The following is a 57,671-nucleotide window of genomic DNA, read 5'->3' as shown; positions in this document are numbered from 1 at the left end:
GCGTCGACGCCGACGACCTCGGCCGCCGGCATCCGCTCCGCCAGGCGCGCGGCCAGCGACCCCGGCCCGCATCCCAGGTCGACGAGCAGGGGAGCCGCACAGCCCGCCGTCACGCGCTCGACCACGTCGGAGATGACGGTGAACCGCTCCTCGCGGTCGACCGCGTAGCGCTGCTGCTGCCGCTCCCAGCGTTCCACCCACCGGCCGGCCGCCACCGTGTGCAGGTTCATGTTGCTGTCCGCTCGTGCCTCTGCCGTTCTCACGGCCCTGAACTCCACATGAAAATCATTGCAGATTGGCGAGGGTGCCGAGCAACGCTTCGATCTCCTCGGCTGCGTTGTACACGTGCAGACTCACCCGCACCGATCCGTCCTTCACCTCGGCACCCGCCTGGCAGTGGCCGTCGGAGCGGACCATGAACCCGTGGCTGTAGAGGATGAACCCGAGGTCGCGGGATGCGATCTCGCGATGCCGGAACGCCACGATGCTCCGGCGCCGCTGGACCTCGGAGCCGGCCGCCAGGCTGGTGCGGCAGCCGAGCACCTCGTACGCGTCCAGCCGGCTCAGGCCGTCCGTCAGCCGCGCCGCCAGCGCCTCCGTCCACGCCTCGATCCGGTCCGTGCCGGCCGCGTCGAGCCAGTCGAGCGCGGCCGTCAGGCTTGCGATGCCGACGGTGTTCGGGGTGCCGGACCAGCCGCCCGGCCGGAACTTTGGCCCCCGTCGGCCACGGGCCCAGACCGCGCCGGTACCCGGCAGCGCCAAGGCCTTGTGCCCGGAGAACACCACGAAGTCCACGTCGAGTCCGGCAACGGAGAACGGCAGGTGGCCGACGCTCTGCGCGGCGTCGAGGCAGATCGGGATGTCCGGCCCGACCACCTGGCGGATCCGGTGCACGTTCATGTCGGCGCCGTAGACGTGGTGCACATGCGTGGCCGCGACGAAACGGGTGCGGGGGCCGGCCGACGCGGCGAGTGCCGCCGGGTCGTAGTCGCCGGAACTGTCCTGGTACGGCAGCTCCCGGACCAGGATCCGTACGCCCTGCCGGGCCAGCAGCTCCCGTACCTCCAGCCACGGCGCCAGATTCGCCTCGTGGTCGGCGAACGGGACGACGATCTCGTCCCCGTCGGTGAGCCGGCCCGCCAGCCAGTCCAGGGCGACGGTCCGCAGTCCCTCGGAGGCCCCGCTGGTGAAGTGCACCGACGACCGGTCCGGCTCGGGATCGCCCAGGAACTCCCTGACCCGGCCGCGGGCCCGCTCCACCGCGGCCGTCGTCGCATTGGCCCAGGGGTACGAGCCACGGCCCGCGTTGGCGTTGGAGGTGGTGAGGTAGTGCTGCACGGCGTCCAGTACGGCCTGCGGCTTCTGCGCGGTCGCCGCACTGTCCAGGTAGGCCAGCCCCGGGTTCGCCGCGATGATCGGGAACTGGGCGCGCAACGGCCGCTGCCAGGAACGCAGCTCCTCGAGAGCGTCGGTGTCGGCGTCGGCCATGTCAGTCACGCACCAGCGGCGCGCCCGCGTCCCGCCACGCGATGATCCCTCCCGCGAGGCTGCGTACGTCGGGATGGCCCATCCGGGTCAGGAGGGCGGCGTAGCGCGCCGACTGCTCGCCGACCGGGCACGCCAGGAGGACGGGCTGCCGTTTGCTGAACGGCATGCCACCCCGGACGAGTTCGTCGAAGAGCTCGTCGACGATGTTCACCGATCCGTCGATGTGCAGCGCGGCGTAGGCGAAGGAGCTGCGCAGGTCGATCACCAGCGGCCGCTCGGCTGCGAGCCACTTCTGTGCGTCGGCCACCTCGATGACCTGGGCCGCCCGTACCTCGGTGTCGGTCAGCGCGGTCACGGAGTTCCGCGCGGGAGGGCGGCCCAGCAGCTCCGGGCGGCGCTGTTTGACGTAGCCGAGATAGCTCTCCACCCGGTCGCAGACGATGAAGACCGCGCTCCTGCGGTCCGTCTCCGTCAACTCTGCGTCGATCGACTTCAGATGGCGGACCGTTCCCCGGTAGGCGGCGCCGCCGGTGGGTCCGGCGAGGATCCCGCAGCGCCGGACCAGGGTCAGCATGCCGTCGATGGCGTCGTCGGCGCTGACCGACTCGATCGTGTCGTACGTGGCCGGGTCGAAGAGGCCGACCTCGTGGACCTCGTCGATGTTGCGGATGCCGGGGATGAAGTCCGACTTCTCGCCCACCAGCCCGATCACCCGTACGGCCGGATCATGGGCACGCAAGGCCCGGGCCACGCCCGTGGAGGAACCCGCCGTGCCGACGCAGGCGAGGAACCAGTCCGGGGCCCGGCCGTCCAGATCCGCCACGATCTCCGGGCCCGTACCCGTCTCGTGCGCCTCGGTGTTCAGCGCGTTGAAGTACTGGTCGGTGTGCAGGTGGGCACGGCCGGACTGGTTCAGCCTCTGGTGGAAGAGGGTCAGCGGGTCCTCGGTGTCCGTCGGGTCCAGGCATTCGCTGCGGCCCGGCAGCTCCTCGATCTCGGCGCCCAGCAGCAGGAGCAGGTCCTTGACCTCGGGTATGCGCATCCGGTTGGTGACGCTCTTGAACGACAGCCCGTGCATGCCCGCGATGACGGCCAGCGCCTTGGCCGTGTTGCCGCTGGACAGCTCGACGATCGTCGCGCCGCGCTCCCGGGCGCCGGGCAGGCCGAACCGGGCCATGTTCCAGGCCGCCCGGTCCTTGACGGAGCCGAACGGGTTGAGCATTTCGAGCTTCGCGTAGAGGTCGATGTGGCGCAGGCCGTGTACGGCCGGATCGATACGGACCAGCGGGGTGTTGCCGATGGCCTCGGTGATGCTGTCGTACCTCATGCCTGTCCCCCCGAATCGGTGATCGGCCGGTACTCCTCGATCGGCCAGTACTCCTCGTCCAGACACCAGCGCCAGGCGGCTCCTTCCTGCCGGACGGCCACCTTGCGGGCCACCGGCTGCTGTTGTGCGCGGGTGGCGCTGAAGTCCATGCAGTACCCGGCCGTGTTGGCGAAGCCGAGCAGGTCTCCCGGCCTCGGCGGCCGCGGCAGGAACACCGTTCTGCGGGTGATCAGGTCGGCTTCCAGGCAGAGGTTGCCCATGAGGTGGACGCCGACCGGCTCCTGCGGGCCGGCGGGCTCGCCGTCGCGGGGCACGAGCACGGGGTCCATGAGGATGCCGTGGTCCTCCAGGCTGACGTCGTTCGCGTTCATGGCGAGGCGTACGAATGCGGGGCCCGCGTCCCGGTGCCGTACCTCCAGGACCCGGGCCAGGGACAGCCCGCACTGGTCGGCGAGGGCCCGGCCCGGCTCCGTGTACAGGTCGTAGAGGCTCTCCAGCAGCAAGGTGCCCAGCGGCCGGCCCAGGGTGGGGGCCGGCTGTGACAGGAGTGCGTCGAGGTAGGCGGCGCCGGCGACCGGGCGGTGGGCGGGGTACAGGCTCAGGGCGCCGCGGAGCGTACCGCCCTCGGAGTGCAGGCCGTAGCCGTGGCCGCCCCATGTCAGGGGCGGTCGGCGGCCCATCACCGCGGCCGCGAGCTCGCTCGTGTAGCGGTCCCACTGGACGGCGTGCGCGAGGTAGCTGACGCCGAAGCCGCCGCCGATGTCCACGGCGCGCGGCTGGAATCCCCGTAATCGCAGGTCGTCCATGGCGCGCAGGCAGCCTTCGAGGGCGATGGCCTTCTCGTCCGGGCTCGTGGTGTCGAGGTGGTACGCGACGCCGACCGGATCGAGGGAGTCCCGGTGGCGTTCGAGGAGGTCCAGCAGCGGGCCGAGGGCCTTCACGGACGTACCGAACCGGCTCCTGCGGGACAGCATCCTGGGTCCCGAGGTCTCGAACTCGCAGAGGCGGAGCAGGACGCGCGGGCGAGGCAGGTCGTGGCGCCGTACGAGGCCCGCCAGGGCCTCCAGCTCGCCGGGGCCGTCGGCGTTCACGGTGACCCCCGACCGCGCGGCGAGCCAGAGGAACGCCGGATCCTTGGGGCCGGTCGCCATGATGCGGTCGGCGGTGAAGCCGTCGCCGAGGGCGTGCCGGAGCTCGCTGAGGGAAGCCACGTCCACGGCGGCGTCCGCGGTGGTGAGCCGCCGGACGAGGGAGCGGGAACGGTTGGCCTTGTGGGCGAAGAAGACGTGCCCGCCGAGGCGGTGGCGGCGGTAGACGGAGCGGAAGCCCTCGGTGTTCTCCGCCATCTGGTCGGGCACGAGGACGTTCAGGGGCGAGCCGAGGGCGTCCACGAGCATGTGCAGGAACGGGGCCGAGCCGAGCAGCGCAGCGAGCGGCGGTGCCAACCGCGGTTCCAGGTACAGGGGGCCGGTGTCCATCGCAGCTGCTCCTCCCGCGCTCCGATCGTACGACGATTTACCTCGCGGCCCTGTTCCTGCCCTGCTGATCGGGTTCGGACGCGTGATGGAGGGAGATGACCGAAACGCGACGGGCGCGCCGGAGCACTTGGCGGCCTCAGGCGGCTCAGGCAGCTCGGACGGCTCAGGTGGCTCGGAGGGCGAGGTACATGAGGATCTCGTCGCGGTCGTCGCCGGGTGCGACCCGCAGACCGCCGGGCCAGCGCCCGATCTCGCGCCAGCCCAGACGGCCGTAGAACTCCTCGAGCCCCAGCCCGGCCCGGACGGCGATGTGCAGCTGCTCCAGACCCATCTCCTGCAGGGCGAGACCGCGGACGCGGTGCATCAGCGCGGTACCGATGCCGCGGCCGCGGAAGTCGGGGTGGGTCATGACGTGGTTGACGGCGCCGCAGTGCGCGACGAGGGGATGCGGGTCACGGTGCAGAATCAGCCACCCCGCGAGCCTCCCGCCAGCCGTGGCGATCAGCATCCGGGCGCGGCGCGGATCGAGCTCGCCGACGAGCCGGCCCAGGGCCGGGTCGGCCTGGCCGGCGCTCACCGGCGGCATGGGGAGCCCCCGGGGAATGACGGCGCCCCCGGCGTTGATCACCCGTACCCAGCAGTCGACGAGCTGTTCCCGGAGTTCGGCAGTCAGCTCCCGGGGGCGGGTGATCTGCGTGAAGTCGAGTGGTTGCTGCGCGGTCATGGAGCGCAGCTTGCCAGACCCGGCATCGACGGGCGCCCCGGCCTGATCTGGACGGACCGGCCGGGGCGGGGCGTGCCGTGGACGTCGGCGGTCAGTCCGCCGCTGCCGTGGCCGTACGCCCGAAGTGGCGGGCGGTGGGTACCAGCGCCGCCGCGGCCGGGACGAGGAAGCAGGCGGCGGCGCACGCGGCGAGTACGGCGGTGACCCCGAAGGCGTCGATGGCGGGGGCGATCAGCGCGAGCCCGACGGGCGCCAGGCCGTACGAGACGAGGAAGTCCAGTGAGGAGACGCGGGCCAGCTTGTCCGGGGCCACCTCGCGCTGGGTGGCCGTGAACCAGGGCACGTTGAACAGCTCGATGCCGATCCCGGCGACGGCGTACGCGGCGACGACCACGACCGGGTGCACGGGCAGCATCAGGCTCAGCGGCGCGAAGCCGTACACGGCCAGCCCGGCGAAGGCGGCCCAGCCCTGTGAGCGGGGCCGCCGACGGGCGATGACCAGGGCGCCGCCGAGCGCGCCCAGGGTGTACGCGGTCATGGCCGCGGCCAGCACCCACTCGGTGCCGTAGCGGTCCCGGCTGATCAGGGGCAGCGCGACGCTGGTGGCGGAGTAGCCGAGGGCGATGACGGCGACGAGGGCGCCGAGCCCGGCGAGGAACCAGGGATGGCGCCGCGCCTCGCGTATGCCCTCCAGGAATTCGGCGCGGAAACCGGCGCGCGGGGCGGGCTCCGCGGCCGACCCGGATGTGCCGGCGCCCTTGCCCGGGACGAGCGCGGCGACCAGCCAGAGCAGCCCGATGCCGAGCAGCAGCGTCCCGACGTCGAGGAAGGCCGCGAGCAGGGCGGTCAGGGCGGGTCCGGCGAGGGTGGAGCTGCGTACGGCCATGGTCATGGCGGCGTTGGCCTGCTGACGGCGCGCGGGTTCGACGGTCTCGGCGGTGAGCGCCTGGAACGCGGGGCGGCAGGCGCCCTGTCCGGCGCCGGCGAGGGCGGCGGCGGCCGTCATCAGCACGAGCGAGCGCCCGAGTCCGGCGGCGAGGAGGGGCGCGGCGGCCGCCGCCGCGAGGCCGGACCAGAGGACGACCGCGCGGCGGGAGTGCCGGTCGGCAAGTACGCCTCCGACGGCGACGGCGGCGAGGAAGCCGGCGGTGCGGGCGGCGAGGACCAGGCCCAGGCCGGCGGCGCCGAGGTCGCGGTGCAGGACGGCGAGCCCGAGGACGAAGGGCAGGGCCCAGGTCGCGAGGCCGGTGGCGGTGGTCCCCGCCCACAGGCGCAGGAACGCGGGGTCCAGGAGGACCGAACGCGGGGGCGGGGCATCGGTCTTGGCCGCTGTCGGCGCAGGTGTGGTCGCCACGGTATGGGTGCTCCTCGGAGGTGGGGGAGCGGCTCGGCGAACCGCCCCCCGGAGTCGTTAATGAAAATGAATACCATTACAGTACTCTTCGAACGCGGCACTCCTGCCCGGTGCACGACAACACCCACGCCTCCCTCCCAGACCGGAGAACCCATGCGCCATCCCGCCCGCCTCGGCATCGCCCTGACCATCGCCCTCGCCACCGCGGGCTGCTCCACGGCAGCCGGTGACGGCTCCCGGGCGGACGCCGGGCCCGCGGCCCAGGACGGCGCCAGGGCGGCTTCCGTCACCAGCTGCGGCCGACAGGTGTCCTTCGCCGGGCCGCCGCAGCGGACCGTCGCCCTGGACCAGACCTCGACCGAGACCCTGCTGGAACTCGGCCTCCAGGACCGGATGGCGGGGACCGCCAACCTCAAGACGAAGATCCCCGCGCCGTACGAGGCCGCGTACGCCAAGGTCCCCGTCATCGCCCCGAAGATCGCCACCGGCGAGCAACTGAGAGCCGCCACACCCGACTTCGTCGTCGCCGGTTCCACGGACCTCTACACCAAGGACCGGGCCGGCACCCGCGAGGAACTGGACGCCCTCAAGGTCCCCACCTTCGTCAGCGCCGTGGACTGCCCGCAGCAGAACCCGGCCGGCAGGACCCCCTTCGAGCTGCTCTTCTCCGACTACGAGAACCTGGGCAAGCTCTTCGGCGCCGAGGAGCGGGCCGGGAAACTCGCGGCCGACCAGCGCGCGGCGGTCGCCCGGGCCGGGGAGAACGCCTCCAAGGCCGGCCAAGGCGCGGACCGGCCGACGGTCGTCCACCTCTACTCCGTCTTCAACGGCATGCCGTACGTGGCGGGCAGGACCGGGCTGCCCAGTGAGATGAGCCGGATCGTCGGCGCGAAGAACGCCTTCGACGACGTCGACGAGGACTGGCCGGAGGTCACCTGGGAGGAAGTCGCCCGGCGAGACCCGGACTTCATCGTGATCGGAGACCTGTCCGAGCGCGGCCGTCCCGGCGACAGCGCCGCCGAGAAGCGTGCCGCGATGGCTCAGCACCCGGTGATCTCGAAGCTGGCCGCCGTCCGCGAGAACAAGATCCTCGAGGTGCCCGGCATCGAGCTGGACCCCTCCGTACGCTCCGTCCACGCCCTCGGGCTGCTGGCGAACGGCATGAAGGACCTCGGGTATGTCCGCTGAGCCGGACACCCCGAAGGCCCCGGCGGATCTCCTGCTTCCGGCGGCCCGCGGGCGGGTGGTGACCGGGGGCTCCACCATCACCCGGCCCGGCCGGTCCGCGGCGGCCCACGCGGTCGTCCTGCTCCTGGCCGCAGGCGCCCTGGCGGGCTCGGTGGCGGCTGCCGTGCGCACCGGCACCGCCGACGTGAGCTGGACCGACATAGCCCGGGTCCTCGGCTCCCACCTCGGCCTGGACGTGGAGCCGTTGCCCCCGCTGGCGGACTCCCTCATCTGGGACCTGCGGCTGCCGCGCGTGCTGATGGCCGCCCTCGTCGGCGCCTCGCTCGCCGTGTGCGGAACGGTGCTCCAGGCGGTCACCCGCAACGCACTCGCCGACCCCTACCTGCTCGGAGTCTCCTCCGGCGCGTCGACGGGAGCCGTCACCGTCGTCGTCCTCGGGATCGGCGCGAGCACGCTCGGGGCCACCGGCGGCGCGCTCGCCGGCGCACTGCTCTCCTTCGGCCTGCTCCTGCTGTTGCTACGCCGCACCGGGCTGGATTCCGTCCGGATCGTCCTCACCGGCGTGGTGGTCGGCCAGCTGTTCACCGCAGTGACCTCGCTGGTCCTGATGGCCTCGGCGGACGCGGACACCACGCGGGCCGTCACCCACTGGCTGCTGGGCTCGATGGCGCCGGCCCGCTGGGACACCGTCGTGGTCTGCGCGATCGTCACGCCGCTGGGGCTGCTGGTGGCGTGGCTCTGCTCGAACGCCCTGGACGGGCTCGCGTTCGGCGCCGACACGGCCGCTTCGCTCGGGATCGGGGTACGGCACACGCGGATGCTGCTGCTCGTGGTCACGGCCGCGCTGACCGCGGTCGCGGTGGCCACCGTCGGAGCCATCGGCTTCGTCGGGCTGATCGTCCCCCACGGGGTGCGGTTCCTCGTCGGGCCGCTGCACCGGCTGCTGCTGCCGTACTCGGCGCTGGTGGGCGCGGTGTTCCTGGTCTGGACGGACGCGCTGGCACGGATCGCCTTTGCACCGCGAGAGGTTCCCGTCGGCGTGATCACCGCCCTGCTCGGCGCACCGCTCTTCCTCCTCGTGCTGCGCAAGCGGGGTGAACTGTGAGGATCACCGCCGAGGAGCTCAGCTGGTCGGTGGCGGGCACGCAGGTCGTACGCGAGGTCAGCGCGGACATCGCCCCCGGCGAGACGGTCGGGCTGCTCGGGCCCAACGGCTCGGGCAAGTCCTCGCTGCTGCGCTGCCTGGCCGGCCTGCGGGTCCCCGACGCGGGCACGGTCCGGTACGACGGCGAGTCCGTACGCCAGTGGAGTGCGCGGCGGCTCGCCCGTCATGTGGCCTTCGTCGAACAGGACTCGGGCGCGGACAGCGATCTGCCGGTCGCCGACGTCGTGGGCCTGGGCCGGATCTCGTTCCGGGACCGCTGGCGCGGGCCGGACGCCACCGACCGGGCGGTGGTCGCCGCCGCACTGGAACGCGTCGGACTCACCGCGCTCGCCGGCCGCTCCTGGAAGGCCCTGTCGGGCGGCGAGCGGCAGCGCGCCCACATCGCCCGCGCGCTGGCCCAGCAGCCGTACGGGCTCCTGCTCGACGAGCCGACGAACCACCTCGACGTCAGACACCGGTTGGAACTGATGGAGCTGCTGGCCGGCACGGGCCGGACGGTCCTGGTCGCGCTGCACGACCTGTCGCTCGCCGCCCGGTACTGCGACCGGCTGCTGCTCCTGCACCACGGCCGCCTGATCGCCTCCGGCACCCCGGCCGCCGTTCTCACCACCGAGCGGCTCGCCGAGGTCTTCGAGGTCGACGCCGAACTGACCACCGACGCCTTGGGCCACCCCATGGTGACCTACCGCGGGCCGCTCGGCGCCCCAACTCGCCCTGTGAAAAGGAACCCCATGCATCGCACGACCTCAACCCCCACCCCTGCCCTCGTGACCTCCGTCGACGGGCTCATCGAGGCCGTCCTGGCCGGTGAACACGGCCCGCGCCCCTCCGAACTCGTCGCCACGAGCGTGTTCTGGATCCATCACGGCACCCGCCTGGCCGGCGGCGACACCACCTACCTCAACCAGTACGTACTGGTCCGCCTCGGCGGCTCCTTCGGCGCCTGTGCCTTTGAGGCCGGCGAGATCGCCCCGTCGATCTGCCGCGACTCCTCCGGCACCCCGCTCGACGTCCTGCTGCGCGAGGGCTCGCGCCCGCTGAGGATCGCCGCCCTCGACGCCTACCTCTGCGGGACCCGCCCGCACCACGTGGCCGGCGAGACGGGAGACGCCGAGCCCGTGACCCTCCCCGCCGGTACCCCGGAGGTCCGCGCGAAGGCCCGCGACGCGGCCATCGCCGGACTGCTCGACATCGAGGAGGGCGCCCGGGTCGGCCTCATCGGCGTGGTCAACCCGCTGGTCGCCGCGATCCGCGAGCGCGGCGGCGAACCGCTGCCCTGCGACTTCAACCTCAAGGCCACCCAGTGGGGCGACCCCGTCACCGACGACATGCACGAGGTGCTGGAGCGCGCCGAGGCCGTCGTCGCCACCGGAATGACCCTGAGCAACGGCTCGTTCGACACCATCCTGGAGCGCTGCCGGACCCGCGGCATCCCGCTGGTCGTCTACGCGCAGACCGGCAGCGCCGTCGCCCGCGCGTTCCTCGGCTCGGGCGTGACCGCGCTGTCCGCGGAACCGTTCCCGTTCTCCCAGTTCAGCGCCGAGGAGACGGTCCTCTACCGCTACCGGACGGGGAGCCGCGCGTGATCCCCACCGGCACCGGGGACGCCCCCTGCCACCACGGCGAGATCCTCCAGGGCGTCTTCCTCGACGACGACGGCCGCAGGTGCGCGGGCCTGGTCACCCTCCCCATGGCCGGCCCGGGAAGCCACGCCGAGTTCGTCCGCCGGCCCGGTACGGCGCCCGGGGCGCTCACCGGCGTACCCGCCGACCGTACGAAAGCCGTACGGGCCGCGGCCCTCGCGGTGGCGGAGTGCGCCGAGCGGACCGGACAGCCGCCCTGCGGAGGGGAGTTGCGGCTCACCGGAGACATCCCGGTGGGCCTGGGCATGGGCAGCTCCACCAGCGACGTCATCGCCACCGTGCGCGCGGTCGCGGACTCGTACGGACTGCGGCTGCCCCCGGACACCGTGGCCCGGCTGGCCGTCCACGCGGAACTGGCCTGCGATCCGCTGATGATGGACGGCCGGCCGGTGCTCTTCGCGCAGCGGGAGGGCCGGGTGCTGGAGGTCATCGGCCCGGCGATGCCGCCGCTGGTCGTCGTGGGCTGCTCCCTCGGCGGGGGTGCGCCCGTCGACACCCTCTCCCTGCCCGTCCGGGACGCCTCCGAGGCCGACGTACGGGCCTTCGAGCGGCTGCGCACGCTGCTGCGCCGGGCGGTGGCCACCGCGGACGCCCGGCTCCTCGGCGCGGTCGCCACCGCCAGCGCCTTGCGCGGCCAGCAGACCCTGGGCCACCCGGAGTTCGACGCCCTGACGGGCATTGCCCGGCGGGCCGGAGGGGTCGGCGTGCAGATCGCGCACAGCGGCGCGGTGGCGGGAGTGCTGTTCGACCCGGCCGCCCCGGGCCTGCGGCACCGCGTGCGCAGCTGCCTGCGCGCCCTCGACGCCCACGGCATCCCTGCCACCCGGACCTTCACGACCTTCACCACCACCCAGGAGAGCCTGCATGGACCAGCACATCGCGGAGGCGATCGGCCGTCCGGACCTGATACGTCTCGACGACCGGCTCATCTGCCTGCGCTTTGAAACGATGAAGGTGGTCTCCGCCCTCGCGGCGGTGCGCCACCTGCTGGACACCGGCGCGGTGCGCCGCGGGGACACCTTGCTGGACAGCTCCAGCGGCATCTACGCGTACGCCCTTGCCCTGGCCTGCCACCGGTACGGCATGCGCTGCCACATCGTCGGCTCGACGACGGTGGACCGCACGCTGCGCACCCAGCTCGCCGTACTCGGGGCGACGCTGGAGCAGATGGCACCGTGCAGCGACCTCAAGCTCGACCAGAAGCGGCGCGTGGCGCGGATCCACGAGATCCTCGCCGTGCACCCCGAGTACCACTGGATGCGGCAGTACCACGACGACATCCACTACCTCGGCTACCGCGCGATCGCCGACCGGATCCGGCAGGAGACCGGTGACGTGACCGGGCTCACCGTGGTCGGCGGGGTCGGCTCGGGGGCGTCCACGGGCGCTCTCGCCCGCTATCTGCGCGGGGCCGCCGCCGGCCCGGCCGATGTCGAACTCGTCGGCGTCCAGCCGTACGGCAGCCTCACCTTCGGCGCCGAACACGTTTCCGACCCCGAGATCATCATCGCCGGGATCGGCAGCTCCATCCCCTTCGGGAACGTCTCGCACGAGATGTACGACACCCTGCACTGGATCTCCTTCGACGCGGCGCTGGCCGGCAGCGTCGACCTGCTGCGCCGGCACGCGGTCTTCGCGGGGCTGTCGACCGGAGCCGGCTACCTCGCCGCCCGCCACGAACGCGGGCGCTCGCCCGAGCGCACGGTCCTGTTCATCGCCGCCGACACCGGCCACCGCTACGTCGACACCGTCCACGCCCGTCACCGCGAGGCCGCGGGGATCGCGGACCTCGTCCCGCAGGAGGTCTCCGACCGGAGCCGGCTGGCCCTTCCCTGGTCCCGTATGCGCTGGAACCGCGCCCCGGCGCCGGATACAGGCCTGCCGACTCCACGGCGTGCACACCCCTGTTTTCCTACTCCAACGATCTGACCCATATGTCCTTATTTGTATGGTCTTCGTGAGTGAAGCAGAACACTCTCCGCAACGTTTTGCGCATGGATCCCGGGTGCCCGGGCAGGCGGCCGGACTGCTGGTGCAAACCGGCAGGGGGATTCGAAGAAGCGAAAGGCCATACGCAACGTGACCGGAGCACAACAGACCATCCATGTGGGCGGAGAGTGGCGCGCAGCCCTGTCCGGCGCCACCCGCGAGATCATCGACCCCGTCGACGCGAGCCCCTTCGCGGTCGTCGCGGAGGGCGGCGTCCAGGACACCGACGACGCCGTGGCGGCGGCACGAGCCGCGTTCGACGCCGGCGCCTGGCCGCGTACGCCGGTCGCCGAGCGCGCCGCCCTGCTGCGGCGGGTCGCCACCCTGCTGGAGCGCGACCGCGAGCGGATCGGCGCCCTGGAGAGCCAGGACGCGGGCAAGACGCTGGAAGAGGGCCGCGTCGACGTCGACTGCGTCCGCGATGCGTTCCTCTACTTCGCCGACCTCGTGGCGAACGAGGACGGCGGACGGGTCGTCGACGCCGGTTCGGACGAGATCCGCAGTGTCGTCGTCCACGAGCCGGTCGGCGTCTGCGCCCTGATCACGCCGTGGAACTACCCGCTGCTCCAGGCCAGCTGGAAGATCGCGCCCGCACTCGCCGCCGGCAACACGTTCGTGATCAAGCCCAGTGAGATCACCCCGCTGACCACCGTCGTGCTGATCGAACTGCTCCTGGAGGCCGGACTGCCACTCGGCGCGGCCAACATCGTCACCGGTCCCGGCGACACCGTCGGCGCCCGGCTCGCCGAGCACCCGGATGTCGACCTCATCTCGTTCACGGGCGGTCTGGTCAGCGGTACGAAGGTCGCCAGGGCGGCAGCCGACAGCGTGAAGAAGGTCGCCCTCGAACTGGGCGGCAAGAACCCCAACGTCGTGTTCGCCGACGCATGTTCGACGCCCGAGGGGTTCGACACCGCCGTCGACCAGGCGCTCAACGCCGCCTTCATCCACAGCGGCCAGGTCTGCTCCGCCGGCTCCCGCCTCATCGTCGAGGAGCCGCTGCGCGAGCGATTCGTCGCCGAGCTCGCCCGCCGGGCCGAACTGATCCGGCTGGGACGCGGCACCGATGCGGGCGTCGAGTGCGGTCCGCTGGTCTCCGCGGCCCAGTTGGCGAGGACGGAGGAGTACGTGGCCTCCGCTCTCGCCGAGGGCGCGGTCCTGCGCGCAGGAGGCGGGCAGCCGGCCGGTCCCGGCTACTTCTTCCGGCCCACGGTCCTCGACCGGTGCCACCGCGGCATGCGCGTCGTGCGCGAAGAGGTCTTCGGCCCCGTCCTGACCGTGGAGACCTTCCGTACCGAGGAGGAGGCCGTCGCCCTCGCCAACGACACCGAGTACGGCCTCGCCGGAGCGGTGTGGACCTCCGACGAACAGCGTGCCCGGCGGGTCGCCGCCCGGCTGCGCCACGGCACCGTCTGGATCAACGACTTCCACCCCTACCTGCCTCAGGCGGAATGGGGCGGCTTCGGGAAGTCCGGCATCGGCCGCGAACTGGGCCCCGGCGGTTTCGCCGAATACCGCGAGGCCAAGCACATCTACCAGAACCTCGCTCCGCGCCCTGTGCGCTGGTTCGCGGGCGCGACGGCGAAGGGCTGAGCATGAACGACCATCACGTGTACGACTACGTCGTCGTCGGCGGCGGCACCGCGGGTTCCGTGATCGCCTCTCGCCTCACCGAGGACCCGGACGTCAGCGTCGCCGTCATCGAGGGCGGCCCCAGCGACGTCGGCCGCGACGACGTCCTCACCCTGCGCCGCTGGATGGGCCTGCTCGGCGGCGAACTGGACTACGACTACCCCACCACCGAGCAGCCCCGGGGTAACTCGCACATCCGCCACAGCCGTGCGCGGGTGCTGGGCGGCTGTTCCTCGCACAACACCCTCATCGCGTTCAAACCCCTCCCCTCCGACTGGGACGAGTGGGCGCAGGCCGGCGCCGAGGGGTGGGACGCGGCGGCCATGGACCCCTACTTCGCCCGGCTGCGCAACAACATCGTCCCCGTCGGCGAAGCGGACCGGAACGCGATCGCCCGGGACTTCGTCGACGCGGCGCAGGCCGCGCTCGGTGTTCCGCGCGTCGAGGGCTTCAACAAGCGCCCTTTCCACGAGGGCGCCGGCTTCTTCGACCTCGCCTACCACCCGGAGAACAACAAGCGCTCGTCCGCCTCCGTCGCCTATCTGCACCCCTTCCTGGACCGGCCGAACCTGCACATCGCCCTGGAGACCTGGGCGTTCCGGCTGGAGCTGGAGGGCGCCCGCGCCACCGGCGTGCACATCCGTACCAAGGAGGGCGCGGAGCACGTCGTGCGCGCCCGGCGCGAGGTCCTGGTGTGCGCGGGGGCCGTGGACACCCCGCGCCTGCTGCTGCACTCCGGCATCGGGCCGCGCGCCGACCTGGAGAAGCTCGGCATTCCCGTCGTGCACGACCTGCCGGGCGTCGGGGAGAACCTCCTCGACCACCCCGAGTCGGTCATCGTGTGGGAGACGCACGGTCCGATCCCGGAGAACTCCGCGATGGACTCCGACGCCGGCCTGTTCGTCCGCCGGGACCCGGAGGCCGAGGGCCCGGACCTGATGTTCCACTTCTACCAGATCCCCTTCACCGACAATCCGGAGCGCCTGGGCTACGAACGGCCCGCGCACGGCGTGTCGATGACCCCGAACATCCCCAAGCCGCGCAGCCGCGGCCGGCTCTACCTGACGAGCGCCGACCCCGAGGACAAGCCCGCCCTCGACTTCCGGTACTTCACCGACGAGGACGACTACGACGGCCGCACCCTCGTCGACGGGATCCGCATCGCCCGGCGGATCGCGGCGAGCGAACCGCTGGCCGGATGGCTCAGGCGCGAGGTGTGCCCGGGGCCCGAGGTGACCTCCGACGAGGAGCTCAGCGCGTACGCACGCCAGGTCGCGCACACCGTCTACCACCCGGCCGGCACCTGCCGGATGGGAGCCGCCGACGACGAACTCGCCGTCGTCGCGCCCGATCTGAGGATCCGGGGCCTCGAGGGCATCCGGATCGCCGACGCGTCCGTCTTCCCGACCATGACCGCCGTCAACCCGATGATCGGCGTGCTCATGGTCGGCGAGAAATGCGCCGACCTGCTGGGAGGAACCACCCGATGAACACCGCGCCGCACACCACGACTCTGCCGGACACCGCGGCCGCGCCGCAGACCCTGCCGCAGATCCCCGCGGAATCCGTCTTCTCCGTACGCGACCTGTGGAAGGTCTTCGGTCCCAAGGCCGACCGCGTGCCGGCCGACAAGGAGCTCGCGGCCCTCGGCGCCGCCGAGCTGCGCGAGCGCACCGGCTGCACCGCCGCCGTCCGCGACGTCTCCTTCGACGTCCGCAAGGGCGAGGTCTTCGTCGTCATGGGCCTGTCCGGCTCGGGCAAGTCCACGCTCGTACGCTGCCTCACCCGGCTCATCGAACCCACCTCGGGCACGATCTCCATCGACGGCGAGGACGTGCTGTCCATGGACACCGGCCGGCTCCGGGAGCTGCGCCGGCACCGGGCGGCCATGGTCTTCCAGCACTTCGGGCTGCTGCCCCACCGGACGGTGCTCGACAACATCGCCTACGGACTGGAGATCCAGGGCGTAGGACGCGCCGAACGGCGTGAGCGGGCGGCGGAGTTCGTGACCAAGGTCGGCCTGGACGGCATGGAGCACCGCAGGCCGAGCCAGTTGTCCGGCGGCCAGCAGCAGCGTGTGGGCCTTGCCCGCGCACTCGCCGTGGACCCCGAAGTCCTGCTGTTCGACGAGCCGTTCAGTGCGCTGGACCCGCTCATCCGCCGGGACATGCAGGAGGAGGTCGTACGCCTGCACCGGGAGGAGGGACGCACGATGGTCTTCATCACGCACGACCTGAGCGAGGCGCTGAAGCTCGGCGACCGCATCGCGCTGATGCGCGACGGCCGGATCGTGCAGCTCGGCACGCCGGAGGAGATCGTGGGCGCCCCCGCCGACGACTACGTCAGGGACTTCGTCCGGGACGTGCCGCGCGAGCAGGTGCTGACGGTCCGCTCGGCGATGCGCCCCGCTCGCGCCGACGAGTCCGAGGCCGGCCCCGCGCTCGCTCCGAGTGCCACCGTCCACGAGGCCATCGAGGCCGTCGTCCGAACAGGCGTGAACGCGCGGGTCGTCGAGGACGGCAGGTGCGTCGGTGTGGTCGACCACGCGGGACTCCTCGGTGTCGTCGCCGGGGTACCGGCCGCGACCGGGAAGGCGGTGGCCTGATGTATTCCCATACGACCTGGCCGCCGCCGTGCGGCACGACCGGCGCCGACGCCGGGCGGTGGGGCCGATGACCGCCACCGTCACCCCTGCTTCTGCGAGCTCTGCGACCGCCACCGGCGCCGGACCCGGTGTGCTGCGCGCGCTCGCGCGCCACCGCGGCCGGCTGATCGGCGCCGGCGCGGCCCTCGCACTCGTCCTCGGTTCCGTACTCCTGGGCGCCGGAAACTGGCCGGCGGCGCTCTCCGTCGACCTGTCGGGACCGCTCAAGCACACCAGCGACTGGATCATCGACAACCGCGACGGACACCCCCTCTTCCTGTACTTCCTCGGGCACGTCAGCAACGTCGTGGTCGTCTCCGTCCGCGCGGTGTACCTGGTGCTGCTCGCCCTCGGCTGGGCCGGCGTCACCGCCGCCGCCGGGCTGCTGGCCTGGCGCGTCGCCGGAGTCCGGCTCGCGCTGACCTCCGCCGCCGCCTTCGCCGTGTGCGGACTGCTCGGCATGTGGGTGCCCACCATGCAGACGCTCGCCCTGATGGTGGTCGCCGTCGCCGCGTCCGTGCTGCTCGGAGGCCTCCTCGGACTGGCCGCCGGCCTGTCGGACCGTATGCACCGGATCCTGCGGCCGGTGCTGGACACCATGCAGGTGCTGCCGGCCTTCGCGTACCTCCTGCCCGTCGTCCTGGTCTTCGGCATCGGAGTGCCCGCGGCCGTCCTGGCCACCGTCGTCTACGCGGCCCCGCCCATGGCCCGCCTCACCGCGCTCGGGCTGCGCGGCGCGGACGCCGGGGTCGTGGAGGCCGCCACCTCCCTCGGCGCCACCGGCAGGCAGCGGCTGCTGACGGCCCGGCTGCCGCTGGCCCGCAAGGAGCTGCTGCTCGGCGTCAACCAGTCGATCATGATGGCGCTGGGCATGGCCGTGATCGCGTCCGTCATCGGCGCGGGCGGCCTCGGCGACCGCGTCTACCAGGCGCTGGCCTCCGTCGACGTCGGCGCCGCGCTCGCCGCCGGCGTGCCGATCGTGCTGCTCGCCATCGTCCTGGACCGGGTCACCGCCGCGGCGGGGGAGCGGATCGGCGCGGCTCCGGCCCGCCGGTCCGCGCTCGGCCGGACCGTCGCTGCCGTGGTGACCGTCGCCGTCGCCGTCGGGGCCCGCCTGCTCGACCGGCTCTCCTGGCCCGACGCGTGGACGGTGGACATCGCCGAGCCCGTCAACGGGGCGGTCGACTGGATGACCGCCCACCTCTACTCCGGCGTGCCCCTCGTCGGCGGCACCGCCGACTGGGCGGGGCACTTCACCACGTGGATCCTCAACCCCCTGCGCGACGGACTGCAGTGGCTGCCCTGGTGGGCGGTCCTGCTGACCGTCGGCGCCCTCGCCCTGCTCATCGGCACCTGGCGCACCGCCGCGACCGCCGTCCTGGCGATGGCCGCGATCGGCGTGCTGGGTGTCTGGGACCCGGCGCTCGACACGCTGTCCCAGGTACTGGCCGCCGTCGCCGTGACGCTGCTGCTCGGCTTCGCCCTCGGGGTCGCCGCGGCCCGCAGCACCCGCTTGGGACGCGCGCTGCGTCCGGTCCTCGACGTCTTCCAGACGATGCCGCAGTTCGTGTACCTGATCCCCGTGGTCGCCCTGTTCGGCGTGGGCCGCGCCCCGGCGGTCGCGGCCGCCGTGGTCTACGCGCTGCCCGCCGTCGTACGGATCACGGCCCAGGGCGTGCGCGCGGTGGACCCGGCCGCTCTGGAGTCCTCGCGCTCGCTGGGCGCGACCGGGCGGCAGCAGCTGTTCCAGGTCCAGCTGCCGCTGGCACGGCCCGCGCTGCTGCTGGCCGTCAACCAGGGCGTGGTGCTCGTTCTCGCCGTCGTCGTCATCGGCGGCCTCGTGGGTGGCGGGGCGCTCGGCTACGACGCGGTCTTCGGTCTCGCCCAGGGCGACCTGGCGACCGGTCTGGTCGCCGGTGCGGCGATCGTCTGCCTCGGCCTGATGCTCGACCGCGTCACCCAGCCGACACAACGCCGCGACCTCGCCGGAAAGGGGGCCTGACATGGCTCGCACACGCTCCGCCGCACTCGCGGCCGCCGTCGCCCTGACGGCCCTCACGGGCTGCGCCGCCGCCGACATGACCCGCCAGGCCTCCCCGTACGCCGACGCGAAGGGCTCCCGCACGGTGACGCTGTCCGTGCAGTCGTGGGTGGGCGCGCAGGCCAACGTCGCCGTCGCCCAGTACCTGCTGGAGCACGAGCTCGGCTACCGGGTGGACACCGTCCAGATCGACGAGGTACCCGCCTGGGACGCGCTCAGCCAGGGCCGGGTGGACGCCATCCTGGAGGACTGGGGCCACCCGGAGCAGGAGAAGCGGTACGTCGACGACAAGGGGACGATCAAGCGAGGTGGCGATCTCGGGGTGACCGGCCACATCGGCTGGTTCGTGCCGACGTACTTCGCCGAGGAGCACCCGGACGTCACCGACTGGAAGAACCTGAACAAGTACGCCGACCAGTTCCGTACCGCGGAGAGCGGCGGCAGGGGCCAGCTGCTGGACGGCTCCCCGTCCTACGTGACGAACGACAAGGCGCTCGTGAACAACCTGGGCCTCGACTACCAGGTCGTGTTCGCGGGCTCGGAGGCGGCGCAGATCACGCAGATCAGGCAGTTCGCCAAGGAGAAGAAGCCGTTCCTGAGCTACTGGTACAAGCCCCAGTGGCTGTTCGAGAAGGTCCCGATGACGGAGGTGGAGCTGCCCGCCTACGCGGAGGGCTGTGACGCCGACCCGGCGAAGGTGGCCTGCGCGTACCCGCACACGCCGCTGCAGAAGTTCCTCAACGCCCGCTTCGCGGACGGGGGAGGTGACGCCGCCGCCTTCCTGAAGAAGTTCCGGTGGACGACCGAGATGCAGAACGACGTCGCCCTGATGATCGCGGACCAGAAGCTGTCGCCACAGGAAGCGGCGGGCCGCTGGGTGAAGGAGAACGAGGCCACGTGGCGGGCCTGGCTGCCGTCCTGACGCGGGTGCCCGGAGGGGGGATCCAAAGGATCCCCCCTCCGGGCACCTGACCTCGCTCCTGGGCTCAGCTCCGGACCGGGGTGAGGACCACGAAGTCGGCGTTCGACGGGTCGAGGCAGACGGCGAGCCGGCCGACGCCCTCCGCGTCCTCCGGCCCCATCTGCACGCTGCCGCCGTTCTCGGTGACCTTGGCGACCGCTGCGTCGCAGTCGGCAACGGCGAAGACGGGGTGCCAGTACGGCCGTCCGTTCGTGAGGGCGAGGTTCTCCCCGGGCAGCTGCATGAGGCCGCCGTGCATGCGCTCCTCGGGGAGTCCGGCCGGAGTGATGAGGGTGTACGTGCCCCCGCCGCCGGGCAGTCCCATGTCACTGAACTGCCAGCCGAAGACGCCGCCGTAGAAGTCCTTGGCGGCCGCGGCGTCGCTCGTGTACAGCTCGGTCCAGCACAGCGAGCCCGGCTCGTCCACCAGCTCGGCGCCCTTGTTCGTTCCCGCCTCCCAGACGGCGAACTGTCCCCCCAGCGGGTCGCTGTACTGCGCCATCCGGCCCCAGTCGTCGAGACCCATCGGAGCGACCCGAACCGTGCCGCCCGCGCGCTCCACCGCCTGGGTGGTGGCGTCCGCGTCGGTGACGCTGTAGTAGATCATCCAGGCCGGGCGTGCGCCCTCCTCGGTGAGTTTGCCGAGCCCGGCGACGACCTTGCCGTCCTTCCGGAACATCCCGCCTTCCGTGTCCTCCCCCTCGCCCATGGACTCGTAGTCCCACCCGAGGACGGCGCCGTAGAAGGCCGCGGCCGTCCGGACGTCGGGGGCGCCGAGATCGAGCCAACAGGGGGAGCCGGGCGCAAAGTCATTGGTGATCATGCCTATTGCCTTTCGGAGGGCCTGTACGACCTCAGGGTGGCATCGGAGACCGGCCGTCGCGCGTCGGTGGGCGTGTCACGGGGCCCTGCCCGACGCTCGGTGCGGGATGTTCTCCCCGACGGTCGGCGAGTGTGCGGAGGTGCCCCGATGGCGGCGAGCGACGGCAAGCGGGATCGGCCCGAGCCCGGACCCAGGCCGTCGGCGGGGCCGCCGCCGGGGCCCACGCGTCCGGAGTTCTGGCGCAGCCCGCTGAGGGGGCCGTGGCTGACGGCCGTGTTCGGGCTCGTCCTGCTGGTCGGAGTCACGCTGCTGTTCGTGACGGGCCTGCTGTCGTACGCGGCGTACAACCCGGACCTGGCGGCGGTCAACGACCAGACGCCGGACAAGGGATGGCTCGGCTTCTACCTGTTCTCCTGGCCGACCTCGCCGTACTGGCTCTACCGGGTGAACCAGGGCGTCCACGTGGTCCTGGGCGTCGTCCTCGTGCCGGTGCTGCTGGCGAAGCTGTGGTCGGTCATCCCCAAGCTGTTCGAGTGGCCGCCCGTGCGGTCGGTGAGCCACGGCATCGAGCGCCTGTCCCTGCTCCTGCTGGTGGGCGGTGCCGGCTTCGAGTTCGTCACCGGCATCCTCAACGTACAGCTGCACTACATCTTCCCGGGCTCCTTCTACGTCCTGCACTTCTACGGGGCGTGGGTGTTCATCGGCGCCTTCGTGGTGCACGTGGCCTCGCGCCTGCCACGAGCGGTCCGCTCCGTGAGGCGCGGAAGCGCACCGCCGGAGGCCGGTACCGAGGAGGCGGCCGGGCTGGTCTCGCCGCGCCCGGCGGCGCCGACCATCTCCCGCCGGGGCGCCCTGGGCATGGTAGGGCTCGGGTCCCTGGCGCTGCTCGTGGTGACGGCCGGGCAGAGCGTGGGCGGCTGGTGGCGCCGGACCGCCCTGCTCGCCCCGCACGGCCAGGACCCCGGTTCCGGGCCGAACGGCTTCCAGATCAACAAGACCGCGGCCTCCGTCGGCATCCGGCCGAGCGACATCGGCCCCGCGTGGCGGCTGACCGTACGCGGGTCGGGCCGCCAGGTCATCCTCACCCGCGGGGAACTGCTGGCCATGGAGCAGCACGAGGCGGCCCTGCCCATCGCCTGCGTGGAGGGCTGGTCGACCCCCGATCAGCTGTGGAGCGGCGTACGGCTCACCGATCTGGCAGCCCTCGTCGGACGGGGCACGGGCACCCCGCAGGTCCTGGTGGAATCCGTACAGCGAGGAGGGCCGTTCACCTCGGTCGTCCTGAGGGACAACCAGGTGCGCGACCACCGCTCGCTCCTGGCCGTACGCGTCAACGGGGCCGTCCTCTCGCCCGACCACGGCTACCCGGCCCGCGTGATCGTCCCCGGCGCTCCCGGCGTCCACAACACCAAATGGGTCACCCGCCTCACCTTCGGAGAGCCGGCATGACGGGCACGACCGCGTTCCGCCGCCGCTACGGAGCCTCCCCGCTCCACCTGCTCCTCGTACTGGCCTCCTTCGCCCTCGCCGCCTACGCCGGCGTGCGCCTGCTCAAGGGAGACACCCTGGGCGTGGCCCTGTGGTTCGTCGGGGCGGCACTCCTCCACGACCTCGGGCTGCTCCCCTTGTACTCGGTCACCGACCGGGCCGCGCAGTTCCTGTTCCGGGAGAGGGAGGGCGCAGGGGACGGGCGCGGGTCTCCGAGGCCGAGCGTCAACTACGTGCGGGTTCCGGCCTTCGTCTCGGGGCTTCTGCTGCTGGTCTGGTGGCCGCTGATCCTGCGCCGGGTCGGCCACTACACGGCGGCCACGGGACTCCCGGCGGACGTGTTCCTGGGGCGCTGGCTGCTGATCACCGCAGCCCTCTTCGCGGCCTCGGCAGCGACCCTCCTCGTCCGCAGGCGGCATGAATCGGGGCCTCGACGACGAGCGGCACGACGCCGGCGGCGGGCCCGCAGCGCCACGAAGTGACGGCGCGCGTCCACAAGCAGCCGGGGCCATCCTCTCGGTGTGGCCGGCCATTTAATCCATGGCGCCTTGAATTCGCCTTGAGCGCCTCTCGGGGTCAAATTGAGAGATACATGAGCAGCGTGATCGCCAGGTAATCGGCTTGCTAAATTGTCGGATTAATGAACTGTCGTTCGTGATAGACATGAACGAATATGCAAGGCAAAGAGACACATCTCCTCCGGGGCCTGGCCGGACACCCCCGAGCCCTCCCGTTGACGTGTGTACGCATGCGCAAGCCGCGAACCCACCCACCGACATCATCGACAGTGAGGGAATTACCGTGCCGGCACACCAGAAGCTCTACCTTCGCCCGTCCGTGGTTGCGCAGCCCCTGCTGCACCGCTGGTACGCGTGGCCCTATCTCCTGGCGCCCCACACCGGCGCGCTGAATCTGCGGGACCGTCTGCTGCCCATCGTGGACAGCTACTTGAAGGCACCGCACCTCCACGATGCGGTCATCGCGGACCCACACCGCTACGGCGCGCCCTTCCTCGACCCCGAAGGCGCCACCCACGATGAAGTCCGGGCGGCGCGCGAGACCATGGTCAAGGACGGCCAGGCCAAGCTCCAGCTCGCCGACGACATAGCCGAACTCCGTGCCCTGCTGCGGGAGAAGGCGCTCGGCGGGCCGATGGAACCTCTCTACCCCTTGGTCCCCCACTCCCTCCGCGGGCGGGTGGAGCTCGTCTACGACACCGCCCACCGGCCCACCTTCCGCTTCTTCGAAGCGCTGATGTACAGCTCGCCGGCGTATGAGCGCCACGGTCAGTGCGTCTCTCTCACCGCCGCACCGAGCCCCCAGCCCTTCGTGTACAGCAGCCCCGTCCTCCCGCGCCCCGACCGCCTGGACATCGATCTTCCCTTCGACTCCCCGCTGTGGGACGAACTGTTCGCGGCGCGCCTCGACCCCGTCGACGTCCCGCAGCTCGCGGAACGCCTCGGGGTCGCCGATGCCGACCTGCCGGCGTTCACCGCGCTGTTCCACGACGCGCCGCCGGCACAGCACACCCCGCCCGCGCCCGGAGACGTCCGGGTGCGGTACTTCAATCACGCATCCGTGCTGATCGAGACCGGCACCACGTCCGTCCTCCTCGACCCGCTCATCGGCTACACCGACGACGGCTACGAGCACTACACCCTCGAGGACCTCCCCCGGCACATCGACGCGGTCGTCATCAGCCACTTCCACTCCGACCACTTCTCGCTGGAGACCCTGCTCCAGCTCCGCACCCGCATCGGCACGATCATCGTTCCCCGGGCCTCCGGCGGATCGCTGCCCGATCCCAGCCTCAAGACCATGCTCCAGGCCCTCGGCTTCTCCAACGTCCAGGAGCTGGCCGAACTCGAGACCCACCGCGTGGCGGACCACGTCGAAGTCACCGCCCTCCCCTTCGTGGGCGAGCACGCCGACCTCGACATCCGCACCAAGATGGTGCCCCTCGTCCGAGCCGGCGGCCGCAGGTTCCTCTTCGCCACCGACATCACGCCGCTCGAGCCCGCGCTGTTCGACAACATCCCCGGCCTCACCGAGACTCCCCTCGACGCGCTCTTCATCGGCCTCGAGTGCGTCGGAGCCCCTCTGAAGTGGCTGTACGGGCCGATGCTGGAAGGGAAGCTCTCCCGTGAGCACAACACCGGGCGCCGGCTCAAGGGCAGCAACGCCGCCCAGGCCGACGAGCTCGCCCAGCAGCTGGGCGCCCGGCACGTCTACGCCTACGCCATGGGCCTCGAACCCTGGCTCAAGCACCTCACCGGCTCCGAGTACGACCCCGAAGCCGAACAAGTGCAGCAGGCCGGCGTCCTCACCCGGCTGAGTGCCGAACGGGGCATCACCGCCGAGCTCCTGCGCGACCGGGCCGAGCGCACCTGGTCCGTCGTCGACACGGCGAAGCCGTAGGACCGAGCGGTCACTTCTTTCCGCAGACGGAGCGGGCCGCGACGACCGGCGCACTCGTCCGCGGCTCGAGCGTTAATAGAGGGCCCTTCGATCGGCTGCGGCTACGCTATTCGTATCGAGAACTGACAATAATTCGGCAGGGGGCGTTTGTTTGTGAACCATGGCGATCCGAAGACCCTGACTTCCCTTTTCGAGGAATGCGCCAGAAGATTGCCGGGTCATATTGCCCTGGAATTCGAAGGCGATTTTTTGAGCTACGGCGAGCTGAATCGCCGGGCAAATAGGCTGGCACACCATCTGCGGGACACCAGCGGAGTCCGCCCCGACGACCGCGTGGCGATCCTGGTCCGGAATCCACCGGACGTGATCATTGCCATGCTGGCCGTCCTCAAGGCCGGCGGTGCCTATGTGCCCCTGGACCCCGACAACCCGCCCGCGGTGACCCAGCGGATCGTCGAGGCCGTGGCACCCAGGGCCATGGTGATCGAGTCGTCAGCGGCCGCCGGCGCGATGTTCTTCGACGGCGAGCTCTTCTTTCTGGACGTCATGGGCGACGCCCTCGACACACCGGACTCCGACCCCGAGCCGGTGGCCACGCCGTCCGACCTCGCGTACGTGGTGTACACATCGGGAACGACCGGGACCCCCAAGGGCGTGGCCGTCGAACACCGCGCGATCGTCAACACGCTGACGTGGCGCAACGCCTATTACGGGTTCGGTCCGGAAGATGTGAACCTGGCCATTCCGCGGCCTTCCTTCGACAGCGCCGTGGTGGACACGTTCTCCGCCCTCACCGCCGGTGTGCGTCTGCTCCTGCCGCGCCGGGACCGCATCACCGACCGGCGTTATCTGACCGGCCTGATGGAGCACCGGGACGTCACCCATTTCCTGATCACCCCCATGCTGTACAAACGCCTCCTGGACGGCATCGAAGCTCCGCAGGTGAAGTCCCTGCGGTGCGTCACGATCGCCGGTGAAGGGTTCGCGCCGAGCCTGACCCAGGAGCACTTCCGGCGTCTCCCGGAGGTGCATCTGTACAACGAGTACGGACCCTCCGAGAATGCCGTCTGCTCCACCGTCCACCGCCTCACGGCCACCGACGAGCGCGTGCTCATCGGTAAGCCGATCGAGCACACCGAGGCGTTCGTCCTGGACGAGGACGGCGCGCCCGTGGCACCGGGCGGAATCGGCGAGCTCCACCTGGCCGGAGCGGGCCTGGCCCGGGGCTACCTGGGCGATGCCGAGCTGACCGCGGAGCGGTTCTTCACGCCGGCCTCGCCCTCGATCGCCGGGAAGCGCGTCTACCGCACCGGGGACATCGTCCGGCAGCACGAGAACGGCGACCTCGAATTCATCGAGCGCCGCGACGGCCAGGTGAAGATCCGGGGCCGCCGGGTCGAGTTGGGCCACGTGGCCCAGGTCCTCTCCCAGGACGCCGCGGTCGGCCACGTCCACCTGCTGCGCCACGCCGCCGACTCCGATACGCCGCTCCTGATTGCCTTCGTCCAGGGACCCACCGTCCAGGACGTCGACCGGCTGCGCGCCATGGCGCAGGAGAACCTGCCGGAGTACATGGTCCCTTCGGCGATCATCCCCCTCGACACCGTGCCGCTCACCGGCAACGGCAAGGTCGACGACAAGGCCCTGGTGGCCCTGTACGCGGCTGCCGTCGGCCAGGGCGCGGCGGGCCCGGAGCCGGCGACGGAGGCCGAGGCCGTGCTCCTGGAGATCTGGCAGGAGCTGTTCGCGCCCCTGCACATCGGCCTGGACGACGACTTCGTGGACCTCGGCGGCGACTCCCTCAGCGTGATGGACCTGCTCTCCCGCGTGGAGATGCGGATCGGGGTCCAGCTCGACGTCTCGGACCCGTACACGGACCGGACCGTCCGGAGCCTGGCCCTCAACATCGAGAACCGACAGAACGACAAGGTGGGTACAAAGTGAGCAGCCAGAGCGGTACTGACTCCGTGTTCGGCGGTGTCGACTACGACGTGGTCATCGCGGGCGGCGGCCTGGCCGGGCTCTGCCTGGCCAAGCAACTCAAGGATGCGCAGCCCGAGCTGTCCGTCCTCGTCTGCGAGCGCGAGCGCTCACCGATCCCGCTGTCCGCGCACAAGGTCGGCGAGTCCTCGGTCGAGGTGGGCGCGTACTACTTCCACCACGTCCTCGGCCTGTACGACTACCTGGAGGAGGAGCACCTGGAGAAACTGGGGCTCCGGTACTTCTACGGCGGCGGCTCGGGCCTCCACGAGGAAGCCGAGTTCGGCGTCAACCGCTTCCTCCCGGCGAAGTCCTACCAGCTCAACCGCGGCTCCCTCGAGGAGCACCTGCGCGTGGTGGCGACGGGCGCCGGGGCCGAGCTGACGCAGGGCGTCAAGGTGCTCGACATCGAGCTCGGCGAGCAGGACGCCCCGCACCGGGTGACGTACCAGGCTCTTGAGGAAGGCAGCGAGGAGACGACCAGCGTCACCTGCCGATGGGTCGTCGACGCCACGGGCAGGCACCGGCTGCTGCAGCGCAAGCTCGACCTCACCAAGCGGTACCCCAAGCCCCACAACTCGGTCTGGTTCCGGCTCGAAGGGCGGCTCGACACCGACGAGGCGGTCGGCGCCGAGCACACCGGCTGGCACGACCGCATCACCGAACCGCGCTGGAACTCCACGAACCACTTCATGTTCGAGGGCGGCTGGGTGTGGGCCATCCCGCTGGCCCCCAACCACACCAGTGTCGGCATCGTCGTGTCCGACGACCTCCACCCGGTCACGAAGTTCAACCGGATAGAGAAGGCCATCGACTTCGTCGTCGAGCGCGTTCCGGGCTTCGACCCCGCCATCCGCGAGCTGCCGGTCCTCGACTTCCGCGTACTGAAGAACTACAGCCACTCCTCGCAGCAGGTCTTCTCGCAGGACCGCTGGGCGTGCGTCGGCGACGCCGCGGTCTTCGCCGACCCCTACTACTCCGTGGGGTCGAACCTGATCGGCTACGCCAACAGCTTCGTGACCGAGATGGTCGGCCGCGATGTGAAGGAGTCCTTCGACGAGGGCTTCGTGCGGTACGCCAACCGCTGGTTCCTCTCGCTCGCCGAGGGGCTCACCATGAACATCCAGGGCTCCTACGCCTTCCACGACAACGCCGTGATCATGTCGTTGAAGACCGTCTGGGACTACTACGTCGGATGGTCCTTCTCCGACCCGCAGTTCTACGGGAAGACCTTCCTGGACGAGTCGGCGAGTACGGCGCTCAGCGCGCTCGGCGCTCACGCGGTGGCGACCCAGGGCACCATCATGAAGCTCTTCCAGGCCTGGTCGCGCAGCTATCGCGGAGTCTTCGCCTTCGACTACATCGACTACTACGACGACGTGCCCACGCTCGCCCGGCTCTTCGAGCAGAACCTGCCGGGTGACGACGTACCCGCCTTCGGCACGGTGCTCACGAGCGTGCGCGACGGTCTGGAGCGCATCGAGGAGCTGGCCCACGTCATCTTCTACCTCGCCCTCGAGGACGCCCTTCCCGAGCGCCTCGAAGAGATCCGCTCGCGGGGCTGGCTCAACGTCTCGGCGCTGAGCCTGGACCCGGAACGCTGGGAGCAGGACGGGCTGTTCGCACCCAAGAGCCGGCCGCGGCTGGACGAGGTCAATGCGCTGGAGAAGGAGATGCGGGCCCTCTACCGCACCTCGGCGCCCGCCGGACGGTAGAACACCGCCCCCTCACCCGGGCGAGCGCCCGGGTGAGCGGGTCGTGGCAATCGCCGTCAGGATCCTGCATCTGGAGTGTCAATCCAGTTGCACTTGAGCGGTATTGCGGGTCTTTCGGTGCTGTCGTAGCGTCAAGTGCACGGAATGCCCGGTGCGTCGGAGTCTGCCGAGGTGGGCGACCCTCATGTCGCCACCGCCGCAGCGGCGCCCGAGAGCAGCCCACCCCCTCCGCCCCCTGTCCAGCGCCGGTGCAACCCGATTTGCGTGCACCGGCCGGAAACGCCTCCCGAAGGGCTCATCGCGTTGCGTCACTCATCGACATCGGCCGATTCGATCTACCCGCGGCCGCTCGAGGCCTATGGATGGTCCCCCGAGCTCGACGACCAATTCGCCTCCGCTGCCGACGCCTCGTGGGTGCCGGGCCGGGTCATTCGGGTCGACCGGGGCCGTTGCGACGTCGTGATCGCCGACGGCGACTCCGAGGTGACCGTCGTCCACGCCGACACCGGTCCGGTCGCGGACTCCGACCCGACGAAAATGCCCTGCACGGGCGACTGGGCGGCGATCCAGGTCGGCGCAGCCGGCACGTACGTCCAGGCGCTGCTGCCGCGTAGCACGGCGATGGTCCGCTCCAGCGCCTCCCAGCGCTCCGAGGGCCAGGTGCTCGCCGCCAACATCGACACCATCGGCGTCGTCGTGGCCCTGGACACGGAGCCGGACCTCGGCCGGATCGAGCGGTTCCTCGCCCTCGCGTGGGAGAGCGGAGCGCAGCCGGTGATGATCCTCACCAAGTCCGACCTCGCGCAGGACGCGGACAGCGTCCGTGAGACGGTCGAGCAGGCCTCGCCCGGGGTGGACGTCCTGGTCGTCAGCGCCACCACCGACGACGGCATGGACATCCTCGCGGCCGTTCTGACGGGGACGACCGTCCTGGTCGGCCAGTCGGGCGCGGGCAAGTCCACCATCGCCAACGTGCTGCTGGGCCGCTCCGTGATGGAGACCCAGCAGACCAGGAGCGACGGCAAGGGCCGCCACACCACGACGACCCGGGAGCTGATGCCCCTGCCGGGCGGCGGGGTGCTGATCGACACCCCCGGTATTCGCGGCGTGGGCATGTACGACGCCTCCGATGGCCTGCAGCAGACGTTCTCGGAGATCGAGCAGCTCGCCGAGGACTGCCGGTTCCGGGACTGCGATCACGTCGCGGAACCCGGCTGTGCGGTACGCGAGGCCATCGACGACGGCATGCTGCAGCAGCGCCGCCTGGACAGCTACCACAAGCTGCTCCGCGAGAACCAGTGGATCGCCTCGCGGAGCGATGCCCGCCTGCGCCAGGACCGCCTCAAGGCGCTGAAGACGCAGGGCAAGGAAGGCATGGCCAACATGATCGCGAAGCGCGGCTGACGCGAGGCGACGGCCTGGTCGCAGTACCGGGCGCCCGAGTTGCGGGCCGCCCGGTACTGCGACCCGACAAGTGCATGGGCACCCCCTGTGGTGTCAGCGGTGACCCGCGTACCGGCTCGGCCACGGCCAGGCGGTGCGCGGTCCGTTCGCGTCCCACCTCAGTGACGGGTGTGCCCGCACGTGCCCGATGCGGTGTTCGAACCCCATGGCGGCTCACGCGCCGTGGAGAACGCCGCTTGGCCAACGGGCAGTTGTCTTCATTCGTCCCCGAGCAAGGGAATGTGCCCATGACATCCGACACTGTTGTGCCCGCCACCACGATCCGCCCCCGACGCACGGGCGCCGTGCAGTCGGCACCGGCCCACGCCAGGCTTGCGCTGACCGCGGCCGCCATCGAGGGCCTGGCCAAGGTCTCCGGCGGGCGTCCCCTGGAAGAACTGGTAGCCCTCACCGCGGCAACGGCAGTGGTGGTCGGCGCGGCGGAGCACACCGACGAGCCGGTGGTGGCCGTGTCCGGTCCGGCCGGGCCGGTGCTGTCCGGGATCGGGCTCGCGGCCCGGTCCACCGTCGGCGATCTGGTCCGGGCCGCCGACTCGGCACTGCGGTCGGCGCCCGTGGTGACCGACGAGGCGGCGCTCGCCGGCGCGGTGCTGGTCCGCTCGGCCCGGGTCGGTGCCGGCCTCGCCGCCCGTGCGTCCCAGCAGGACGTCATCGAGCTGAGACTGACCGAGTCCGGTGCGGACGGCGTACGCGAACTCGTGGCCGAGGCCGGACCGGATCGCGCCGAGGCCTGGTTCCTGGAAGTCCTGCTGCGGTCGGTGTCCCGTGTCCTGGCCGGATTCGTCGATCCGCACGGCCCCGCCGCCGCGCTGGCGTCCGCCACAGCGGACGATGCGGCGGCGGCCACTGCGCTCGGCCGACGCGGCTTCGAACCGCAGGGCCTCACCACGACGCTGACGGCGCCGATCGAGGAGGCGGTCCGCGCGAACCCGGACCGTACGGCCGTCGTCGCCGGCGCCGAGTCCCTGACATACCGCGAGTTCTGGCAGGCTGCGCAGGCCGTGGCGGCTCGTCTGCACGCAGCGGGCATCGGACGGGGACACCGGGTCGCGGTGCTCACCGGCAAGACGATCCACGCCGTGCCGGCGATCACCGGCACCCTGCTCGCGGGCGCGGCCTACGTGCCGCTCGACCCCAGGTCACCGGCCGCGAGGCTGGCCGAGATCCTCGACGACGCCGAGTGCGCAGCCGTCCTCGCCGCGCCCGACCTGCTCACCGGCCTGCCCGTCGGCCTCACCACCCCGGTGATCGACATCCAGGCCGCGGTCGGCGGCCCCGCCGCCGAGCCCGGGACCGGCCGGCCCGGGCCGCTCCCGGACGACCTCGCGTACGTGGTGTACACCTCGGGGTCGACCGGCAGGCCCAAGGGCGTGGAGATCCGGCACCGTGCCATCGCGAGCTATGTGCACTGGAAGCGCCTCAACCACGGGCTGGACCTCGACACCAGGCTGCTGCAACTGCCGTCTCTGGCCTTCGACAGCTCGGTCGCCGACCTGTTCCCGGTGCTGGCCTCCGGCGGGCGCCTCGTCCTCGCGGACACGCACCAGCTGCTGCCGCGTCAGCTGGCCGACCTGGCGGAACAGCACCGCATCACCCACCTCACGACCGTCCCGAGCCTCTACCGGGTCCTGCTGGGCGAACTCCCGCGTGCCGCGGCCTCACTGCGCGCGGTCACGGTCGCCGGCGAGGCCACGACACCCGATCTGGTGCGCCGCCACCACGAACTGCTGCCCGGAGTCAGGCTGATCAACGAGTACGGCCCGACGGAGAGCTCGGTCGGCGCGACCGCGTTCGACCACGGCACGGCCGCCGGCCCCGGCCTCCCGATCGGGTGGCCCATCGCCAACACCGTCGCCACCGTGACCGGCGGCGACGGCCGGGCCCTGCCGATCGGGTTCGTCGGAGAGCTCAGGCTGGCGGGACACGGCCTTGCGGACGGATACCGCAACCGGCCGGAGCTGACGGCGGCGGCCTTCGTGGCCGACGCCGAGGCGCCCGGTGGACGAAGCTACCGCACGGGTGACCTCGTCTGGTGGCGTCCGGACGGAATGCTGGAGTTCACCGGGCGGGCCGACGACCAGGTGAAGATACGCGGCCACCGGGTGGAGCCCGGTGAAGTGGAGAGCGTGCTGGGACTGCTGCCGGGAGTTCGCCAGACGGCGGTCGCCGTGGTGAGCGGCCCCGACGGCGCTCCGGCGCTGGCGGCCTGGCTGGAAGCCGTTGACACCACGGTGGAGGAGATCAGGGCGCGGGCCAATGCCGCACTGCCGCCCGCGATGGTGCCGACCTCCATCACGCTGATCGACGAGCTGCCCCGGATGGTGAGCGGCAAGATCGACCGGGGCGCCCTGGTGCGTCTCGCCGAGACCGGCGCCGCCCCGGCACCGGCGTCCTCCCCGTCGCTGACGGGATCGGGAGGCGACGAGCTGGAGGCGAGGGTCGGGGCCATCTTCGAGGAGGTCCTCGCCGCCGGCCCGATCGGTCCCGACGGGGACTTCTTCGACGAGGGCGGGCACAGCCTGCTCGCGATCTCCGTGATCGACGCCATCGAACAGCAGCTGGGCGTGAGCATCGACCTGGGTGACTTCTTCGACACCCCCACGGTCCGCGAGGTCTCCCAGCTGATCCGGAAGGCCAAGCCGGACCACGAGGCGTAGCCGCGCCGCAACGACAAACACTGTGCCCGGGGCATCCCTGCCCCGGGCACAGTGTTTGTCGTTGCGGCGTGCGGGCCGTCGGCTAGCCGATCAGGCGGGAGCCGACGGACCGGCGCATGGCACGGGACTTGCGCAGGTCGTGGGTGACGTTGACCCGCTTGAGCCAGCGGTCCGTGCCGTCGTAGCGCGCCTCGAAGGCACTACGGCTGTGCACCACCCGGTGGTTGTTCATGAAGACACAGCTGCCGGCCTCGAGCGGGCAGTCGGTCAGGCCGGCGTCGAGCAGTTCCGCCGCCGCCGTGAAGGCCCGTACGGCCACGGTGTCCTCCTCGGGCGCCGACATGTGCGTCGCGTCGAAGCACAGCAGAGGGTGGGACCGGGAGCCGGTCAGCATGGGCACCGGGCCGAGCCCGTCGATGAGGCGCGCAATGTTCTCGAAGACCAGCCGGTCCTCGTCGGTGCGCACCGTGTTGTTCTCCGGCAGGTGCGACTTGTCGGGAACGATGCGGAACCGGCTCTGGAACAGGACGTCGAGGACGTCCTGCGGCAGTACCGAGAAGTCCGCCTCCGCGACCGTCACCGGCACCGCGCCCGGGTTGCGCAGCGCTGACAGGATGATGTAGTCGGCCCGGTAGGGGTGGAAGGCGTCCTCGGTGTGCAGGGTTAGCGGCGTCTTGCTGCCCGTGCCGAGCAGCTCGCGCTCGTACTGGCGGATCGGGAACACGTCGTTGACCAGGTGCCCGTCCTGTTGGCTGGCCCAGCCGAACGGTTCGCCGAGCAGCGAACCGTAGAGGAGGACGAGGATCTCCTCGGGCAGTTCGCGGTGGATCCGGGTCTCGTCCTTCCAGTGCTCGGGCGTGGGCCCGATGCGCTCGTCGTCCACGAGATGGCCGTTGACCGAGCAGAAACCGCGTGCCTGGTCGAGGGAGAAGGCACGCAGGAAGCGCCGGACCCGGACGGGCAGTTCGGCGGTGAGCAACGGCAGGTCCTGGAGCAGCCGTTCGTCGTCGGCCGCGAGGTACTGCTCGGCAAGGCGCAGTGTCAGTTCGGATACCTGCCGGGCCTCGGCCGCGGTCAGCCGCAGCTCTGTCCCGGTCCGGGGCCTGATGGACGTCGTCATGGTTCGTCTCCTCATGTGCAGGGGCAACAGGTCGGTTCAGGCGTCGAACCGGAAGCCGCTGAAGGCACGGTGCGTCAGCGCCGCTTCGGCTCCGGGCTCCGCGGGGTCCCGCAGGAGGCGCGCCACTTCGTCGACGAGCCGCCGGGCCATCCGCTCGGCGGTGTCCGCGGCGTAGCGCTCGGTGTCGTACTGGAGCCACAGCCGCATGCCGTCCGCGTGTTCCACGAACTGGAAGGACAGCTCGAACATGCCGACGCGCTGGGGTATCGGCCCGCCGCGCAGAGCGATCCCGCCCGGCAGACACGGGCCGGTGTCGATGCGGGGATACAGGGCCACCCACACGTCGAAGAACGGCATCCGTCCGGGGGACCGCGGTGGAGCGAGCGCCGCCACGAGCGTGTCGAAGGCCACCCCGCTGTGGTCCACCGCGTCCACCGTGCGCTGCGCGACCTGATCGACGAGGTCGTCCGCCGAAGCCTCGTCCCGGACCTGCAGCCGCAGCGGGACGGTCGCGACGTGGAAGCCGACCGCGTCGTTCGCACCGAGTCGGGCCCGCCGGTCCACGGGAGTGCCCAGACAGATGTCCGTGCTGCCCGTGATCCCGACCAGGGTACGGGCGACGGCGGCGGCCAGCGGAACGAACGGGCCCGCGTGGTGCCGCCTGCCCAGGTCCGTCAGTTGTCGCAGCACGTCCGGACCGATCTCCCGCACGGCGATGCCCGTGGCGCTGCCGGCGGCCCGCTGCGTCCGCGGACCGCGCACCGGGAGGGGCAGCGGCGCCGGAGGGGGGAGGAGCACGCGACGCCAGTGGTCGAGCGCGGCCTCCTGATCGGACGGGCGGTGAGCGGGCCGGTCCTCGGGCGGCGCGACGGCGGCCGGCTCCGCGTAGGCCGCCACGAGTTGCGTGGCGAGGATCTCCAGGCTGCGTCCGTCACACACGAGGTGGTCCGCGAGCAGCAGGAGCGACCACCGGGCGTCGGGGCGCAGGAACAGGGTCGTCCGTATGAGCGGGCCGGTCGACGGGTCGAACGGCACTGCCAGGCGCTCCTCCACCAAGGCGTCGAACCGGGTGTCGCCCTGGTCGTGCCCGCGCAGGTCGGTGACCTCCAACGGCGGCACGTCGTCGGTGACCACCGCCCGCGGTTCGCCCTGGGCCTCGACGAAGACGGTCCGCAGCGCCGGGTGGCGTCGCGCCAGGCCGTCCAGCGCAGCCGCCAGCCTGTCGACGTCCACGGCACCCTCGCCGTCCAGCAGACAGGGCACCGTGTAGGCATCGCAGCCGCCGTTCCCGCGCTGCCGTTCGAGCCACAGCCAGCGCGTGGCTTCGGCGACTTCGGCTCCGGGCAGCGCAGCAGCGGGCCGTGGCCGCGAGGCGGCCGGCTCGGCGGGTTCCACCGCTCCGGGGGTGAGGCCGGCCAGCCGGGCCGCGAGCAGCTCGGGCGAGGCGGCGTCGAAGATGTCCCGCACGCGGACCCGCACGCCGACGGCCTCCTCCACGGCCACGGAGAGCTCCAGCGCGGACAGGCTGTGTCCGCCGGCGACGAAGAAGTCGGTGTCCGGGGTGACTTCGTCCAGTTCAAGTGCCGTGGCGAACAGCTCGCACAGCCGCTGCGTCAGGTCGGGTTCAGTCACGGTCGCCCCATCCCGTACGGCTGAGGGCGGTGTCAGAAGTCATAGTGTGTGTCGCTCCAAACAGAGCCGGGTGCGGACGGCTCCGGGGTCGGGGGCAGGGTCGGTGACGGTGGGCCGGTGGGCGGTGCGGACTGGCCGGCGGCCAAGGTGCGCAGCACCGCGGCGACATGATCGACGTAGCCGTCGGCCTCCGCCTCGTCGAGCAGGTTGTCGTCGTAGGTGAGGTCGAGGTGCAGTGCGTCGCCCTTGACGCGTGCGTACAGCCACAGGTCACTGGTGGCGGGCAGATCGTTCACCAGCAGGTCCTCGACCACGTAACTCTCCGGGCGCAGGCCCGCGTTCTCCCAGCTCACGCCCAGGTCGAGCAGCAGGCTGCGGCCCGGTTCCGCGCGCAGCGCCAGCCGCTGCGCGAGCACGTCGAACGGCAGCCGGGAGTGCTCGTAGGCCTCGAAGATCCCGATCTGGACCCGGGACAGCAACTCGCTCCCGGTCACCGCGTCGTCCAGCGTGACCCGGAGGGGCACCGCGTTGACCAGGTAGCCGATCAGCGCGTCGGCCTCGGGCCGGTGGCGGAGTCCCGCGGCGAAACCGACGACGAGGTCGGTGGCCCGGGTGCGGTGGTGCATGGTGAGGGCGAAAGCGGTGACCACCTGTGCGAACGGGGTCGCGGGGGCGCCGCCGAGCACGGCTGCGGGAAGGGACCGGTGAACCAGTGCGGTCCGACCCCGGCGGCTGCGCCGGCGGGCCGGGTCCACGGGATCGGGCCCTTCCGCGACGCCGCGCAGCCGCTCCCGCCAGAACTCCACCTCGCGCTCCGCCTCAGGCCCGGCCAGCCACTCCTGCTCCTCACGGACCCACTCCTGGTAGGTGTAGGGGAGTCGGGGCAGTCGGGGCGGTTCGCCCGCGACGGCCTGCTCGTACGCGGTGAACAGGTCGTCCAGCAGCACGTCGACGCTCGCGCCGTCGTAGATCAGGTGGTGGGCGGTGACGGTGAGCAGATCACCGCCGACGGGACCTGCGAGCAGCCGCACTTCGAACAGCGGCGCCTTGTCGAGGGCGAAGCTGACCCGTCGGGCGTCGTGCAGCGCGGCCGCGACCTCCGGCCCCGAGGGGTCCGCGCCGGGCAGATCCACCACGACCAGCGGGGCGCCGTCCGGCAGTTGGTCCAGCACGGTCAGCTCCGCATCCGTACCCCGGGGCAGGACCTGCGCGCGCAGCATGTCCTGGCGCTCGACGACGGCACCAAGGGCGCTGCGGAGCGCGCCGGCATCGATCCGGCGGCCCAGCCGTACGAGGTCGGAGATGATGAAGGTGTCCGAGCCCGCCCACCGTGAGGTCAGCCAGACGCGGTGCTGTGCCCGGGACAGCGGCAGGAACCCGCTCTCCGAGGACGCCCCCGCGACCGGGCCTCGCTCCCCTGCGGCCTGCGCCGACTGCCCTTCCAGTGCCGTGGTGAGCGCGGCGACGGTCGGGAAGGTGAAGACGGTGTGCACCTTGACGTGCAGGGCGTGCGCGATGCGCGCGGCGGCCAGACTGTGGCCGCCCATCTCGAACAGGTTCGCGTCCGGGTCCGTGACGGGACGCTCCAGAATCTGCGTCCACACGTCGGCGACGCGCTGCTCGGCCGGGGTGAACGGCCGGGCGGCAGCAGGGGAGTCCGCCGCGGCCAGGGCCTCGTCGGGCGCGGGCAGCGCCCGGCGGTCGAGTTTGCCGCCCGCGGCCACCGGGAGGGCCGGCAGGCGCACGAAGGCTGCGGGCATCATGTAGGCGGGCAGCCGCCCCGCGAGGTGCCGGCGGAGCGCCGCCGGGTCCGCGTCACCGACCACGTAGGCGACCAGCCGTGGTTCGGCGCCGGTGGTCGGGAGCACGGCGGCGTTGCGCAGGCCGGGTGCCTCGGCGAGGACCGCGGCCACCTCGTTCGGCTCGACCCGGTTGCCCCGGATCTTGAGCTGGTCGTCGGCCCGGCCCAGGTACTCCAGGCGTCCGTCGGGCAGTCGGCGGGCCAGGTCGCCGGTGCGGTACATGCGCTCTCCCGGGCGTACCCGGCTGGTCACGAAGCGGGCGGAGGTCAGCTCCGCGTCGCCGAGGTAGCCGCGGGCCAGGCCTGCTCCGCCGATGCACAGTTCGCCCGGAGCCCCCAGCGGCACCAGCCCGCCCCGCTCGTCGAGGAGATCCACCCACTTGCCGGGCAGCGGGCGGCCGATCGAGGCGTCGCGGGAAGCCGTCCCGGACCGCGTGTCCGGCGTGCCAGGGGCCCCTGCCCCGTCCACCGGCTCCACCGTGGTCACCACACTGTCCTCGGCCGGACCGTACTCGTTGAACAGCCGGACGCCGGGCAGGAGTTCGGCATGCCGGGCGGCGAGCGCCCGGGTGACCCGCTCCCCTCCGAGCACGACCTCGCGCACCTCGCGGAACGCCGGGCCGACCTCGTCGAGCAGCATCTGGTAGAGGCTCGGCACGAGCAGCACGTGGCGGATCGGGTGCTGCCGCATGACCGCGGCCACATCCTGGGGAGTGAGCAACTGCTCCCGGGTGACGATCACCATGGGCGCGCCCGAACCGAGCGCGCTGAACACGTCGGCGATGCCGGCGTCGGCATGGATCGGATCGACCTGGAGGACCGCCCCGTCGGAGTCGAGGCCGTAGTAATCGATGCGGAACCGGACGGAGTTGACTATGCCGCGGTGCTCCACCATGACGCCCTTGGGTGTTCCGGTGGAGCCGGAGGTGTACACGACATATGCGAGGTCGGCGGGGCCGGCGGCGCGGAGCGGCTGTGGCTCGTCCAAGACCTCAGCGCCCAAGACCTCAGCGTCCTCGGGCGCGTCGCCGACGGTCACCGTGGGCAGGCCCTCGGCGGCCGTGGTCTGCGTGAAGTCCGCCGACGTGACGGCGGCGACCGCGCCGCTGTCGCGGAGCACCCGCGCGATCCGGGCCGGCGACTGCTGCGGATCGAGGGGAAGGAACGCCGAACCGGTCTTGAGGACGGCGAGCAACGCGACCGGCATCCACTCGGAGCGCTCGCACAGCACCGCGACCACACGGTCGGGCCCGGTCGGTGCCACCGCGGCGATCCGGGCGGCCAGGGCATCGGCCCGGCGGTCCAGAGCGCGGTAGGTCAGAACACGGTCGCCGCAGACGACGGCCCGGTCCTCGGGCGCGCGCTGCACCTGCGCGCGTACGAGGTCGAGGAGGGTGCCCGCGGTGCGCGCGGCAGAGGCGCTCTCCCCGGTACCGGCCGCGATGAGCGCGGCGCGCTGTGCACCGGGCAGCAGGGGGGCTGCGCCGACGGGGGCCTCGGGGGCGTCCGCCAGAGCGGTCAGGAGGTGGTCCAGCTGGCCGGCGAGCCGGTGCGCCGTCGCGGCGTCCAGTACGTCCTCGCGGTAGGTGATCGCCACCTCGATCGGCCGGGCCGGGCCGGGTTCGCCGAAGCTGAAGGCGAGGTCGAACCCCTCCGCGCCGCTGTCCAGGCGGATGTGTTCGGCCGCCGGGCCCTCCTCGGTGCCCAGCGGGTCCGTACTGGAGACGGCGGCCTCGACCAGCACGTCGAAGAGCGGATTGCGGCCCGTGATCCGCTCGCGCCCCATTGCCTCCACGAGGTTCTCGAAGGGGTACTCCTCATGGGTGCGGACCTCCCGCGCGTGCGCCGCCACCGCCGCCACCACATCGGTGAAACCGAGCTCCGGCCCGACCGGGGTGCGCAGCGCCACGGTATTGACGAACAGCCCCACCGAGTCCGCCAGTTCGGGACGGTCACGGCCCGAGACGACCGTGCCGAGCACGATGTCCTCGGCCCCGCTCCAGCGCAGCAGAAGGACACGGACGGCGGCCACCATCGCCGTGAACGAGGTGGTGCCGAGCTGTCGGCACAGGTCCTGCACGGACCGGGTCGTGTCTTCGCCGAGCGTGAGTCGGACCGTGCCCGCCGCCGAACTGCGCTCCGTCGGCCGGTGGCGGTCGAGCGGCAGGTCGACGCTGGGCGCGCCGTCCAGGGTGCGCTGCCAGAACGCGCTGCTCTCGGCTTCGTCCGGGCGGTCGTACCGGCCGAGCGCGTACGCGCCGTACTGCGTGGGCTCCGGTACCTGTTCCCTGCCGCCCAGGAACCGCTGGAGATCGCGCAGGATCACCGCGAACGACCAGCCGTCGCAGACGCTGTGATGAATCGACAGCAGGAGCGTGCCGCCGGGGCGCCCGTCCTCGACGAGCCAGTGGGCACGCAGCAAGGGGCCCTCGGCCGGGTCGAACACGTGGCGCTGCTCGGCATCCGCGATGCGCCGCAGCAGACCGGCGGCGCCCTCGGCGCCCGCCCGGTGGACCCGCAGTCCGGGCCGGGCCCGCTCGGGAGCCAGCACGATCTGGTGCAGGCCGTCGGGGCCGGCGCGGAACACGGTGCGCAGGGCCTGGTGCCTGTGCACCGTCCGCTCCAGCGCGTCCGCCACGTCGGCCGCCTCGTGGGAGCCGGGCAGCCGGAAGGCCTCCACCATGTTGTACGGGCGGACTTCCCCGCCCTCGTACTGCTCGAGGAACCACATCCGGCGCTGGGCGTTGCTCGCGGGGACGGGGTCCGGGGTCTCGGGCCACGGTGTCCGGACGGCGGGGTCCGCGCACCCGTCGGCCGCGGCGCGGCGCAGCAGCGCGCCGAACCCTTCGGGAGTGCGGGCGGTGAACACATCGCGGACGGTGATCACGCCGCCGCCGGCAGCCGCGCTGAGCCGGCCCGCGAGGTCGGTGGCGGTGAGGCTGTGGCCGCCCGCCGCGAAGAGGTCCTCGTCGCCGGCGCGCGGGGCGGCGCCGAGCACGTCGGCCCAGATCCGGGTGGCGGTGCGGTCGGCTTCGTCGTCAGGCTGCCAGACCTGGCCGTCCAGGCTCGCCACATGGGCCAGGATGGCCACGCGGTCGATCTTGCCGTGCAGGGTGACGGGCAGCTCGTCGAGTCGCAGGATGCGGCCCGGGACCATGTAGCCGGGCAGGCGCAGTTCCAGTCGGCGGCGTACGTCGGCCGGTTCGAGATCCTGGTCCGAGGTGTAGACGGCCACGACGGTCGGCGGTCCCGAGGGGGCGGTGAAGGGAAGGGCCGTGGCGGCGACGATGCCCGCGACGGAGCTGAGGGACGCCTCCACCTCGCCGAGCTCGACCCGGTTGCCGTGGATCTGGATCTGGTTGTCCCGGCGGCCCAGGAAGACCAGCTCGCCCCGGCGGTTCCAGCGGCCGAAGTCGCCGGTCCGGAACACCCGGACGCCGGGGTGCGCGGGGAGCTCGCAGAACCGCCCCGGGCCGGTCGGTTCGTCATCGGCGTAGCCACGGGCCACGCCGGGGCCGAGCACGTGGATCTCGCCGGGGATGCCGGGCGGTGCGTGGTCCCCGTGGGGGGTGAGCACCAGCACGCCGAAGCCCTCGGAGGGCCTGCCGACCGGGACGGTGGTCAGCTCGGGGAAGGCCGATCCGGGGCAGGTGAAGGTGGTGGCCTCGATGGTGGCCTCGGTGGGCCCGTACAGGTTGCCGAAGGTGCCCACGCGCAGTCGGTCCGCCAGCCGGGGCAGCAGCCCCGCCGGGATCTCATCGCCGCCCAGCAGACAGATGCGGACTTCTTCGGCGGCTCCTGCGGGCAGCCCTTCGGCCATCACGGCGAGCAGGGAGGGAACACAGTTGATGACGTTCACGCGCAGGCGTCGCGTCGACGCCCAGAACTCCGGGGGCGAGAGCGTCTGGGGCGAGCCCATGACCACCACGCAGCCGCCCGCGGCGAGCGTGGTGAAGATCTGGTACGTCAGGGCGTCGGAGGTCACCGCCGACAGCAGGGCGCACCGGCTCTCCTCGTCGAAACCGAGGAGCCGCCCCGAGGTGAGGGTCTTGTGGGCGAGCTGACGGTGGGTGAGCGCCACCGGGCGGGGGAGGCCGGTCGATCCGGAGGTGAAGAAGAGGATGGCCTCGTCGTCGGGACCCGGTTCGGCCGCCGCCCCGGGGCCGTCGGCGGTGGCCAGGGCCTGCGGGGACACCACCGGGACGGCCACTTCTCCGGGCAGTTCGTCCTCTGCGGAGATGACGCAGACGGCTCCGCTCAGGCGCAGCTGACGGGCGACCCGCTCCGGCGGGTGCGAGGGGTCGAGGGGAACCATCGAGGCGCCCGCCCGCAGTACCGCCAGCACCGCCAGCACGAGTTCAGGGCTCTTGGGCAGCAGCAGTGCGACCCGGTCGCCCGGCTTCACACCGTGGTCGAGCGTGAGCGACCGCGCGGCGCGCGACGAGCGCAGCGCCAGCTCCCGGTGGCTCCACACCACGGTGTCGTCGGACACGGCCTCGCGATCCGGGAAGCGGTCCGCGGCGTCGTTGACGATGCCGGTGAGGGTCGCGTCGGCGAAGTCCGCCGCGACGGGCAGGCCCGACCACCGCTCCAGTTCGGCGCGCTGTACGGGACCGAGGACGTCCAGCTCCGCGACCGGCCGCCGAGGTGAGCGGCCGAGTTCCGCGAGGGCGGCCGCCGTGCAGCGAAGAAGGGCTGCCGCGGCCAGCGGCAGCTCGCCGTCCGCCTCGGCGGTCAGGGTCAGCCGGCCGCCCGCCCGGCGCAGGGTCAGGCACAGGCCGACCGGCTGCAGCAGTTTGCCGCCCGCCTCCTCGCACACGACGCCGAGCCGGCCGAGAGCACGGCCCACGGACACACCGGCGAGCTGCAGACGGGAGGCGATCACCTCCCGGTCGGGCCAGGCGAGGGGCAGGGCGGATTCGAGTTCGGCGTGCAGCGCCGTCAGGAAGGCCGAGGCCGGTGCCTCGCGGTCGAGGGGAGCGCAGAGCGCGAGCTCGTGTGGCGCTGCGTCCGTGCCGGTCCCCGTGCCCGCCCCGGGCGACTGGGTGGGCACGGGCACCAGGATCACATGCCGCGGTTCCCCCTCGAGCGCGGCCAGCGCGAACCGGGTGGCCGCGACGGTCAGCAGGAGGAGGCCGGTCGCGTCGCCGCCCGTCAGGGTGTCCAGCCGCTCGGTGACTGCGGGTTCCAGGACGTACTCCGGCGCGTCTCCGTCAGGGGACACGACATCCAGGAACGGAACTCCGCTGCCGCCCGCCAACCGGGCGAGCCAGGATTCACTCAGGGCATTGTCACTCAGCATTTTGTACGCTCACCCAATACCTTCGATGGTTCTGAAGAACTTGACGGCACCTTAAGATCCTGCGCAAGGGAAATGGGCCTTGTCAATCATGAATCCGATGCCCACAGTCGGCCATTGCCCTCTCTTCCGTCGGTCGTTATGATTGCCGATCACCGGCCTCCGGCGCCATCGTGCGCTCATCAACCGACGGGATCTCGCATGCTCAAATCACAAAGGCTCGCCACGCTTCCGATCGATTCCTACGACCTTGCCGAGGATCTTTCGGTCATCGATTCGAACGATGCCGGGGGTGAGTACGACGCGTTTTCCTTCGGATACTGGTCCGCGCATGTCCTCGCGAACTCCGGGGGGAGTGGCAAGGACACGGCGTTCCGTCCCTACGAGGGGCAGCTCACCCTGACTGACCTGGGAAGGAAGCTTCCCGGAATCATGTCGCTCGTCACCGACAACTTCCCTCTCGAGAGGCTGCAGTGGGTACGCATCTTCGGCCTGAGTGACGGAATTCTCGCGCCGCATGTCGATTTCCTGGAATTCTCCGAACCGGGTACCCGGCTTCAAATACCCCTGCGCACGGACGAGGACTCCCTGCATTCCGAGAACGACATCGTCTATCACCTCCGCCGTGGCGAGGTCTGGAAAATCCACACCACGGTTCCGCACTCGGCCCGGAGCGTCTCACCGCTCGCCAGGCTTTCCCTCTGCCTTGATTTCTCGGATGCCGAAACCCCCATCGAAATCAAGAACACCATCCCGTCGGAACTGCCCGTCCGCATCATTTCGCGACCTCCGGTCTCGGAGGCCGACGTGGCGGAGCTGCTGTCCTCCGCGGCCGATATGAATACCACCAACCTGCGCGCCTCCTTCCGGAAATTCGCTGCGGTGCCCTTCACGCGCCAGGCCGATGCGACGGCGGCGTTCGACTGGTTCGTCGAAGCCGCCGTGCGCACCGGGGACGACGCACTGGTCGAGAAGGCCAGGGCGTTCCGGACGTACTGCATCGAGAAGCGCGGCTACCGCGAGACGTTCGCCTGGTGAGGCACCAGGGACAGGGGCTGCGCCCCCTGGCCGGGCAGCGCCTTGCGGTCGAGCTTGCCGTTGGGTGAGACGGGCAGGCCGTCCACCAGCCACCAGCGCACCGGCACCATGTAGTCGGGCAGGACCGCGAGCAGCGCCCGGCGCAGTTCCGGGGCCGGCGGCGGATCACCGGTGAGAGCAGCGTGCAGCTCCACCACCCCGCCGGCCCGCACCACCGCGAACGCCGCGGCGTCCTCGACCCCGGCGAAGTCCGCGAGACGCGCCTCCACCTCCCGGGGTTCCACGGCATTGCCCCGGATCTTGATCAGGTCGTCCATCCGGCCCAGCAACTGGAGCGTCTGGTCGGCCCGCCACACCCCCCGGTCCCGGGTGCGGTACAGCCGCTTGCCCGGACGGAACGGATCGGGCACGAACGCGGTGCGGCTCAGCTCGGGATCGGTGTACCCCAGGGCCACCCCCACACCGCCGATGTACACCTCCCCGACCTCCCCGTCGGGCACCGGCACGCCGTGCTCGTCCAGCACGTAGACGTAGGTGTTCCACACCAGTGACCCGACCGGCGGCCTCGGTTCGAGATTGCCGGCCGCGCCGCTCATCGAGTGGCTGGCCACCATGTGGTTCTCGGCCGGCCCGTAGTGGTTGTGCAGGGTGATCTCCGGCCGACGCGTCAGCAGTCCCTCCAGAGCCTCCGTGACCTTGACCGTCTCGCCCGCGCTGATGATGTGGCGCAGGTCCGCGGCGTGCTCGAGGTTCGTCGGGAGCGTCATGACCACGTCGATGAGCGACTGCGGGAAGTCCACGACCTCGATGCGTTCGTCGATGACGAAGTCGATCAGATCCCGTGGATCGCGCCGCACATGGGGCTCCGGCACATGCAGGCACCCGCCCGAGGCGAGCGTGTAGAACATCTCCTGGACCGACACGTCGAAGGTCAGCGGTGCCACCTGGAGGACCCGCCGTCCGCGCCCGAGCCCGGAGCCGTCCACCTGCCAGGAGATGAAGTTGGCCAGGCAGCGGTGGGTCTGGACGATGCCCTTGGGGTTGCCGGTGGATCCGGAGGAGAAGATGACGTACGCGGGATCCTCCGGCGCCGGCGCCCTGCGGACCGCCTCCGGCGCCGCGCCGCCCGCCGGATGCGGTGCCACCAGACCCGCCAGACCGGTCGTTCGTATCCCCGGGGCACCGGTGTCCAGCGCCCCCGGATCGGCCAGGACCAGCAGGGCCGCGCTGCTCGCCCGCAGAATCTGCTCGATGCGCTCGGGCGGGTACGTCGTGTCCACCGGCAGATAGGCGGCCCCCGCTCGCAGCGTGCCCAGGACCGCCGCGGTGAAGTCGGCTCCCGCCCGCGCGGCGATGAGCACCGTGTCACCGCGCGCGATGCCGAACTCCCGCCCGAGCCGGCCCGCGACGGTGTCCGCGAGACGGTCGAGTTCCGCGTACGTCACCTCCCGGCCCGGCTCGCGCACCGCGGGCGCCCCCGGGTGCGCGGCCACCTCGCGGTCGATCAGCTCCAGGACCGTGGCCACGCCGGTGTCCACCACCGGCCCGGCGTGCCCCGGGGGAGGGGACGGCGCGGTCATCGCCGCGCCCCCCGCTGCCCCTCCCAGGACCGGGTGACCGACCCCGGCAGGAACGAGTAGGGGTCCTGCGGGTCGTCGGCAGTCGCCTCGATGGCGATGTGGTGACCGACGCCGAGGTCCCGCGCGAGCTCCTCGAACACCTCGACCATGACGAGGTCCTGGAGCGCCAGGCCCGTCGAGTCGTACACGGTGGTGACCGGGGACAGCTTCCGGTGGGCCTCCGGGTCCCGGAGGATCTCGGTGAGCGAGGGCCCGATCTCCTCGGGAGTGAGCTGCTGGCAGTCGCCCTCGGCTCGCGCCTGCGCCACGTGGTCGGGGCAGACGACCGCCTTGCGCAGCAGCTCCAGCGGCAGTTCGGTCTTCCCCGGCATGTCGGAGCCGATGGCGTTGATGTGCACCCAGGGCTTGAGGTTCGTTCCCTGGATGACCGGTCCCGCGTACGGCGCGACCGAGGTGGCGGTGCACAGCACGTCGGCCCGCTCCTCCACCTCCGCCAGCGGCGCGATCCGTACGGCCCCGGCAGGCAGCCGGGACCTGGCAGCGAAGGAGTTCTCCGCCCGCACGTCCTCGTCGCACACCAGGATCTCGGAGAAGGAGAAGACCCGGGACAGGGCGTGCAGTTGTGTCACGGCCTGCGCGCCGCAGCCCACGAGACCGAGGACCGCGGAGTCCGGACGCGCCAGCACCCGGCTGGCCAGCGCGGACGCCGCGCCCGTACGGATGGCGGTGGCGAAGGTCCCGTCGATGACCGTCCGCAGGTGGCCGCTGTCCGCATCGAAGGCGCACAAGGTGGACAAAATGGTGGGCAGCTGGTTCTTGGCCGGATTGTGCGGGTTGTAGCCGACCATCTTCATCGACACCGTGGCGCCGTGCCGGAGCGCGGGCATCCACTCCAGCAGGCCCAAATGCGGTGTCTCGATGAGGAATCCGTCCCGCTGCTTCATCTCCACCGGTGCGTCGCGGCCGGTGGCGAGAACGGTTTCCAAACGGTCGATCGTCAGATCGTAGAGTTGCCCCAACCCCACCTTCGTGACGATGGTGGCGATGGCTTCGGCGTCGACTATGCGCGTGCGCTCAGCTTGCAACGGTCTCTCCTGGCGCTCAGTGTTCGGGCTGGTCCGAAGAAGGTGAAGGAACAGAGGATTTCGAAGAGGCCGAGGGGCTGCGCCCGTGCCAGGACTCCCACAGTCCGGCGTACGCGCCTCCCGCCGAGACGAGCTCGTCATGAGCCCCTTGCTCGGTGATGCGGCCGGCCTCCATCACGACCACACGGTCCGCGTCATGGGCGGTGTGCAGCCGGTGGGCGATGGCGATGACGGTGCGCCCGCGCAGCACGCCGGCGAGCGAACGCTCGAGGTCGCGGGCGGCCCGCGGGTCGAGCAGCGAGGTGGCCTCGTCAAGTACCAGGGTGTGCGGATCGGCGAGGACGAGCCGGGCCAGGGCCAGTTGCTGTGCCTGGCCGGGCGACACGGGGTTCTCGTCGGTGCCCAGCTCGGTGTCGAGACCCTTCGGAAGGGCCTGGACCCAGTCCTCGGCGGCCACGGCCGCGAGGGCCGCCGTCACCTGCTCGTCCGTGGCGTCCGGCGCGGCCAGTGAAACGTTCTCGCGCACGGTTCCGAGGAATACGTGGTGTTCCTGTGTGACCAGTGCGACGTGGCGGCGCAGTTCTTCCAACGGCAGTTCGTGGACCGGTACTCCGCCCAGCGTGACGGATCCGGTACGCGGCTCGTGGATCCCCGCGAGGATGCGGCCGAGGGTCGACTTGCCGGCCCCCGAGGGGCCGACGATGGCGATGCGCTCACCGGATCCGACGCTGAGACTGACGTCCTCGATCACGTCGTGACCGGCTCGGTAGGCATAGGCGATGCCTTCGGCGGCCAGCCGGTCGCCTTCGGGCCGCCGGCCGGAGTCGCTCGCCGGGCCGGCCTCGGCCTCGATGCCGATCAGGCGGGCCAGCGAGGCGTCGCCGACCTGCAACTCTTCGAGCCAGCCGAGGAGTTCGTCCAGCGGGTCGATCACGGCCCGGGTGTAGAGGGTCGCGGCGGTCACCTCGCCGAGGCTCACCCAGCCCTCGATGTAGAAGAGGCCGCCGAACAGCAGCGTGGCGGCGACCGGCAGCACGTAGCCGAAGTCCATCAGCGGGAACCAGACGCTGCGCAGGAACAGCGTGCGCCGCTCCGCGCCGTTCGCCCGCTCGACGTCCTCGTCCGTGCGACGGATGCGCGAGCCGGACCGGTGCAGCGACTCCACGCTGCGGGCGCCGGTCACCGTCTCGGAGAGGCCCTGGGCGAGGTCGGAGTAGGTGGCCGCCTCGGCCAGGTAGGCCTCCCGGGCACGTGCCAGGTACCAGCGGGTCGACCAGACGATGAGCGGGACGGCGACGAGGCACGGCAGGACCATGATCGGGCTGGTCACGACCAGCGCCACCAGCGTCAGTACCACCGAGAGGCTCGCCACCAGGATCGACGGCGCCCCCATGCGTACGGCGTTGGACAGCGAATCCACGTCGCGGGTGCTGCGGGTCAGCAGATCGCCGGCCCCGGCCTTCTCCACCGTGTGCAGGGGCAGGGTCAGGACCCGCCGTACGAACCCCTCGCGGATGTCGGCCAGGATCAGCTCACCGAGCCGGGCTCCCTGGAGGCGGGCGGTGCGGGTGAACACTCCCTGGAGCAGCAGGAGTCCGGCGATCGTCAGCACGGTGATGTCCACCTGGTCGGTGGTGATGCCCTCCTCCACCTGCCCGACCAGACCGCCCAGCAGGGCGGGTACGACCAGACCGCAGACCGTGGCGAGGACGAACCAGAGCACGGTGCGCGTCAGCAGGCCGGTATGGCTGCGCACCAGGCCCCGTACGTGACGGCGGACCGTCTTCGCGTCGGCTACCGGAAGACTCACTGGGCACTCCTCTGAGGGCGGCTGTCGGAAGGACGGGGGACGATGACGGTCACGTCTCCTCCCGCATGACGAGGGCGGCGTACTGGGACGCACCGGTGGCGAGTTCACGGTGTGTGCCGGTCGCGACGACCTTGCCGTCCTCCACGTAGGCGACCTCGTCGGCCTGGTCGAGCAACAGCGGGCTGTTGCTCACGACCACGGTCGTGAGCTCCGCCCTGGACCTGTGGAGCCGTTCGGCGATCACCGATTCGGTGTGCGCGTCCACGGCACTGGTCGGATCGACCAGGACGAGTACCCGGGGCTGCGCTGCCAGCGCGCGCGCCAGCCGGAGCCGCTGCTGCTGGCCGCCCGAGAAGGCGGAGCCTCCTGCGGTGACGACGGTGGCCAGACCGTCCGGCAGGGCCTCGACGATGTCCTCCGCGTTGGCGTTGTGCAGGGCCTGGGCCCGCACCTGGTCCGAGCGGCCGCCCAGATCGTCGGCCAGGACACCGGAGAAGAGGGTGTCGTCGTTGCGGGCCACCAGGACGAGGTCACGCACCTGCTCCAGCGGCAGCGAGTCCAGCGGTACGCCGCCCACGGTCACCTCACCCGGGGCGTATCGCCCGAGCCGTTCGGCGATCTCGGCGGCCTCCTCCGGAGTGGAGGCGGCTATCGCGGTCATCACTCCCGGCCGGACCCGCAGCCCCGATGCCGCGTCGTACAGGTCGGGCGCCTCGGAGAGGTCGGCCCGTGCGAGGTCGGCGCCGGCGTCGGGCTCGAGGGCCAGTACGCGCACGACGCGCTGCGCCGCCACATCGGCGCCGACGAACGACTGCACCGCCGAAGTCGCGGTGCGCATCGGCAGCATGAGGAACGCGGCGTATCCGTAGGCTGCGACGAGTTCACCGGCGGAGAGACTGCCACCGACGGCGAGGCGGGCACCGATCCAGACGACCGCCACCACGAAGATCCCGGGGAGCAGCACCTCGGCGGCGGGCAGCACCGATTCGACCTTCGCCACGTGGACGCCGGCCTCCCGCATCCGCTGCGAGTCCTTGCGGTAGCGCTCGCCGAACGCGGCCTCGCCGCCGATGCCGCGCAGGACGCGCAGACCGGACACGATGTCGCCGGCCCGGTTCGTCAAGTCACCCTGCAGGTCACGGTAGCTGTCGATCCGCTTGTGCAGCGGCCTGAGCAGCGGGCCCGTGCCCGCGAGCAGGACGGGGACGCCGATGAGGACGAGCAGGCCGAGGGTGACCGAGGTGGAGAGCAGCACCATGGCGACGAGCACGACGGTGACCGCGCTGCCGATGCCGCGGGCGAGGGCCCCGGGCAGGGCGCCGATGCGGGAGATGTCCGACGTGCCGATGGCCACGACCTCGCCGGTGGAGATCCGCTTGGACAGGGTCGCGCCCAGCCGTGCGGCCTGCGCGGCCACGAGGCGGAACGTCAGGTAGTTGGCCTTGAGCCGGCCGATCGTGTCACAGCGGTGGCGCAGGACGCTGCCGGCGGTGGTCACCAGGGCGAGCCCGACGATGACGCCGGTCCAGACCAGCAGCCGGTCGGTGTCCTTCTCCGACATGGCGTCGATGGCCCGGCCGATGGCGAAGGGGGTCAGGCCCATGCTGGCCATCCACAGGCAGCCCCACAAGACCCCGAGGAACAGCGTGCTCGACTGCCTGCCGATCAGCCATCGAAGATAGCTCCGGGGCGACCGGAGGTCCGGATCTCCCAGTTCGGGCAGCGGATTGTTGCTTGGCAATGCGAATTCCTTCGGGGTTGTCCCGTCCCGGATGGCCGGGGCGGTCAGGGGGACTGAGGGGTACGAAGCGGTTCTGCCGTCGGGGGACGCCCGGGAGCGTCCCCGGTCAGCTGTGCGGTGGCAGCAGACCCAGGACGAACGCCCTCAGTTCGGCGGTCACGCGGCGTGGATCGGCGAGGGGGTAGAAGTGGTCTCCGGGGAAGGTCCGCACGGTGCCGGCGCCGGCGGACCAGGCCGGCCACTTGCGGATGTGGTCGTCCGTCACGCCTGCATCGTCCTGCCCCCGCCACGCGCCGAGCGGGCAGGGCAGGAGAGCGTCCTCGCCGGGTGGCGTGTAGGAGTCGCAGATGGCGTTGTCGCCGCGCAGGGGTCGCGCCACCGCCGTGGCCAGGCGGGGGTTGGCCCCCACGGCCTCGGGCACGACGCCTTCCGCGACCAGTTCGGCGACGAGCTCCCGGTCGGTCAGTCGAGATGAGCCGGAGGGCTCGCCCTGGTCGTCCGGTGCCCGGCAGGCCGAGGCGACGAATCCGCGGGGCCACCGGCCGTGCTCCCGGCCCAGGACGCGGGCGAGCTCGTACCCCACCAGCGCTCCCATGCTGTGGCCGTACACGAAGTAGGGCAGGTCGAGCCGGGCGGCGAGTGCCGGCCCCAGCTCGTCGAGCACCTCCGCCATGCCGGTCGCGGGCTCCTCGCGCCACCGGTTCTCGCGGCCCGGCAGCTGTACGGCCAGCAGCGCGATGTCCGGGCCGAGCAGTTCCTGCCAGGTGCGGAACTGGAAGGCGCCGGAACCCGCGTGGGGCAGACACACCAGCACGGCCTTCGCGTCGCGGGGCGGGTCCCACTCCACGAGGGGTGAAGGTGACGCTTCTGAATGGAGGCCCACTGTTTCCCTTGTCAGTCGAAGGTGGAGTTCAGCGGTCGTGAACGGTCCGTGCTCGGCGACCGGAAATGACTTCAACGGCGGACGCGGTATGAGAGGTTGAGGCAAGGTCGTCATGCACTGCCCCTCGAGTGAGACTCGATGTGAAATGCACAGCCCCCGTCTCTTTGCCAACATTCCTACCACGGAGTGGACTTGGAATGTCAACAGGCGAATAGCGCACCCTCCTTGCAGTCGCTTTCAGGCCGGACAAGTGGATGCTGTCGTCCGGCAGTCTCATCACGGCATCCGCTCCGCGGCCTTCTCCATCCAAAGATTTATATCGTGAACCCGGTCGAGTCTGCCTTGAGTCCCGCTTTCGACCGGCTGGAGGCGGAATGGAAGAACCCCCATCGCCGCATCGGCCCGTGATTCACTGGCGAGGAATCTACGGGTAAGAGGTCGGTCGACCTGGAGCCTTGTCGGCGAGGGTGTTTCGGCGCAACGAGGCGTACCTCTGGCCGGTCGGCGTGCAAGGAGACCCCGATGCCGCTGAAGCAGGTGTCCAGAACCCCGCCCCTGACGGGGGTGTGGGATGAACGCGTGAAGGCTTCGCTGCGATACAGCGCAGCGAAGCCGAGGGGGTGTGTGCATGGCGCAGGAGAAGCGTGGCGTAGCCGTGGTCTCGGGTGCATCATCGGGATTCGGCAGGAGAATTGCACAGGTGCTGTGCCGGCGGGGCTACTCCGTTGTGGCTCTGGCCCGTAGAGCGGACCGTCTGAAGCTCTTGGCGGACGAGGACTCCACGGGAGCGATTCTGCCGGTGGTCGCCGATGTCCGTGACCGAGAAGGGCTGGCCCGGGCCCTCGACGAGCTGCCTCCGGAATTCCGTGACATCTCGGTGCTCGTCAACAATGCCGGCCTCTCCCGAGGGTTCGACCCCCTTCAGTCGGGCAGTGGCGATTCCTGGCGCGAAATGATCGACACGAATATCTCCGGTCTGCTGAACCTCAGCGGCCTGGTGCTTCCCCGGCTCGTCTCCCGCGGGTCCGGGCACGTGGTGAACATCGGCTCGATCGCAGCGAATTACCCGTACATGGGCGGGAACGTCTACGCCGCCACGAAGGCATTCGTCCACCAGCTGTCGCTGAACATGCGCGTCGACCTCCAGGGAACGGGCGTCAGGGTGAGCTGTGTGGCACCGGGTATGGCGAAGACCGAGTTCGCCAAGGTCCGCTACGACGGGGACGAGGAGCGCGCCGACGCGCTCTACCGGGGAATCGAGCCGCTCACCGACGACGACGTGGCCGAGGCGGTGGCCTGGTGTCTCTCGCAGCCCGCCCGCGTCAACGTCAACATGATCGAACTGATGGCGGTCGAGCAGCACTTCGGGCTCGGCGTCGCCGGCAGCCCGCCCGCCCCGCCGGGTGGTGCGGAGGATGCGTGAGTCCGTGCAGACCGCCCCCCGGCGCGTGAGCGCGCCGGACGTGCTCGTTGCAAGACCCGCGCGCCCCGAGGACGCGGAGCAGATCGCTCTGCTCTCCGCCCCGTTCGTCGAGCAGGGCCTGCTGGTCGCTCGCCCGCCGGCCGAACTGGCGGGAATGGCACAGGAATTCGTGGTCGCCTGCGAAGGCAGCCGACTGGTCGGCTGTGCCGGGGTATCACCCTCCGGGGGCAGCCTGGTCGTCTACAACCTGTGCATTGCGGTCGACTGGCAGGGCAGGGGAATCGGCCGGCAGCTGGTCGGTATCGCCGAGACCATCGGCAGAGAACGGGGTTACAGCTCTCTGCTGGCCCTGACCCGGTACGGCGGGGAATGGTTCGGGAAACTGGGGTTCTCGGAAGTCCCGGCGAGCGAGACCCGTGACGAATGGCGCAGTCTCTTCCGTCCGGGCCGAAGATCCAGCCTCTACCAGTTGAGACTCACCTCGGAGCAGTCCGGAGACCGAAGCACGCCCATGTGCCGACTCAAGCAGACCAAGGAGTGACACAGTTGATAATCTGCGGGTTGAAACTCACGCATGACGGTGCCGTCGCCCTGCTCGACGACGACCGTCTCGTGTTCAGTGTTGAGATGGAGAAACTCGGGAACGGTCTGCGCTACAGCACCGTTGCCGACTTCAGCCTGATCCCCGGAGTCCTCGCCGACTTCGGCTACAAGCCCGAGGACGTCGACGAGTGGGTTGTCGACGGCTGGGACGGAGACGTCTCCGGAACAGTGGCCCTCCTCGACCAGGGGGCGCCCACGGAAATCGTGGTCGGCCCCTACCGGGAGTCGGCGGCATGCCCGGCACTCGATTCGCCCAGCGTCTCGGGCACGTTCCCGATGGACGGCCAGACCTACCCGTACACCAGTTTCCCGCACGCGGCGGGACACGTGGCGAGCGCTTACGTGTCCAGCCCCTTCGCCCAGCGCGACGAAGGCTCCTTCGTCCTGGTCTGGGACGGCGGACTCTTCCCCCGCCTCTACTGGGCGGACCCGCGCGGCGGCGTGGAGAACCTGGGTGAACTCTTCCCCCTCCTCGGCCATGCGTACGCCATCGCTGGACACCACTTCGGGCCCTTCCGCAAGACCGTCCAGTCACCCACGGTCGACGACCTCTCGGTCGCCGGCAAGCTCATGGCGTACATCGCGCTGGGCCGGGCGGACGAGAGCGTCGTCACGGTTCTGCGGGAGGAGTTCCACCGGGTCTTCGAGAGCGATGAGCCGGCCGCCGTGGAGTACCGCGCGACGGTCGGCGGGTACGGCAGTCTCTTCGAGCGGTCCGTGCCTCCCGTGCACGAGTTCTTCTCCGCGGTGCGCGCCCGGGTGTCGGAGAACGGGGTCAGCGACGAGGACGTCCTGGCGAGCGTGCACGAGTTCTTCGAGGGCCTCCTCGTCGAGCGGATCACCGCCAAGGTCCGCGCCGCCAAGGGCGAAGGCCCGTGGAACCTGTGCTTCGCCGGCGGCTGCGCGCTCAACATCAAGTGGAACAGTGCGCTGCGCGAGGCGCCGGACTTCCGTGACGTGTGGGTTCCGCCGTTCCCCAACGACTCGGGGTCCGCCATCGGAGCGGCCGTTCTGGGCCGGGCGCAGCGCGACGGCCTGGCCCCGCTCGCGTGGAATCCCCGGCTGGGCCCGGCGCTGACGCCGTCGCCCGAGCTGCCCGCCGGCTGGTCGGCGTCGGCGTGCGCTCCGGAGGAACTCGCCGCGATCCTCCACGAGTCCGGAGAGCCCGTGGTGGTCCTGCACGGACGAGCCGAACTCGGCCCCCGCGCACTCGGCGGCCGCAGCATCCTGGCGGCGCCGGTCAGTGCGTCGATGAAGGACGAGCTGAACCGCGTGAAGGACCGCGAACCCTACCGGCCCGTCGCCCCCATCTGTCTCGAGGCCGACGCACCGGAGATCTTCGCACCCGGCACGCCGGACCCGCACATGCTCTTCGACCACGAAGTACGGCCGGAATGGGTGGACCGGATCCCCGCGGTCATCCACCTCGACGGCACCGCGCGGCTCCAGACGGTCGGCCCGGCGGACGACGACCTGCTCTTCGCCGTACTGTCCGCCTATCGACGGCTCAGCGGCGTCCCCGTGCTGTGCAACACCAGCGCCAACCTCAACGGGCACGGCTTCTTCCCCGACGTGGCCTCCGCCGCGGAGTGGGGCAGGGTCGCCCGGATCTGGAGCGACGGGACGCTGTATCAGCGGACCGACGCCTGAGCCGAGGCGCGACACCGGAGACACGCCCTACGGGCGGGTCGCGCGACGCAGGAGCAGGGTGACGAAGCCGAGCGTGCCCCGGTAGCCGTGGAGCCAGGCCTTGCGGTGCCGGGCCGCGGCCTCGAGGGCCTGGCCATGGTCCGGGTGCTCCGGATGGTCGAGGGCCCAGCGGGAGAGCGACCCGGTCCAGGACCACTCGTAGTCGTCCCACTCCTGGCGGGTGCTGACGTGCGCGTAGACCGGCACCCAGCCGTCGGCCGTGATGCGGTCGACCGTCGTCGCGAGGTCGTCGTAGTCATCGACGGCGAAACCGGCGTCGAGGGTCTTGCGGTCGGGTTCGCGTTCCCAGAAGCACTCGCCGAGGAGAACGCACCCGCCCGGGGCGAGGTGGCTGTCGGCGGCCTTCAAGGTGGGGAGGAGGCCGCCGAAGGCGTGTGTGGCGCCGATGCTGAGAATCAGCCCGTACCGGTGCGGGGAACTGAACTCCGCGGCGTCCTGGGCGTGGAAGGCGATCCGGCCACCGAGCCCCGCCTCGTCGACGGCGCGACCGGCGGCGGCGATGGCCTCTGCGTCGTTGTCGACGCCGTCGGCACGGAGGTCCGGGCGAGCGGCTTGTGCGCGCATCAGCCAGGTGCCCGATCCGCACCCGAGGTCGAGCAACCGGGCGTCGCTTCTCGGCAGGGCCCGGTCGAGGAGCGTGCGTACGGAACCGTCGCTCAGCGGAGCGGCGATGGGGTGGTCGGTGTGGGCGATGGAGCTGATCTGTCGGCGATCCATGGCGTCATCCTGCCTCCCGCCCGCCCCACGGCCCGCGAAGCGTCCCGACGCGTTCGACCGGGCAACCCGATCGTGTGCCCCGAGTGCTTGGCTCGTACCCGGCCGCACGTGCGGTGAGGCGCTCGAAAACCAGTGGAGCCGCGCCGCTGTGCGCCATTACCGTGCTGCCGAACCGAGTCGTCTAGGCAAGGACGTTCCGTTGTACACCCTGTGAGACCTCCCGAGAGCTGATGTGTCGCGCGTCGCGCATGTGCGCCGCGCTCCCTTTTGCTGCGGACTTCTCACTGAAACCGGTGTACTTCTGTGTTCAATAGCTGGGTGGTCATGCCCACCTGCCTGCCGCTCGTTCTCCGCCGTTGCCACGCGTGCGCGTCCGAGCGCTTCCGGGCGAACGGCAAATTTCGCGTCAACGCCAACCACAAGCTCATCGACGCCTGGCTCCTCGTGCTCTGCACCGCCTGCGGGGAAACCGCAAAGCTCACGGTCCTGGAGCGGATGAACGTGCGCTCCGTACGACCTGAGCTGCTGGACCGGCTGCATCACAACGACCCTGGCCTGGCAGCCGAGCTGCTCCAGGATCCGGCCGTGCGGCGCCGCAATCGCATCGCCCTCGACTGGGACAACGCCTGGCGCCTGGACACCGGCGGATCGGATCACCTGGACCGCGAGGTGATCGACGTCTCGGTCCGCTTTGCGGCGCGGATCCCTGTCCGGCCGGTGCGACTGATCGCTGAAGGCTGCGGTCTTTCGCGGGCCGGGGTGGAGAGACTGATCACGGAGGGGAAACTCGTTTCGGCAGTCTGCCTGACCGGCAAGCTCTCCGGCGACTTCACCTTCACGCTCAAGCGCTGAGTATCGCGGGCGTACCGAAAATCGCATACGCCACCGCAACGGTCCTCCGTCTCCCATGGGGGCATGAACCACAAGGCATCCGTGTCGGCACCGCCCGGACGCACGCGCAGGATCGTGCTCCTCGGCCTGGCGATCCTCGGCTTGGCGAGTGCGCTGTTCGTCGTGCGGGGGCCGCTGATGATGTCCGCTCCGATGTGCAGGGCCGGGCGGTGGCACGGCTGCTTCGACACGTTCAACGGTGTGGTGCTCATGACGTTGGTCACGCTGCCGTTGGCCGTGCCGGCGGTGTGGGCTCTGGCGCGCCGTCGGCGCGGCGCCGGCGTCACAGCGGCGTGGCGGATGTCGCTGGCCGAGGTGGGCATGGTCCACGGCACGGTGCCGTTCCTGTGGCTGACCATGATGCCGGGCGCCGGGGCCGCCGCCGCCCCCGCCCGGGTGAGCCTGGTACCGCTGCGGGACCTGGTCACGATGGGGCCGCTCGGGATCGTCGGCAACCTGCTGGTCTTCGCGGCGCTGGGGTTCTTCGCCCCGATACGGTTCGCGGCGCCGGCGTCCGTGCCGCGGATCCTGGCGCTAGGGGCGGGCTGCTCGGTCCTGGTGGAAACCGCCGCCAGGACGAATTCCGTGAACTCTCCGACGCGTTCGACTCGATGCTCGGGCAACTCGAGTCCCACGTCGCCGAGCAGCAGCGGTTCGCCGCGAACGCCTCCCACGAACTGCGCACCCCCCTGGCGATCTCGCGGACGCTCCTCGACGTCGCCCGCAAGGACCCCACGCGGGACCGGGGCGAACTCATCGAAGGGCCTTGACCCCAGATGTTGAACACGCTTATGCGGCTTGGGTCAGGGTAGTTGCTGCTGGTCGGAGGCCGTTCTCGTAGGCGATCGGGGACTGCTGGCCGAGGCGGGAGTGCCTGCGTCGGGTGTTGTATCGGGTCAGCCAGCGGAAGGCGTCGAGCCTGGCCTCGCGCTCGCTCGACCAGGCCTTCCGGCCTTTGAGCGTCTCCCTCTTGAAGGCGGCGTTGAAGCTTTCCGCGGCGGCGTTGTCCGCGCTGGAGCCGACCGCGCCCATGCTCTGAAGGACCCCTGCTGACCTGCAGATTTCAGCGAAAGCCCTGCTCGTATATTGCGATCCGTGGTCTGTGTGCATGATCGCTCCGGTCAGGTTCCCGCGGGTCCGCTCGGCTGCCGCCAGGGCATCGGTGACGAGTTCTGTCCGCATGTGGTCGGCGATAGCCCACCCGGCCAGCCGGCGTGAGGCGAGGTCGATGACGGTCGCGAGATAGAGCGGCTTCGCGCCGTTGACCGGCAGATAGGTGATGTCGCCGACGTACTTCGTGTTCACCTCGGATGCGGTGAAGTCACGGCCGATCAGATCCGGTGCCTTCGCCGCGGCCTGGTCCGCGACGGTGGTGCGGTGCCGGCGGCGCAAACGGACTCCCTCGATTCCGATGGTCCGCATGATCCTGGCGACGCGCTTGTGGTTGACCGCCGGGCCGCCCTCGTCGCGGAGCTCGGCGGTGATTCTGGGGGCTCCGTAGGTGCCGTCGGAGTCCTTGTGGACCTTGCGTATCCGGGCCGCGATCCCGGCTTCGGCGGTCTGCCGGGCCGCTCTTGCGGCCGCGGTGCGGCGCCAGTAGTAGAAGCTCGAGCGGGCCAGGCCGAGGATGTCGCAGAGCCGCTTCAAGCCGTGTCGGCGCTGGTGATCGTCAACGAACTGGCAGCGGTTCACCAGCGCGTCTCCGTCGCGAAATACCGGGCCGCCTTGCGGAGGATGTCGCGCTCTTCCTCCAGCTCACGGATCCTCTTGCGTGCTGCGGCCAGCTCCGCCTGAACGGCGTCGCCGCCGACCTGCGCAGCGGCCGGCGCTGAGGAGTGGGCGCCAGGGCGGCGGCCGTCGGCAGCCCGGATCCAGTTCCGCAGCGTCTCGGTGTTCACCCCGAGATCAGCCGCGACCGACTTGATCGTCGCTCCCGGCCTCGACCGGTACAACGCGACCGCGTCCGCCTTGAACTCGGCCGGGTAGTGCTTCATCCCCACGGGGACTCCGTTCTCCTGGACCATCAAGATCCAAGTCTCTCCGGTGTCCAAAATCCGGGGTCAAGGCCCAAGGCCGGGTAGTTAACGTTTTCGCAGGTCACGCAAGCCAGTTGAAGGATTTCCGACGCAGAACAACGGAGCTCGTTGGTACAGGCAGTC

At 71.2% G+C, this 57,671-nt stretch carries 39 protein-coding genes and 3 pseudogenes (1 of these 42 running past the window's edge); 25 read left to right on the top strand and 17 right to left on the bottom strand.

Annotated elements, in window-relative coordinates:
- The 6 genes from AB0M76_RS17180 to AB0M76_RS17155 form a co-directional block, all read right to left on the bottom strand.
- Positions 1 to 230: the 5' end (the start) of a class I SAM-dependent methyltransferase gene (locus AB0M76_RS17180; RefSeq protein ID WP_365953915.1), read on the bottom strand. It extends 526 nt beyond the left edge of the window; 230 of the gene's 756 nt are visible here — the first part of the coding sequence; its start codon is at positions 228 to 230; the stop codon falls past the left edge of the window.
- Positions 231 to 285: 55 nt separating this feature from the next.
- Entirely contained in the window at positions 286 to 1,488 is a 1,203-nt protein-coding gene (locus AB0M76_RS17175; protein WP_365953603.1) for an aminotransferase class V-fold PLP-dependent enzyme, read from the bottom strand.
- A 1-nt stretch (position 1,489) separates the two neighbouring features.
- Entirely contained in the window at positions 1,490 to 2,815 is a 1,326-nt protein-coding gene (locus AB0M76_RS17170) for a pyridoxal-phosphate dependent enzyme (protein WP_365953602.1), read from the bottom strand.
- Positions 2,812 to 4,293, bottom strand: a complete 1,482-nt coding sequence (locus tag AB0M76_RS17165; RefSeq protein ID WP_365953601.1) for a Y4yA family PLP-dependent enzyme — start codon at positions 4,291 to 4,293, stop codon at positions 2,812 to 2,814. Before AB0M76_RS17165 ends, AB0M76_RS17170 begins: the two co-directional genes overlap by 4 nt.
- 163 nt (positions 4,294 to 4,456) lie before the next feature.
- The gene (locus AB0M76_RS17160) at positions 4,457 to 5,017 is read right to left on the bottom strand and encodes a GNAT family N-acetyltransferase (RefSeq protein WP_365953600.1); all 561 of its coding nucleotides are present in this window, start codon (positions 5,015 to 5,017) and stop codon (positions 4,457 to 4,459) included.
- 91 nt (positions 5,018 to 5,108) lie between these two features.
- A complete protein-coding gene (locus AB0M76_RS17155; protein WP_365953599.1) occupies positions 5,109 to 6,371 on the bottom strand; it encodes an MFS transporter in 1,263 nt (420 codons plus the stop codon).
- A 153-nt stretch (positions 6,372 to 6,524) separates the two neighbouring features.
- On the opposite strand from AB0M76_RS17155, the gene AB0M76_RS17150 reads away from it, so the two are divergent.
- From AB0M76_RS17150 to AB0M76_RS17100, 11 genes and pseudogenes are all read left to right on the top strand, one after another.
- Positions 6,525 to 7,559 carry an ABC transporter substrate-binding protein gene (locus AB0M76_RS17150; RefSeq protein ID WP_365953598.1) on the top strand — a complete coding sequence of 345 codons (1,035 nt, stop codon included), beginning with the start codon at positions 6,525 to 6,527 and terminating at the stop codon, positions 7,557 to 7,559.
- Positions 7,549 to 8,664 (top strand): iron chelate uptake ABC transporter family permease subunit, encoded by a 1,116-nt coding sequence (locus AB0M76_RS17145; protein ID WP_365953597.1) that lies wholly within the window; start codon positions 7,549 to 7,551, stop codon positions 8,662 to 8,664. The genes AB0M76_RS17150 and AB0M76_RS17145 overlap by 11 nt, the downstream gene beginning before the upstream one ends.
- Positions 8,661 to 9,149 (top strand): annotated as a pseudogene (locus tag AB0M76_RS17140) (ABC transporter ATP-binding protein); the annotation flags it as partial. The gene AB0M76_RS17145 and the pseudogene AB0M76_RS17140, both read left to right, overlap by 4 nt.
- Before the next feature lie 306 nt (positions 9,150 to 9,455).
- Positions 9,456 to 10,310, top strand: coding sequence for a DUF364 domain-containing protein (locus AB0M76_RS17135; protein WP_365953914.1), 855 nt, complete (start codon positions 9,456 to 9,458; stop codon positions 10,308 to 10,310).
- On the top strand, positions 10,307 to 11,311 hold the full coding sequence (locus AB0M76_RS17130) for a GHMP kinase (RefSeq protein WP_365953596.1): 1,005 nt from the start codon (positions 10,307 to 10,309) through the stop codon (positions 11,309 to 11,311). The genes AB0M76_RS17135 and AB0M76_RS17130 overlap by 4 nt, the downstream gene beginning before the upstream one ends.
- A complete protein-coding gene (locus AB0M76_RS17125; RefSeq protein ID WP_365953595.1) occupies positions 11,232 to 12,296 on the top strand; it encodes a pyridoxal-phosphate dependent enzyme in 1,065 nt (354 codons plus the stop codon). The genes AB0M76_RS17130 and AB0M76_RS17125 overlap by 80 nt, the downstream gene beginning before the upstream one ends.
- Positions 12,297 to 12,446: 150 nt before the next feature.
- Complete coding sequence (locus AB0M76_RS17120) at positions 12,447 to 13,949, top strand: aldehyde dehydrogenase family protein (protein WP_365953594.1); 1,503 nt, start codon at positions 12,447 to 12,449, stop codon at positions 13,947 to 13,949.
- A gap of 2 nt (positions 13,950 to 13,951) precedes the next feature.
- Positions 13,952 to 15,478, top strand: coding sequence for a GMC oxidoreductase (locus AB0M76_RS17115; protein ID WP_365953593.1), 1,527 nt, complete (start codon positions 13,952 to 13,954; stop codon positions 15,476 to 15,478).
- Positions 15,475 to 16,593: a glycine betaine/L-proline ABC transporter ATP-binding protein gene (locus AB0M76_RS17110; protein WP_365953592.1), complete on the top strand. Its 1,119-nt coding sequence runs from the start codon at positions 15,475 to 15,477 to the stop codon at positions 16,591 to 16,593. Before AB0M76_RS17115 ends, AB0M76_RS17110 begins: the two co-directional genes overlap by 4 nt.
- A 67-nt stretch (positions 16,594 to 16,660) precedes the next feature.
- Entirely contained in the window at positions 16,661 to 18,634 is a 1,974-nt protein-coding gene (locus AB0M76_RS17105) for an ABC transporter permease subunit (protein WP_365953591.1), read from the top strand.
- Between the two features lies 1 nt (position 18,635).
- Positions 18,636 to 19,595, top strand: a complete 960-nt coding sequence (locus tag AB0M76_RS17100) for an ABC transporter substrate-binding protein (RefSeq protein WP_365953590.1) — start codon at positions 18,636 to 18,638, stop codon at positions 19,593 to 19,595.
- 64 nt (positions 19,596 to 19,659) lie between these two features.
- Here AB0M76_RS17100 and AB0M76_RS17095 read toward each other — a convergent pair whose 3' ends face one another.
- Positions 19,660 to 20,457, bottom strand: a complete 798-nt coding sequence (locus tag AB0M76_RS17095; RefSeq protein WP_365953589.1) for a VOC family protein — start codon at positions 20,455 to 20,457, stop codon at positions 19,660 to 19,662.
- 147 nt (positions 20,458 to 20,604) lie between these two features.
- On the opposite strand from AB0M76_RS17095, the gene AB0M76_RS17090 reads away from it, so the two are divergent.
- The 7 genes from AB0M76_RS17090 to AB0M76_RS17060 all read left to right on the top strand — a co-directional run bounded on the left by AB0M76_RS17090 (position 20,605) and on the right by AB0M76_RS17060 (position 32,179).
- A complete protein-coding gene (locus AB0M76_RS17090; protein WP_365953588.1) occupies positions 20,605 to 21,906 on the top strand; it encodes a molybdopterin-dependent oxidoreductase in 1,302 nt (433 codons plus the stop codon).
- Positions 21,903 to 22,427, top strand: a complete 525-nt coding sequence (locus AB0M76_RS17085; RefSeq protein ID WP_365953587.1) for a hypothetical protein — start codon at positions 21,903 to 21,905, stop codon at positions 22,425 to 22,427. Before AB0M76_RS17090 ends, AB0M76_RS17085 begins: the two co-directional genes overlap by 4 nt.
- A 319-nt stretch (positions 22,428 to 22,746) precedes the next feature.
- On the top strand, positions 22,747 to 24,363 hold the full coding sequence (locus tag AB0M76_RS17080; protein WP_365953586.1) for an MBL fold metallo-hydrolase: 1,617 nt from the start codon (positions 22,747 to 22,749) through the stop codon (positions 24,361 to 24,363).
- A 153-nt stretch (positions 24,364 to 24,516) separates the two neighbouring features.
- A complete protein-coding gene (locus AB0M76_RS17075) occupies positions 24,517 to 26,307 on the top strand; it encodes a non-ribosomal peptide synthetase (RefSeq protein ID WP_365953585.1) in 1,791 nt (596 codons plus the stop codon).
- Positions 26,304 to 28,058 carry an NAD(P)/FAD-dependent oxidoreductase gene (locus AB0M76_RS17070; protein WP_365953583.1) on the top strand — a complete coding sequence of 585 codons (1,755 nt, stop codon included), beginning with the start codon at positions 26,304 to 26,306 and terminating at the stop codon, positions 28,056 to 28,058. The genes AB0M76_RS17075 and AB0M76_RS17070 overlap by 4 nt, the downstream gene beginning before the upstream one ends.
- Positions 28,059 to 28,361: 303 nt before the next feature.
- Entirely contained in the window at positions 28,362 to 29,462 is a 1,101-nt protein-coding gene (gene rsgA / locus AB0M76_RS17065) for a ribosome small subunit-dependent GTPase A (protein ID WP_365953582.1), read from the top strand.
- 287 nt (positions 29,463 to 29,749) lie between these two features.
- Complete coding sequence (locus tag AB0M76_RS17060) at positions 29,750 to 32,179, top strand: non-ribosomal peptide synthetase (protein WP_365953581.1); 2,430 nt, start codon at positions 29,750 to 29,752, stop codon at positions 32,177 to 32,179.
- Between the two features lie 82 nt (positions 32,180 to 32,261).
- On the opposite strand, the gene gntD is transcribed toward AB0M76_RS17060, so the two are convergent.
- The 3 genes from gntD to AB0M76_RS17045 are packed head-to-tail and all read right to left on the bottom strand — an operon-like array spanning position 32,262 to position 41,956.
- Positions 32,262 to 33,299 (bottom strand): guanitoxin biosynthesis L-enduracididine beta-hydroxylase GntD, encoded by a 1,038-nt coding sequence (gntD, locus tag AB0M76_RS17055; protein WP_365953580.1) that lies wholly within the window; start codon positions 33,297 to 33,299, stop codon positions 32,262 to 32,264.
- A 36-nt stretch (positions 33,300 to 33,335) separates the two neighbouring features.
- The gene (locus tag AB0M76_RS17050) at positions 33,336 to 34,931 is read right to left on the bottom strand and encodes a condensation domain-containing protein (RefSeq protein WP_365953579.1); all 1,596 of its coding nucleotides are present in this window, start codon (positions 34,929 to 34,931) and stop codon (positions 33,336 to 33,338) included.
- 32 nt (positions 34,932 to 34,963) lie between these two features.
- Positions 34,964 to 41,956 carry an amino acid adenylation domain-containing protein gene (locus AB0M76_RS17045; protein WP_365953578.1) on the bottom strand — a complete coding sequence of 2,331 codons (6,993 nt, stop codon included), beginning with the start codon at positions 41,954 to 41,956 and terminating at the stop codon, positions 34,964 to 34,966.
- Positions 41,957 to 42,232: 276 nt separating this feature from the next.
- Here AB0M76_RS17045 and AB0M76_RS17040 point away from each other — a divergent pair, with 276 nt between their 5' ends.
- Positions 42,233 to 43,069, top strand: coding sequence for a putative nonproteinogenic amino acid hydroxylase (locus AB0M76_RS17040; protein WP_365953577.1), 837 nt, complete (start codon positions 42,233 to 42,235; stop codon positions 43,067 to 43,069).
- Here the strand turns inward: AB0M76_RS17040 and AB0M76_RS17035 are convergent.
- The 5 genes from AB0M76_RS17035 to AB0M76_RS17015 all read right to left on the bottom strand — a co-directional run bounded on the left by AB0M76_RS17035 (position 43,045) and on the right by AB0M76_RS17015 (position 50,132).
- Complete coding sequence (locus AB0M76_RS17035; protein WP_365953576.1) at positions 43,045 to 44,649, bottom strand: amino acid adenylation domain-containing protein; 1,605 nt, start codon at positions 44,647 to 44,649, stop codon at positions 43,045 to 43,047. The genes AB0M76_RS17040 and AB0M76_RS17035 overlap by 25 nt on opposite strands.
- Positions 44,646 to 45,734 carry an ornithine cyclodeaminase family protein gene (locus tag AB0M76_RS17030; protein WP_365953575.1) on the bottom strand — a complete coding sequence of 363 codons (1,089 nt, stop codon included), beginning with the start codon at positions 45,732 to 45,734 and terminating at the stop codon, positions 44,646 to 44,648. Before AB0M76_RS17030 ends, AB0M76_RS17035 begins: the two co-directional genes overlap by 4 nt.
- Positions 45,735 to 45,750: 16 nt before the next feature.
- Positions 45,751 to 47,544, bottom strand: coding sequence for an ABC transporter ATP-binding protein (locus AB0M76_RS17025; protein WP_365953573.1), 1,794 nt, complete (start codon positions 47,542 to 47,544; stop codon positions 45,751 to 45,753).
- Positions 47,545 to 47,593: 49 nt separating this feature from the next.
- Positions 47,594 to 49,285, bottom strand: coding sequence for an ABC transporter ATP-binding protein (locus AB0M76_RS17020; protein ID WP_365953572.1), 1,692 nt, complete (start codon positions 49,283 to 49,285; stop codon positions 47,594 to 47,596).
- Between the two features lie 106 nt (positions 49,286 to 49,391).
- Positions 49,392 to 50,132: an alpha/beta fold hydrolase gene (locus tag AB0M76_RS17015; protein WP_365953571.1), complete on the bottom strand. Its 741-nt coding sequence runs from the start codon at positions 50,130 to 50,132 to the stop codon at positions 49,392 to 49,394.
- Between the two features lie 664 nt (positions 50,133 to 50,796).
- On the opposite strand from AB0M76_RS17015, the gene AB0M76_RS17010 reads away from it, so the two are divergent.
- From AB0M76_RS17010 to AB0M76_RS17000, 3 genes are read left to right on the top strand one after another with little or no spacing between them, the layout of a single operon-like run.
- Positions 50,797 to 51,591: an SDR family NAD(P)-dependent oxidoreductase gene (locus AB0M76_RS17010; protein ID WP_365953570.1), complete on the top strand. Its 795-nt coding sequence runs from the start codon at positions 50,797 to 50,799 to the stop codon at positions 51,589 to 51,591.
- Positions 51,584 to 52,132, top strand: a complete 549-nt coding sequence (locus tag AB0M76_RS17005) for a GNAT family N-acetyltransferase (RefSeq protein ID WP_365953569.1) — start codon at positions 51,584 to 51,586, stop codon at positions 52,130 to 52,132. The genes AB0M76_RS17010 and AB0M76_RS17005 overlap by 8 nt, the downstream gene beginning before the upstream one ends.
- A gap of 20 nt (positions 52,133 to 52,152) precedes the next feature.
- Positions 52,153 to 53,844, top strand: coding sequence for a carbamoyltransferase N-terminal domain-containing protein (locus AB0M76_RS17000; RefSeq protein WP_365953567.1), 1,692 nt, complete (start codon positions 52,153 to 52,155; stop codon positions 53,842 to 53,844).
- A 27-nt stretch (positions 53,845 to 53,871) separates the two neighbouring features.
- On the opposite strand, the gene AB0M76_RS16995 is transcribed toward AB0M76_RS17000, so the two are convergent.
- Positions 53,872 to 54,621, bottom strand: coding sequence for a class I SAM-dependent methyltransferase (locus tag AB0M76_RS16995; RefSeq protein WP_365953565.1), 750 nt, complete (start codon positions 54,619 to 54,621; stop codon positions 53,872 to 53,874).
- Between the two features lie 303 nt (positions 54,622 to 54,924).
- On the opposite strand from AB0M76_RS16995, the gene AB0M76_RS16990 reads away from it, so the two are divergent.
- The 3 genes and pseudogenes from AB0M76_RS16990 to AB0M76_RS16980 all read left to right on the top strand — a co-directional run.
- On the top strand, positions 54,925 to 55,473 hold the full coding sequence (locus tag AB0M76_RS16990; RefSeq protein ID WP_365953564.1) for a DUF1062 domain-containing protein: 549 nt from the start codon (positions 54,925 to 54,927) through the stop codon (positions 55,471 to 55,473).
- A 63-nt stretch (positions 55,474 to 55,536) separates the two neighbouring features.
- Positions 55,537 to 56,082: pseudogene (locus AB0M76_RS16985) on the top strand (VanZ family protein); the annotation flags it as partial.
- Positions 56,082 to 56,273 (top strand): annotated as a pseudogene (locus AB0M76_RS16980) (histidine kinase dimerization/phospho-acceptor domain-containing protein); the annotation flags it as partial. The pseudogenes AB0M76_RS16985 and AB0M76_RS16980, both read left to right, overlap by 1 nt.
- Before the next feature lie 28 nt (positions 56,274 to 56,301).
- Here AB0M76_RS16980 and AB0M76_RS16975 read toward each other — a convergent pair.
- Positions 56,302 to 57,512 (bottom strand): IS3 family transposase gene (locus tag AB0M76_RS16975; protein ID WP_365953563.1). Its coding sequence is split into 2 segments (ribosomal slippage): positions 56,302 to 57,221 and positions 57,221 to 57,512, totalling 1,212 coding nucleotides; the frame shifts between segments, so codons are not numbered across the junction.
- Between the last annotated feature and the right edge of the window lie 159 nt (positions 57,513 to 57,671).

Origin of the sequence: Streptomyces sp. NPDC051364 (assembly GCF_040682115.1) — a bacterium.
Lineage (GTDB): Bacteria > Actinomycetota > Actinomycetes > Streptomycetales > Streptomycetaceae > Streptomyces.
The sequence above is the reverse complement of the archived record's forward strand: the minus strand, read 5'-3'. Positions and strand labels throughout refer to the sequence as shown.

Bases quoted from the DNA above. Each gene is read 5' to 3' on its own strand.
- AB0M76_RS17175 (WP_365953603.1), bottom strand. From the start codon at position 1,488: ATGGCCGACGCCGACACCGACGCTCTCGAGGAGCTGCGTTCCTGGCAG.
- AB0M76_RS17170 (WP_365953602.1), bottom strand. From the start codon at position 2,815: ATGAGGTACGACAGCATCACCGAGGCCATCGGCAACACCCCGCTGGTC.
- AB0M76_RS17165 (WP_365953601.1), bottom strand. From the start codon at position 4,293: ATGGACACCGGCCCCCTGTACCTGGAACCGCGGTTGGCACCGCCGCTC.
- AB0M76_RS17160 (WP_365953600.1), bottom strand. From the start codon at position 5,017: ATGACCGCGCAGCAACCACTCGACTTCACGCAGATCACCCGCCCCCGG.
- AB0M76_RS17150 (WP_365953598.1), top strand. From the start codon at position 6,525: ATGCGCCATCCCGCCCGCCTCGGCATCGCCCTGACCATCGCCCTCGCC.
- AB0M76_RS17145 (WP_365953597.1), top strand. From the start codon at position 7,549: ATGTCCGCTGAGCCGGACACCCCGAAGGCCCCGGCGGATCTCCTGCTT.
- AB0M76_RS17135 (WP_365953914.1), top strand. From the start codon at position 9,456: ATGCATCGCACGACCTCAACCCCCACCCCTGCCCTCGTGACCTCCGTC.
- AB0M76_RS17125 (WP_365953595.1), top strand. From the start codon at position 11,232: ATGGACCAGCACATCGCGGAGGCGATCGGCCGTCCGGACCTGATACGT.
- AB0M76_RS17115 (WP_365953593.1), top strand. From the start codon at position 13,952: ATGAACGACCATCACGTGTACGACTACGTCGTCGTCGGCGGCGGCACC.
- AB0M76_RS17110 (WP_365953592.1), top strand. From the start codon at position 15,475: ATGAACACCGCGCCGCACACCACGACTCTGCCGGACACCGCGGCCGCG.
- AB0M76_RS17105 (WP_365953591.1), top strand. From the start codon at position 16,661: ATGACCGCCACCGTCACCCCTGCTTCTGCGAGCTCTGCGACCGCCACC.
- AB0M76_RS17100 (WP_365953590.1), top strand. From the start codon at position 18,636: ATGGCTCGCACACGCTCCGCCGCACTCGCGGCCGCCGTCGCCCTGACG.
- AB0M76_RS17095 (WP_365953589.1), bottom strand. From the start codon at position 20,457: ATGATCACCAATGACTTTGCGCCCGGCTCCCCCTGTTGGCTCGATCTC.
- AB0M76_RS17090 (WP_365953588.1), top strand. From the start codon at position 20,605: ATGGCGGCGAGCGACGGCAAGCGGGATCGGCCCGAGCCCGGACCCAGG.
- AB0M76_RS17085 (WP_365953587.1), top strand. From the start codon at position 21,903: ATGACGGGCACGACCGCGTTCCGCCGCCGCTACGGAGCCTCCCCGCTC.
- AB0M76_RS17060 (WP_365953581.1), top strand. From the start codon at position 29,750: ATGACATCCGACACTGTTGTGCCCGCCACCACGATCCGCCCCCGACGC.
- gntD (WP_365953580.1), bottom strand. From the start codon at position 33,299: ATGACGACGTCCATCAGGCCCCGGACCGGGACAGAGCTGCGGCTGACC.
- AB0M76_RS17040 (WP_365953577.1), top strand. From the start codon at position 42,233: ATGCTCAAATCACAAAGGCTCGCCACGCTTCCGATCGATTCCTACGAC.
- AB0M76_RS17035 (WP_365953576.1), bottom strand. From the start codon at position 44,649: ATGACCGCGCCGTCCCCTCCCCCGGGGCACGCCGGGCCGGTGGTGGAC.
- AB0M76_RS17010 (WP_365953570.1), top strand. From the start codon at position 50,797: ATGGCGCAGGAGAAGCGTGGCGTAGCCGTGGTCTCGGGTGCATCATCG.
- AB0M76_RS17005 (WP_365953569.1), top strand. From the start codon at position 51,584: ATGCGTGAGTCCGTGCAGACCGCCCCCCGGCGCGTGAGCGCGCCGGAC.
- AB0M76_RS16995 (WP_365953565.1), bottom strand. From the start codon at position 54,621: ATGGATCGCCGACAGATCAGCTCCATCGCCCACACCGACCACCCCATC.